Origin of the sequence: uncultured Vibrio sp. (assembly GCF_947488985.1) — a bacterium.
Taxonomy (GTDB): domain Bacteria; phylum Pseudomonadota; class Gammaproteobacteria; order Enterobacterales; family Vibrionaceae; genus Vibrio.
In genome coordinates, this window is sequence record NZ_CANLBV010000009.1 from 1 (window position 1) to 57,671 (window position 57,671).

A 57,671-nucleotide genomic window follows, 5' to 3' on the forward strand; every position below is an offset into this window, starting at 1 on the left:
CACATCGACGCCTCTGCCTTGTATAAATACCCAGCAACTCGCTGCAAAAATCAGCTCGAAAGATCAACACGCCCTAATTAACCGTATCACAGGGGTTATATTGGGTGTCGATAACGCTATGCTCGCTGATCCTGAAGCGACGGTGATGAGCTTATTTGGCACAGAGCTACCTGTCTCTCAATTCTTTACTAATATTTTAGGCGCACCGGCGCTGAATATGGGTGTGTTCATCGGTATTATGTCTGGCTATTTAGGCGCCAACCTATATAACCGTTATTACGACTTCGCTCGCTTACCTGAGGCATTAGCCTTTTTCAATGGTAAACGTTTTGTGCCTTTCGTGGTGATTTTCTACTCGGTATTCATCGCACTTATTTTGTCGATTGTATGGCCTTTAATTCAAGGCGCACTCAATGATTTTGGTCAATGGATTGCAACCTCTAAGGACACTGCACCAATCGTAGCTCCGTTCTTGTACGGCACATTAGAGCGTCTATTGCTACCGTTTGGTTTGCATCACACCCTAACCATTCCAATGAACTACACCGAGTTGGGGGGTGCTTATGAGCTTCTGACAGGCGCAAGTGCAGGCACAAGTGTTTATGGTCAAGACCCATTGTGGCTTGCTTGGGTCAGTGATTTGAACAACCTTAAACTCAGCGATCCAGCCACTTATCAACATCTGCTGGATACTGTGCACCCTGCACGCTTTAAAGCAGGTCAGGTCATTATCGCTGCATCATCATTGATTGGTATTGGCCTTGCGATGTATCACAGTGTTGATAAAGATAAGCTGAAGCAATATAAGCCGATGTTTTTATCTGCGTGTCTTGCCGTGTTGTTGACCGGCGTGACTGAACCGATTGAATTCATGTTCATGTTTATTTCTCCTGTCTTGTATATTGCACACGCGGTGCTAACAGGTGTTGCATTTGCATTGGTAGATGTGATGGATCTGCGTGTACATGCCTTTGGTTTAATTGAATTACTGACTCGTATTCCAATGATGGTTTCAGCGGGTATTGGTGGCGATTTAGTTCGTTTCGCACTGGTGTCTATCGTTTTCTTTGTGGTGAACTACACCCTATTCCGCTTGCTGATTGTGAAGTTCCATTTGCCAACACCGGGTCGTAAGGGTAACTACCTAGATGAGAGTGCAGAAGGCATGTCGGAAGATCAGAAACTTGACATCATCATTCAAAATCTAGGCGGACGTAGCAATATTGCAGAGATCGATGCTTGTATGACTCGTCTACGTATTACCGTTAATGATCCTAAATTAGTGGCTGAATATTCATTATGGAAACCAACGGGTGCACTTGGCGCTGTGATTAAAGAACAGGGCGTACAAGTTATTTACGGTCCTGGAGTCGATAGAATTAAATCTAAGTTAATTGATAGATACTCAGCGCAACCAGTGTAATTCGTTATCTCTGTTAGGTTGACTAACAAAGAACAAGATCGATAAACGCAGCATTGATGCTGCGTTTTATCTCTAAACAGTAAATTGAGCGAATGATAAATGAAACTAATGACGCTAAATACCCACAGTTGGCAAGAAGATAAGCAACTAGAAAAGCTGGATATTGTAGCGCAAGCCATTATCGAACAAGACTGCGATGTGATTGCACTGCAAGAGGTGAATCAACACCAAGATAGCCCTATCCTTGATGCCGATATATCAAGTAATCATCCTGTGTTGGCGGATAACTATGGTTATTTGTTGCAGCAAAAACTCATAGAGTACGGTTATCACTACCAACTTACGTGGGATTTTGTTCACCAGAGTTATGAAGTCTATCAAGAAGGGCTCTCATTTTTGACGCGACTGCCGATTATTGAGCATGAGGTCATTGATTTAACTGACAACTATGATGTGAGTTACTGGAAACATAGGCGAGCTGTGCGTATCAAAGTCGCTTCTCAACAAGGTGAAGTGGATTTTTATAATTGTCATTGTGGCTGGTGGAATGATTCAGAGAACCCATTTGAGGATCAGTTCAACCGAATCACAGCAAAATTATCAACAGGGCTGAGTTTTCTATTGGGTGATTTCAACAACCCAAGCCATATACGCAATGAAGGTTATGACTATGCATTGCAGCGCGGTTTAGTGGATTGTTATGACATTGCAGAAAAGAAAGATTCTGGAATCACAGTGATTAAAAACATTGATGGTTGGGAAGAAAATAGCCAGGCGCTGCGGATTGATTTTGTTTTTAGTAATCAACCGGTGCCGGTAAAGCAGCATCAGGTGATTTTTAATGACGATTTTTATCCGGTTGTGTCAGATCACTTTGGGGTGTTGGTGGAATTAGAACATGCCCTAGTCACCTAAAAGTGATCCGCCCCAGCAGCAGTTTTGAACACCGAGTTAAGTGAGTACAATCACTAACGAGGTGAACAATGACGACTAACAAAACTAGCATTAAATATTCCCCTTCGCCATAAACTTTAAGGCCAGTCGCATCAATAGCTAGAGGTTATATCACAGCTAAAGGTTGTATCACACCTCTCGTTTTTGTCCTCAATCGATTCTTTTCGCTACTATTTACGCTGGTTTGTTTTTTGAAAACTTGATTTGTTGAATCACCAAGCCAGCAATAATCAGTACCAAGCCGAACAAGGTCGCTGGGTGGATCTCTTCGCCAATAATGGTTGCCAGTAGCATCAGCGAGATAAACGGCGAGGCAAAAATAAGGTTACTGATGCGCGCTGTATTGTTGGTGAGCTTAAGCGCCGATAGCCACAACACAAAGGTGATTCCCATCTCGAACAGGCCAACGTAGGTCACTGCCATCCACCCCTGCGCCGTGATCTGGCGAAAGCTCTCGCCCTCGTAAAGGGTTAAACCAATCGCGAAGGGCAATGCCACTAAGAAACCAAGTAACACCCCAACGACAGGATCGGCCTTGTTTTTGGTGTTGAGAATCCAGTATCCCGCCCAAAGCAAGGTTGAAAGTAGTGCCAGTGCCACACCGAGCGGGCTGTCGAACTGCATGCCTAATACATCGCCTTTGGTCGCAATCACCACCACGCCAGCATAACTGAAGGCGCAGGCTAGCCAATCTTGTTTGCGGATCTGTTGTCCTAGAAAAACCGCTGCCATTAAGGTAAGGGTGATTGCCCAACTGTAGTTGATCGCTTGCGCCTGAGAGGCGGGCAATAGGTCGTAGGCTTTAAACAGGATCAGATAATAGGCCAGTGGATTGACCAAGCCGAGCAGCAGGTAATACCAAGGGTTTGAAAGAAACGTGGTACTGACTTGAGAGAGTTTGCCTTGAAAGGTGCAGACAGCGAACAGGGCGATAGATGACACAATGCTGGCGATGGTCAGCATTTGAATCGGTGAAAACTCAGCAAGGGTCAGCTTAAAAGCGGTAGCGACTGTTGACCACAGCAGTACCGCGGCTAGGCCAAAGCCCAAGGCACGACGTTCGTTCATGACAACTCATTCTAATTTGGATGGAACAGGATACGAAGCGCCTAGTCTATCTGCCGAAATTTAATCCAGCAAACTGGACATTTATCCAGTATCAAAATACCATTTAATGAGTTATTTCTAATTAGGCTAAATCGTTACCATGCAATGGATTATCGAACATCAGGCAACATTTTTTGCTGCCATTTCTAGCGCGCTGGTCAGCGGTAGCGTTGTCGGCTGGTGGGTGAAACAAAAGCTCTCTTTTCAGCAGCGACTGCTCGAGCAGCAACTGGAATCTGACCGCTTATTGCATGCTTCTCAGCAATCGCAGCTCAAGTCATCGCTTGCCGAGGCGCAGCAAGAGCTAAACGAATTGGATGATGACCGAGACAAAGCGGCATTTGAGCTCAAGCAAGCACACGGTAAGGTGATGGCTGCGATGGAAAAGCTGCGTTACTTTGAAGCGGTCAAGCAAGAGCGTCAGCAGTACGCCGATGAGATCAACGTGCTTAAGGAGCATAAGTCTGAACTGGAAGCTGAGCTGCGAGAGCAAGAAGCACGGCACGACCAAGAAAACCTCGCTAACAGTGAAAAGTTGCAACTGCTAGAGCATGCCGAGTCCCGATTGAAGCAACAGTTCGAGCATCTCGCCAATCAGTTATTTGAAAGCAAAACCGCCAAGGTCGATCAGCAGAACAAGCAGAGCTTAGAGGGCTTGTTGTCACCGTTAAGGGAGCAGCTCGAAGGCTTTAAGAAGCAGGTCAATGACAGCTTTAGCCAAGAGGCCAAAGAGCGCCACACCTTAGTGCATGAGCTGAAAAACCTGCAGCGTCTCAACGAGAGTATGACGCGTGAAGCGGTTAACCTGACGCAAGCGCTCAAGGGTGATAATAAGCAGCAAGGTAACTGGGGTGAGGTGGTATTGGCGCGCGTGTTGGCTGAATCTGGGCTGCGTGAAGGCCATGAATATCAGACTCAAGTCAATCTGCAAAACGATGCGGGTAAGCGCTATCAACCGGATGTGATCGTCCATCTGCCACAAGATAAGCAAGTGGTGGTCGATTCGAAAATGGCATTGGTTGCGTTTGAGCGCTACTTCAACGCCGAAACCGATCAACAACGTGATGCCGCGCTGCGCGATCACTTGGTGTCACTGCGTGCGCACATCAAGGGCTTAAGCAACAAGGATTATCACCAGTTGAAAGGCATCCAAAGCTTGGATTACGTGTTGATGTTTATTCCCGTCGAGCCGGCATTCCAAGTTGCGATTCAAGCCGATCCAAGCTTGGTGAAAGATGCGATGGAGCAAAACATCATTTTGGTTAGTCCTACGACCTTGCTAGTAGCGTTGCGTACTATTGATAACCTGTGGCGTAATGAAAGGCAGAACCAAAACGCGCAGATCATCGCTGAGCGTGCAAGCAAGCTTTACGACAAGCTGCGCCTGTTTGTCGATGACATGGAAGGCCTTGGTGGCGCATTAGACCGAGCCAACCAAAGCTACCAAGGAGCGATGAACAAGCTGGCGACTGGGCGTGGCAATGTGATCCGTCAGGCAGAAAGCTTTAAGCAGCTTGGGGTTGAGGTGAAGAAACCGATCTCTGTAGGCTTGGCAGAAATGGCGCAAAATGAGGCTTTTTCAGAAAATGCCTCGTTAGTAGAAAGACAACCTGCTGAGGATAAAGTAAACTAATCGGCTGCAGCGCTTGTAAACAGAGTGCGCTGCCGATGAGAACTTAGCATGGTAGATAACAGCATTATGGACACAAGCGTGCAGACAAATTCAGCAGTAGAGTCAGAAACCACACACTTTGGTTTCGAAACCGTCGCGAAAGACGAAAAAGTCGCGAAAGTTGCAGAGGTATTTCACTCGGTAGCGGCTAAATACGACATTATGAATGACTTAATGTCGGGTGGTGTTCACCGCTTGTGGAAGCGATTCACTATTGATTGCAGTGGCGTTCGCCCGGGTCAACGCATCCTAGATCTGGGTGGTGGTACTGGTGACCTTACCGCGAAATTCTCGCGAATTGTTGGCGAAAAAGGCCACGTGGTGCTGGCTGATATCAACAACTCAATGCTGAATGTTGGTCGTGATAAGCTGCGTGATAGCGGCATTGTTGGTAACGTACATTACGTACAAGCCAATGCTGAAGAGCTGCCTTTTCCTGATAACTACTTCGATTGCATTACTATCAGCTTTTGTCTGCGTAACGTGACCGATAAAGACCAAGCGCTGCGCTCTATGTACCGCGTGTTAAAGCCGGGTGGTCGTCTGCTGGTTCTTGAGTTTTCCAAGCCAGTGCTTGAGCCTCTATCAAAGGTTTACGATGCCTACTCTTTCCACCTGTTGCCAAAAATGGGTGAGTTGATTGCCAACGATGCAGACAGCTATCGTTACCTGGCAGAATCTATCCGCATGCACCCGAACCAAGAAACCTTGGAAGGCATGATGCAAGAAGCGGGCTTTGAGAATACTAAGTATTACAACCTAACGGGTGGCATTGTTGCGCTGCACCGAGGTTACAAGTTCTAGCAGAGCTTGGTCGTTGCTCATTGAGAGCACTACACAATAAGAATAAAGACAGAACGGATAGGTTAAGGCTTATCCGTTTATCAAAGATAAGGACAGTCATGCCATTTGATCCATTGGTGACCGCAGTTATTGAAACCCCTTTAAACACCTTAGTGAACGATGATCCGGCCTTGGTTCGTCGCTTGTCTCGTTTAAAGGGGCAGATCATTCAAGTTAATTTGAAAGAGCTGAATAAAACACTCACTTTTGTTTTCAGCCAGCAAATTGATGTGTTGTCTGAATATGAGGGTCAGCCTGATTGCTACCTATCTTTGAATTTATCGGTGTTACCGGAACTGCGTGAGCAATCGAACATCACCAAGCTGATCAAGCAAGATAAGCTGATCTTAGAAGGTGATATTCAACTGGCTCAGAAATTTGCGCAGCTGATGACAGACTGTAAACCGGACTTGGAAGAGTGGTTGTCTCGTGTGACGGGGGATGTGGTGGCGCATACCTTAGTGCAAGGTGTTAAGAATGTCGGTGGCCTTGTTGCAAAGCAGTTGACTAAGCATCAAAACCATCTTGCTCAGGTATTAACTGAAGAGTGGAAGATTGCTCCAGCGCCATTAGAAGTGGTACATTTTTGCGATCAGGTTGATGACGTAAAAAGCTCAGCAGCACGCCTTGAAGCTAAGTTGAACGCTTTGTTGGAGAAAATATGACCCCAGCCGAAGTGAAACATCTTTATCATATTATCAAGGTACAATTGGAATATGGCCTTGATGAATTGATACCAGAGCACCAATTGACCAAAACCCCTTTATTGGCGAGAAAATCTCTGTTTTGGCTTAAAAATAAGCATCAAGATAAAGAGTTGGGTCATCGCTTACGTCTCGCGCTGCAAGAACTTGGTCCGGTGTGGATCAAGTTTGGACAGATGATGTCGACACGTCGCGATCTATTTCCTCCTCACATCGCCGATCAGCTGGCGCTATTGCAAGATCAAGTCGCGCCGTTCGATGGTCAATTGGCAAAGCAAGACATCGAAAAGGCACTGGGTGGCAGCTTAGATGACTGGTTTACCGATTTTGATATCGAGCCACTGGCTTCAGCTTCGATTGCTCAGGTGCACACCGCCAAGCTTAAAGAGAGCGGTCGCGAGATCGTTCTTAAAGTCATTCGACCTGATATTCGCCCGGTGATTGATGCAGATCTAAAACTGATGCACCGAATGGCGCGTATAGTCGCTAAATCTTTACCTGAAGCACGTCGTTTGAAACCGGTCGAGGTGGTTCATGAGTATGAAAAAACCTTAATTGATGAATTAGACCTGCGCCGCGAGGCGGCCAATGCGATTCAACTGCGACGTAATTTTGAAGGCAGTGAAGAGCTGTACGTTCCTGAGGTTATCCCTGATTTAAGCAGTGAAAGTTTGATGGTATCAGAGCGAATCTATGGGATTCAGGTTTCGGATATCGAGACTTTAGAAGCCAACGGCACCAACATGAAGTTGCTCGCCGAACGCGGGGTGACGGTCTTTTTTACTCAAGTATTCCGCGACAGCTTTTTCCACGCCGATATGCATCCGGGTAACGTATTCGTTAACCCAGAGAATCCTGATAACCCTCAGTGGATTGGTTTGGACTGTGGCATTGTCGGCACGCTCAACAGTGAAGATAAGCGCTATTTAGCCGAGAACCTGTTGGCTTTCTTTAATCGAGATTACCGTAAAGTCGCAGAGCTGCACGTTGATTCCGGTTGGGTGCCCCACGACACCAACGTCAATGATTTTGAGTTTGCGATCCGCATGGTGTGTGAACCCATTTTTGCCAAACCACTTGGTGAGATCTCATTTGGCCATGTGTTGCTAAACTTATTTAATACAGCAAGACGTTTCAACATGGAGGTTCAGCCTCAGTTGGTGCTTCTGCAGAAGACCTTGTTGTATGTCGAAGGGCTAGGTCGCCAGTTGTACCCTCAACTTGATTTGTGGGCAACGGCTAAGCCTTTCCTTGAAACCTGGATGATGAATCAGGTGGGGCCGCAAGCGGTGATCAACGCCGTCAAAGAGCGCGCGCCATTTTGGGCAGAAAAACTGCCAGAGTTGCCAGAGCTACTGTATGACAGCTTGCGCCAAGGTAAAGCGATGAATCATCGAATGGATCAGCTTTATCAAGGCTACCGAGAGAGCAAGCGCCAACAAGCAACTGGAAAGTTTTTGTTTGGCGTTGGAGCCACTTTAGTCGTATGCTCCGCAATATTAGTTTCAAGCCCTTATGAGCAGCTATTCATGGGCTGTGGCATTGCAGGTGTCACATTTTGGTTGCTTAGTTGGCGAGCTTACCGTCGTTAGACCGTAGACTCTCTTATTATTTTATGTGTAGACAGACCCGAGGACAATGATAATGGGTGGTATCAGTATTTGGCAGCTTCTAATCATTGCTGTAATTGTAGTTTTGCTATTCGGAACAAAGAAACTGCGCGGCATTGGTGGTGATTTAGGTTCAGCGGTGAAAGGCTTCAAGAAAGCGATGAGCGATGAAGACAAGCCTGCAGATAAGAAAGATGCAGACTTTGAACCAAAGAACATTGAACAGCAGAAGACAGAAGCTCACGCTGAAACAACTGCTGAAACAAAGAAAGACAAAGAGCAGGCATAAGTCGTGTTTGATATCGGTTTCTGGGAACTGGTATTAATATCTGTGGTTGGTTTAGTAGTATTAGGACCTGAGCGTTTGCCGGTTGCGATTCGCAGTGTCTCCAAGTTTATTGGGCAAGCGAAGAGTATGGCAAACAGTGTGAAAGATGAACTTTCTCATGAGCTTAAGGTGCAAGAGCTACAAGAAAACCTGCGTAAGGCGGAACAAATGGGGATGGAAGATTTATCTCCAGACCTTAAAGCGTCAGTCGATGAACTTAAGCAGGCCGCTGCTGATGTTCAACGCCCGTACGCTAAGCCTGAGTCTGATAAGCCAAGTGAGACTGATCCTAGTGTCACGGAAACTGTGGAATCTGAAACCATTCAGGTCAGCAGTCAAGCTTCAGCGCCGTCAGATAAGAAAGCCGAATAGTCTCGCAAGGAGGAGTCGCCGGATACTTGAGTTGCTAGATGTTTAAATAGATAGCTATTCAAGTCAATCGCTATTCAAATGAATAGATACGCGCGGCTCCTTTTCGATCTTCCTGTTTAAGAGGTTTGACATGTCTTCGACTGAGCAGACACAGCCTTTAATTAGCCATCTTCTAGAGCTGCGTAATCGCCTATTACGTGCGATTGTCGCGGTGCTAGTGATATTTGTCGGGCTAATTTATTTTGCTAATGATATTTATGAATTCGTATCAGCACCTTTGGTAGAGCGTCTACCGGAGGGGGCGACGATGATCGCAACCGATGTTGCATCGCCATTTTTCACACCGCTGAAATTAACCTTGATCGCGTCAATATTCCTCGCGGTTCCGTTTATTTTGTATCAGGTGTGGGCTTTTGTTGCTCCGGGCTTATACAAGCATGAAAAACGCTTGATTATGCCGCTATTAGCTTCAAGTTCATTGCTGTTTTATTGTGGTGTGGCGTTCGCTTACTTCATTGTATTCCCATTGGTATTTGGCTTTTTTACGGCCATATCATTAGGGGGAGTGGAGTTCGCAACCGACATCTCGAGTTATCTCGATTTTGTACTCGCGCTGTTCTTTGCCTTTGGTATTGCCTTTGAAGTGCCGGTTGCGATTATCTTGCTATGTTGGACTGGCGCGACGACCCCTAAGGTTTTGTCTCAAAAGCGTCCGTACATCGTGGTGGGGGCTTTCATCATTGGTATGATGCTGACGCCACCCGATATGATCTCACAAACACTGTTGGCGATCCCAATGTGTATTCTGTTTGAGATTGGCCTGTTCTTCGCGCGCTTCTATGTGCGTAAGCCTGAAGGTGATGAAGAGGAAGCCGAGTCTTGATTCACAAGATTCTTTGAGAGCATGTTCTAAAGCAAAAATTAGATAATAAAAAAGCGGCCTAGGGCCGTTTTTTTATTATGTCTGTTTATCGAATCTTTAACTGATAGCCACAGTTTTGGCATATATAGAGCTCTTTGATACCCAAAACTTTATGCCATAGGGTTCGATGCTGACGTTGTAAATGTTGTGAATGGTCACACATAATCAATTACCTCCATATGCAGGTGGTTGATAATATACACATCACTTTGCTTTAACAAATAAATCGGCTATAGATTCATGAAATTATCTTATTAATAGATTTATCATAAATTAAACAATAACTTGGTATTTGTCGTGGTTATGTTTTCGACTTCTTCAAGGGTCATTCCGCGCAATTCGGCGATGCGTTTTGCCACCAATTCTGTGTAGGCTGGCTCATTGCGTTTGCCGCGATTTGGTGTCGGTGCCAAGTAGGGGCAATCTGTTTCTAGGATGACGTAATTCATATCTAGATGTGGGATCACCTTATCCATCCCTGAATTCTTAAAGGTCGAAACACCACCTAATCCGAGATGAAAGCCGAGTGCGTTGATCGCTTGAGCTTCTTCTAAGCTACTGCCAAAACAGTGAAATACGCCACGTAAGCTACCATCTTGTTCTTGTTTCAGCAGCTCTAGTGTCTCTTCAATAGAGTCGCGAGTGTGGATCACCACAGGTAGATCCAGCTCCTTAGCCCATTGTAGTTGAGTCACGAACGCCATCTCTTGTTCAGTCTTGAAGGTTTTATCCCAGTACAAGTCGATACCAATCTCACCCACGGCGATAAAGTCATGCTTATCAAACCAAGCTCGAATGGTTTTCAAGGTTTGCTCGATATTCGCATCTACATAACAAGGGTGTAAGCCCATCATCGAACGGCACACATCAGGAAACTGAGCTTCGGTTGCTAGCATTGGCTCGATCGATTCTAAATCGATGTTCGGTAGCAGAATAGTATCAATACCTTGAGCAAGCGCGCGTTGCACGACTTGTTCGCGGTCTTGGTCGAATTCGCTCGCGTAAATATGGGCGTGGGTGTCGATCATTGTTTGGTCCTGAAAGCGGGGTTTGCTGAGTTGTTATGAGTATACGGCAGTGTGAGGAGAAGGTCATTTTTTGCCATTTGTCCCTATTTTTGAGTGGCTTTTATATTTTACTGTTAGCGTCGTTAGCCATCAGTGATATGCTTTTGCCTGTATTTAGCACTTTTCATATCTAAGTATTTTGCTGCTTAGACTAGGCAAGGAGAATCTAGTGTCTGTTTCAATTCAAGGTCAATTCCCAGGTCGTCGTATGCGCCGTATGCGTAAGCACGACTTTAGCCGCCGCCTAATGGCAGAAAATCAATTGTCTGTCGATGATCTGATCTACCCAATGTTTATCCTGATGGGGAAAGATCGTCGTGAGCCTGTTGAGTCAATGCCGGGGGTAGAGCGTTTGTCGATCGATCTTATGCTTGAGCAAGCAGATTACTTATCGAAGCTTGGTGTCCCTGCGATTGCGCTATTCCCAGTTGTAAACCAGGATGCGAAAAGCTTATGTGCATCTGAAGCTCATAACCCAGAAGGCTTGGTTCAACGTGCGGTACGTGCATTAAAAGAGCACGTGCCTAACATTGGTGTGATCACGGACGTTGCGCTGGATCCATTCACAACGCATGGCCAAGACGGCATCATCGATGACGAGGGTTATGTGCTGAACGATGAGACCACCGAAGTGTTGATCAAGCAGGCGTTGTCGCACGCAGAAGCGGGGGCTGACGTGGTAGCTCCATCCGATATGATGGACGGCCGCATTGGTAAAATCCGTGAAGCGTTAGAAGAAGCAGGTCATATTCATACTCAAATAATGGCGTACTCGGCAAAATACGCATCGAATTACTATGGCCCATTCCGTGATGCGGTTGGCAGTGCTTCGAACCTAAAAGGTGGTAACAAGAAGAACTACCAAATGGATCCTGCGAACAGCGACGAAGCGATTCACGAAGTGGCGATGGATCTTAACGAAGGTGCCGACATGGTGATGGTTAAGCCCGGTATGCCTTACCTAGACATCGTGCGCCGCGTCAAGCATGAGTTGCAGGCTCCAACATACGCTTACCAAGTGTCTGGTGAATACGCTATGCATAAGGCCGCGATTCAAAACGGCTGGCTGAAAGAGCGTGAAACGGTACTAGAATCACTGCTGTGCTTTAAACGCGCAGGTGCTGATGGTATTCTGACTTACTTCGCTAAAGATGTGGCTGAATGGCTTGCAGAAGACAACGCACAAGCAGCAGAGCATCTAAAAGAAAAGTAACGATCTAGCGTTGCTGAACTGATCACTAAAAGGGTTGGCCATTGTGCCAGCCCTTTCGTTTATGAGGATGAAATAAGATGTCAGTCATCGTACGTGAAGGCTCACTGCAAGAGGTGGTGTCCGTTGTGGAGCAGATCTCTGAGTTTGCGAAAAAAGAGAGTGTGGCTTCTCTTGCGCAGCGCCTTGATGGGAAAAAGCACTTGATCCTGGTTGCTGAAGAGGCAGGAGTGCTGCTCGGCTTTAAAATCGGCTATGAACTAGATAAGCATACTTTTTACAGCTGGTTTGGGGGCGTGTCACCGCTCGCGAGGAACAAAGGTGTTGCACAGGCGCAATTAGATGCTCAGGAACAGTGGGTGCAAGAGCAGGGCTACAGACAGTTAAAGGTTAAGTCTCGTAACCAGTTCCCAGCAATGTTGCGCCTGTTATTGAGAAACGGTTACCTAATCGAAAAATTTGAAGAAAAAGAAGACATTAATGAACACAGAATCCATTTTTTGAAGAAAATTTAAGCACTGCTGTTAACGGTCTATAAATTAAATGAGATTTATTATCATTTAATTATTGACTCTCAAATGAGAATCATTATTATTAAATCTGTCTTAGGGAATGAGGAAATGTTCACAAGGATGTTAAGTACTCAAGTATCTACTTGGTTACCCAACAGAATTCTCGCGAACTTGTACTAAGTTCTTTTTGACACGACATTGCTCACATTGCTCACATTGCTCACATTGCTCACATTGCTTCCAGTGTAATTTATAGCTTTTAGGTAAAGCTGTGGTATTCAATTTGAATGGCTTTACCGGTTTTTGCTAGGCGACATCTTTGGGTGTCGCTTTTTTATACCTACTATTTCAATAGGATGCATATTTAGTGGCACGTGTTTTTATGAATAAAACGCCATCAGCATTCTTTTCCACAACGCAAGATCGAGAAAAGATCGTTGATCATCTGTTTGATCTGTAAAATTATTCTTTATTTTCATGTGTTTATTGTTGTTTTTTGAGTTACTCACCTTAGTTCTCAACAGGGTGGATAAATAATATAAACAGAGTTATCCACAGAATGGTTGCGACTAAGAACAAAAAATAACAACAAATCGATTATAACGAACACAACCGAGTGAATGGATACAGATCGACAACGTGGAATCCAACCAACAGACGTGGCATTCTTAACAGATAATTTCTGTACTTACTGGATACACAAACATTATGGCTCGTATTCCTGATAATCCATTGATTCTGATCGATGGCTCTTCTTACCTATATCGCGCGTTCCATGCTTACCCTGGCACCATGAGTAATGGTGATATCCCAACTAACGCGGTTTATGGCGTGGTAAACATGCTGCGCAGCATGATGCGTCAATTTGCTTCTGATCGTATTGCGGTAATTTTTGATGCGAAAGGAAAGACGTTCCGTGATGACATGTACCCAGAGTACAAAGCAAATCGTCCACCTATGCCTGATGATCTTCGTTGTCAGATTGAGCCTTTGCACAATGTGATTCGTGCGATGGGCTTACCACTTATCTCTATTCCCGGCGTTGAAGCGGATGATGTGATCGGTACGCTTGCATCTCAAGCTTCTGCGATGGGTATGCCTGTGCTGATTAGTACTGGCGATAAAGATATGGCGCAGCTCGTCGATGACAACGTTACTCTGATCAACACCATGACCAACGTGGTAATGGATCGTGAAGGCGTGATTGAGAAGTTTGGTATCCCGCCAGAGCTGATTATCGACTACCTTGCGCTGATGGGCGATAAAGTCGATAACATCCCAGGCGTTCCGGGTGTCGGTGACAAAACAGCGACTGCTTTGCTACAAGGCATTGGTAGCATCGAAAAGCTGTATCAAAACCTGGATGATATTGCCGCTCTTGGCTTCCGTGGTTCAAAAACGATGGCTAAGAAGCTGATTGATAATAAAGACAACGCTGAGATGTCTTATCAGCTTGCAACAATCAAACTGGATGTTGAGCTTGAAGAGACACCTGAGTCATTAGTAAAAGCACAACCAAACACCGATGAGCTGATTAAGCTATACGGTCAGCTGGTCTTCAAATCTTGGTTAAACGAGCTGCTTGAAGGCGGTAGCGGTGTGGTTGAAGCTGATGAAAAATCGGGTTCAGTACGCAGCAGCGCTTCTGCAACAACGTCTACTGTAGAGATGAATACGTCTGCGGTGACGATTGATCGCAGCAACTACGAAACGATTCTCGATGAAGCGTCATTCAATGTTTGGCTAGAGAAATTGAAAGCGGCTGAAGTGTTTGCTTTCGATACTGAGACCGACAGCCTAGATTACATGGTGGCGAACCTCGTTGGCCTGTCATTCGCGACGGAAGAAGGCGTTGCCGCTTACGTACCAGTTGCCCATGATTACCTAGATGCACCGCAGCAGCTGGATCGTGACTGGGTACTTGAACAGCTTAAGCCGATTCTTGAAGATGATGCACAAGCGAAAGTGGGTCAAAATCTGAAGTACGATATGAGCGTTTTAGCGCGCTACGGTATCGAGATGAAAGGCATCAAGCACGATACCATGCTAGCGTCTTACGTTTTCAATAGCGTTGGCGGCAAGCATGATATGGATAGCCTAGCGCTGCGCTTCCTACAGCACAGCTGCATCTCATTCGAGCAGATCGCCGGTAAAGGTAAGAAACAGCTAACTTTCAACCAGATTGAGCTGGGGGAAGCGTCGTCATACGCTGCAGAAGATGCTGACGTAACACTGCGTCTTCATAACCGCTTAATGGAAAACATCGAGCAAGATGAAAAACTAAAAGCGATTTATGAAGAGATCGAAGTACCACTGATCCCTGTGATGTCTCGCATTGAACGTACTGGCGTATTCATCGATGACATGCTGCTAGGCGCTCAATCGCAAGAGATTGCGGTTCGTCTTGATGAGCTAGAACAGAAAGCTTACGAGATCGCAGAGCAAGAGTTCAACATGAACTCACCAAAACAGCTGCAAGCGATTCTTTTTGAAAAAATGGGTCTACCTGTTATCAAGAAAACGCCATCAGGTGCACCTTCAACCAATGAAGAAGTGCTACAAGAACTCGCACTTGATTACCCGCTACCTAAGCTGATCATTGAGTATCGTGGCCTTGCGAAGCTGAAATCAACTTACACAGATAAGCTGCCGAAGATGATCAACGCTGAAACCGGTCGTGTTCATACGTCTTACCACCAAGCGGTAACGGCGACGGGTCGTTTGTCTTCTACAGATCCAAACCTACAGAACATCCCAATTCGTAATGATGAAGGTCGTCGTATCCGCCAAGCATTCGTTGCACAGCATGGTTGGAAGATTCTAGCGGTCGATTACTCTCAAATTGAATTACGTATCATGGCGCACCTATCGGGTGACAAAGCGCTTCTGGAAGCATTCCAACAAGGCAAAGATATCCACGCAGCAACGGCGGCTGAGATCATCGGCGTTAATATTGAGGATGTAACGACAGAACAGCGTCGTCGTGCTAAGGCCGTTAACTTCGGTCTTATCTACGGCATGAGTGCCTTTGGTTTGGCTAAGCAACTGGGTATTCCTCGTGGCGAAGCGCAGCACTACATGGATACCTACTTCGAGCGTTATCCTGGCGTAATGCAGTACATGGAAGACACGCGCAGTGCAGCTTCAGAGCAAGGCTTCGTTGAAACCATTTACGGTCGTCGTTTGCACCTTCCAGAAATCCAATCGCGTAACGGTATGCGTCGTAAGGCTGCTGAACGCGCGGCGATCAATGCACCAATGCAAGGTACAGCGGCAGACATTATCAAGAAAGCCATGCTATTGGTTGATGAGTGGATTCAAGCAGAAGGTGATGGGCGCGTTAAGCTGTTGATGCAAGTACACGATGAATTGGTATTTGAAGTGGAAGAGTCATCGCTCGCCGAAATTGAAAGTAAAGTACAACAATTGATGGAGTCGGCAGCGGAGCTAGAAGTACCGCTGGTGGCCGATGCAGGCCATGGTGACAACTGGGATCAAGCCCACTGATCGCTTTTTGACCACATTGCGTTAATTAGCTTGAGCCAGTGCACAAACACTGGCTTTTTTTGTCTCGAATAAAGTCTGATTTGAAAAGGGTTCTGGCTGTTTTAATAAAACATTAATGAAAAAAAACTACAAAAATAGTTTCCATTTATGAGCAATTGTTGTACATTAAATCTCGTAGGGTACAGAGGTAAGATGTTCTATCTTTCAGACCTTTTGTTTCACGTTATTGGATTAGGCTGATTCAGCCGCCCCAGTCAGCATTTGACTGGGGCGTTTTTTCTTGTGCGAAAGAAAAAACGGCTCAATCTACCCAAAACGCCATAATCTATCATTTCCCCGCACTTATCCGTTGATGTTTGTTCCGTATTTCGCGTTACCTTCTCTATCACTCAATTTCACTTAAATTATGAGTTTGATCTGTTATTAGTAATTTTAATTCAGCCACAAACTGGTTGTTTTATATGGTGAAATAACTTTGGCTTTACAAGTGGCTCGCAAGCGATAGATATGCTGCCGTTTAACTTTAGGTATATTGATTGGGTGAATGCTCAATGTGGTTCATGATTTGTTGTTGCTTATCTGTGCTGTATTTGAGCGCTTCTGCGGTGACTTGTATTGATTGCGCCATCGAAGAGATATTGGTGGTCGCCTTAACCAAAGTTTGCTGCATCGGCTTCAGAATCAATAGATAGACAGCGATTAGGGCAACAATAATCACAGCAATAATAATGACCACTAATGCAATGATGATTTTAGTCTGAATGTCATCCAACAGCATCTGACTGGTTTGTTTAAACGCGAGGCGAGATTGAGCTAAGGCTTGTGGAAGTTGGTTGAGTGAGGTTTTGGTTGAAGCCGCTAGTTTGTTAATACTCTCAACGGTTTGATTTAGCGCTCGTTGCTGGTCGTCGCTGAGGTTGGGGTTGTTGACGATAGCTTGCAGGGATTGCGATATCCCCTCAAGAGATTGACTCGCATCTTTGGCGTACTTTTCCATGCCGTCTAAGTCTAGGGTCATATCGACATTGATCAGTGGTGCTTCCGTGGGTTCTGCTTCAGAGGCGTGGCCTGTAACAGGTATCAGCATCATTGCCATTACGGCCAAGAGTGTTTTCCACATGAGTATTCCTTTCTCTATATTCTGTTTATCAAAGCCTGTTTTTTAGTATGGTCCACTTCTGTTACTTGTAACGGCTTTATCTTGTTTTTTATCCTTAGATTTTGAGTTTAACCCGCTAATTTATAGGTAAAAAAATACCCCACCTAATAAGGCGAGGTATTGATAAGGTGGGATCACTTGATAGTTGTGATCTAGTCCCTCTATATAGATAGAGACTACTCTGAATCGTTGTGTTCTTCGTCCGCTAACTCATCGATAAGCTGGTCTGCAAGTGCTGGCGCGAACCACTCATCCATCTTGGCTCGCAGTTGGTCAACACCGATGCCTTTCATAGAAGAGAAAACATCAACTGCTACATCACCACCGAAAGATTTTGCATCGTTACGGATTTTCAGTAGTTGGGCTTTACGCGCACCGCTTTTCAGTTTGTCTGCTTTTGTTAACAAAACCTGCACCGGGATACGGCTATCGATAGCCCAGTAGATCATTTGTTGATCAAGGTCTTTCATTGGGTGACGGATGTCCATTAATACCACGAGACCTTTTAGGCTTTCACGTCGCTGCAGGTATTCCCCCAGTGACTTCTGCCATTTTTTCTTCATTTCAAGCGGGACTTGAGCGAAGCCATATCCCGGCAAATCGACGATATGACAGCCATCTGTCACCTTAAATAGGTTAATCAGCTGAGTTCGACCGGGTGTTTTACTGGTTTTCGCTAAACTTTTTTGATTGGTTACGCGATTAAGTGCACTCGATTTACCAGCATTGGAGCGTCCTGCAAACGCAATTTCGATCCCTTCGTCTTCTGGTAAATGACGAATATCAGGTGCACTGGTAATGAAATGCGTGTTTTGATAATGAATTTTTACGCTCACTGTTAACTCCATCTCGACTTTGTGTAGTCGATTGATTACTTTTTTGTGAATTTGTGTAAAATAACCGTGCTCGGCATAAGGTCGCCTATTGTACCATGAGTGGCAACATAGAGTGGTACTGGAAGCTTGATAATTATAATGGAATGTCATGAAGAAATTAGCGCTAATTTTGAGTCTTTTAGCCAGCTGCTCAGTATGGGCTCAAGGTAGTATTGAAGCTGGTAAAGCCAAATCACAAACATGTGTTGCCTGCCACGGTGCTGACGGCAACAGTCTGATCACTCAGTATCCGAAGCTTGCTGGTCAACATGAAAAGTACTTAGCTAAGCAGTTAAAAGAGCTTAAGCTAGGTATGACAAGTGGTGGTAAGCAAGGTCGTTATGAGCCTGTTATGGGTGCGATGGCGATGCCTCTCTCTGAAGAAGATATGGCTGATCTTGCGGCATACTACGCCTCTCTACCTATCTCAAATAACTCGACCCCTGAGAATGTGGTTGATGCAGGCAAGGTTCTTTACGCGGCAGGCGACGCAGAGCGTGGTCTAACGGCGTGTATTGCCTGTCACGGCCCTCGTGGTAATGGTACTGAGCTGTCTGGTTTCCCAAAAATTTCAGGTCAACATGCCGATTACATCAAGGCTCAACTTGAGAAATTTCGCGATGGTAGCCGCAATAACGACATGAATGCAATGATGCGTGATGTAGCTAAAAAGTTAACAGACGCCGACATTGATACCTTATCGAAGTACGTTGGTGGTCTACACTAATTTGTCGGTTTCTTACTCTTAGTTTAGAGTCAGGAATATACGCTCGAGCAAGATTAAAGAGACGCCCTGATCAGCAATGATCAGGGCGTTTTCTTATTATAGGCTTTCTTGTTACTGCTTTACTGCTGCATGCGTTTATCGTGACATGCGTTTCGCGTGTAGTTAGTTAGTTGGTTGGTTCGTGGATGGGTTAGTTGGTTTAGCGTGAAATTGGCTTACGATGTAATCTTGATGGATATGACACCTGTATCTTTTCGTTTGTTCAGCACTCTCAATGAGTGAACGATTTATGCTCAAAAGTGTGAGCGCACCCCCTTGTCGTAATTTTATAAAACGGTAAAGTAACCGCCATCAGCTAGGAGCTGGCTTAGATAGGGATGATCATCTCGTCAAACGGTAGTGACAGTAATGGATCAGGCTAGGACAGCCCAGCAACAAGGTGTTAGAAAAGGATAGCCAAAACTCATCAGGACGATGAACAACAAACAAATTTGGCATGGAAAGCACCAATAACAAATGGAGATTTGTGTACCAAGTTGAGTATACAAATTTTGGCCGATATAGGCAGATTTAGAGAGCGATAGGTTTTCCTATCGCTTTTTTTATTGATTTGATGAAAAAACACCCAATACCTCTCCACTATAAACGCAGTTTCTGGTATGTTTCGCATCCCTGTTTAAGGATGTGCTATGTATACTTGTCCCTTATGCCATCACCAAAGCGTGAATCACTATTTTGAAGACAAACGTAGAGCCTATCTACAGTGTCAGCAATGTGAACTGGTCTTTGTTAAACCTGAACAAAGGTTAGAAGCAAAAGAAGAAAAAGCACACTATGATCTCCATGAGAACGATCCTAGTGACGCCGGCTATCGCCGCTTTTTATCTCGCATCGCGGATCCACTAACAGACAAAATTTCATCTAACTCACAAGGGTTGGATTTTGGTTGTGGCCCAGGCCCTACGCTATCTATCATGTTAGAAGAAGCCGGACACACCATGGCGTTGTACGATATCTATTACCACCCAGAGACTTCTGTGTTGGATAAAACGTACGACTTTATGACTGCCACAGAGGTGATTGAACATCTTTATCACCCAGACAAAGTGTGGCAGCAATGGTTGAATTTAGTTAAACCCAAAGGCTGGATTGGTCTTATGACTAAGCTAGTAATAGACGTAGACGCGTTTGCTGGTTGGCACTACAAGAATGACCCGACTCATGTCGTCTTCTTTAGCCGTCAAACATTCCAGTTTTTGGCAGAGCGGGATAAGCTCGAACTAGAATTTTTTGGAAATGATGTAATTTTACTGAGGAAAGTGCAGTAATGGCTCGTAGTAAGAAATCAAGAAAACCGGGAGCACTTGGCGCTCCGGAACCTATGGTTACGCGTAACCGTAGTGAATCTGATGTTGAAGGTCGTGAACGCAAGCGTGTTAAAAAGCGCAAAGGTCTTAAGTCTGGTAGCCGTCACTCAGATGGTAGCGAAGCGAAACAGCGTAAAGCTGCACAAGCTCGCGATCCACGTTTAGGCAGCAAGAAAAAAATTCCACTGATTGTCGAACCAGTGAAGAAGCCAACCAAACAAGAGCGCAAGCTATCTAACGAACAAGAGTTAGAGATGCTTGAGAATGATGCTCAACTGAACACGCTACTCGATCGTATCGAGAATGGTGAAAACCTAGGAGCGGGTCTACAGAAGTTTGTTGATGAGAAGCTTGATCGTATCGAGCATCTAATGGGTCGCTTAGGTCTGCTAGAGCCAGAAGACGATGAACAAGAGATCTTTGAAGAAGCACCTGTTGCATCGAACAAGAAATCGAGCTCAGATGAAGACCTGTTATCTCAGTTCGAAGATATCGACCTAGATAACTTTAAAGGTTAAACACAATGAACGTAACCTTATTAGCCATTGCTGGTGGAATGATTATTCTCGGCTTGGGCTGTTATGCAGGTTACCTTCTACTTCAAGTGAAGAAGCAGACGGAACTGCACAAGCAGCATCAAGCACTGGCCATTGAAAAACGTAACTCGACGATTTACGAGCACGTAAACACCTTGTGTTTAGCAGGTATTCAAGGGCAGTGTGATTTACCTGAAATCAGTATCCGAGTGTGCATCATTATGGATAATGTTCAGGGTGATGAGCGTGTCGATCTCGACTCTGAATATCCTGCTCTTTGTGAGTTGTACCATATCGTTAAAGATATGGCGCGCGGAGATGATAGGCAGGAGCTGACGAAGAAAGAGCGCATGCAGCAGAATCTCACACGCCACAAGGCAGAGACTCGCTTGAATGATGCGGTTGTCGAAGATTTGAAAAGGTTGCAGGAGAAGGTTAAGCCTCTCAACAACCAAATCAATATTCAGATGATCTAATCACTCAGATGATTAAATATTGAGGCTCGTTGAGTGCGCCGTATTTTCATGTGTATCATTGAATTACATGGTAAAAATACGTCGTTAAATGAGCCTTCTTACCTTCTGCGCCCCTGATTTCGGTGCGTTGTTAGTGATCAAGCTAGCAGTTCTGAACTTTTGTCAGCAAAAAAGATTGTGCCTTGAAACGACCTAACAGGTCATGTGGCAAAATAACCCGTCTATATTTTAATGTATGTAAATTGATTTGAGAGCCTCTCGGTTCTCGCGGATCTAAATTGGAAGTACCGCTATGTCGAGCAAGTCAGTAACAACGAATCAGCAAATCGTTTGGGATCAAGAGATCTTAAACAAGTACAACTATTCGGGACCTCGTTACACTTCATACCCAACCGCGTTGGAATTTCATGAAGCGTTTACCGTCTCTGATTACGACATGGCGTGCACGCAATACCCAGAGCGTCCTCTCTCTCTTTACATACATATCCCGTTCTGCCATAAGCTTTGTTACTACTGCGGCTGTAACAAGGTGATCACTCGCCATGCGCACAAAGCGGATGAATACCTTGATGTGATCGAGCACGAAATCACTCAGCGAGCATCTCTGCTCAATGGCCGAGAAGTGACGCAACTGCACTTCGGTGGCGGCACGCCAACCTTCTTAAGCAAAGCACAAATCTCTCGCTTGATGGTGATCCTGCGTGAGGAATTCAATTTCACGGCTGATGCTGAAATCAGTATCGAGATTGACCCGCGTGAGATTGAGCTAGACGTCCTTGACCACCTGCGTAGCGAAGGTTTTAACCGTTTGAGTATTGGGGTTCAAGACTTCAATAAAGAAGTGCAGAAGCTGGTTAACCGTGAGCAAGACGAAGACTTTATCATTGCAATGGTGGAGCGTGCCAAAGAGCTCGGCTTCCGCTCGACCAATCTAGATTTGATCTACGGTTTGCCTAAGCAGACCCAAGCCCTGTTTGCTGAAACACTGAAACAAGTGCTAGAGATGAAACCGGGTCGTTTATCGGTATTTAATTACGCCCACATGCCGCAACTGTTTGCCGCACAGCGTAAGATTAAAGATGAAGACCTGCCTGAAGCGCAAGAGAAAATGGCGATCCTACAAGATACTGTCGAGACGCTAACTGGGGCGGGCTATCAGTTTATCGGTATGGACCACTTCGCACTGCCTGACGATGAGCTTGCGGTGGCGCAGCGTGCTGGCATTCTGCATCGCAACTTTCAAGGCTACACCACTCAGGGTGACTGTGATCTGGTTGGTTTTGGTGTATCGGCGATCTCTATGGTGGGTGATACCTACGCACAAAACCAGAAAGAGCTGAAGAAATACTACGCTCAGGTGAGTGATCTGCGTCATGCACTGTGGCGAGGAGTGGCATTAGACGATGATGATCTGGTGCGCCGTGAAGTGATTAAGCAGCTTATCTGCAACTTTAAGCTTGATAAAACCATGATTGAATCTGAGTTCTCGGTAAGCTTTAATCACTACTTCAAGCAAGATTTAGAGCTTCTGCAAACCTTCATTGATGATGAGTTGGTTGAAGTCGACGCTAATGAGATTCGTGTGACTCTACGTGGTCGTTTGTTGATTCGTAATATCTGTATGTGTTTCGATAAATACCTGCGCGTGAAGGCTCGCCAGCAGCAATTCTCTCGCGTGATCTGATCACTCGATAGAGAATACAATCCAAAAAAAAATGCCAGCATCATGCTGGCATTTTTGTATCTGTTCTTTATGACTTAGCTTTACATCCTGATATAACGGGTTAGTAGAGCTCTTTGAGTTTACGGGTTAGAGTGTTTCTACCCCATCCCAGCACCTTAGCCGCGTCTTGTTTATGACCATTGGTATGGTTGAGCGCAGCCTCAAGCAGGATCCGTTCAAACTCAGGCAGGGCATAAGTCAGCAGCTCTTTTTCACCTGAATCAAGCTCCCCCTTTGCCCAGTTAGCCAGCAATTGCTGCCAGCTATCTCCAGATCCTGAAGTAGTGACCACCTTCTCTTCCAATAGCTCTGGCGGCAGATCGGAAGGCAGTATTTCACTGCCACTTGCCATCACGGTGAGCCAGCGACAAATATTCTCAAGCTGACGGACGTTACCCGGCCAGTTGAGTTGATTCAGTTTCAAAATCGTCTCAGGGTGCAGCGCTTTCACTTCCACGCCAAGCTCTTCAGCGGCTGAAGCGAGGAAGTGGTGGGTGAGCTTTTCAATATCTTGTTTACGCTCGCGCAGCGCCGGAATATGAATTCGGATCACGTTCAGTCGGTGAAAAAGGTCTTCACGGAAGTCACCTTCATGCACCAATCGTTCGAGATCTTGGTGGGTTGCTGCAACGATACGCACGTCTACTTTCACCGCAGAGTGTCCACCCACGCGGTAAAACTGACCATCAGAAAGCACACGCAGTAAGCGAGTCTGAATATCGAGAGGCATATCGCCGATCTCATCCAGGAATAGGGTGCCGCCGTTGGCTTGCTCAAAGCGGCCTTGGCGAACGCTATTGGCTCCGGTAAAGGCCCCTTTCTCGTGGCCAAACAGTTCCGATTCGATCAGATCTTTGGGAATCGCAGCCATATTAAGCGCAATAAATGGTTTTTTTGCTCTCGGGCTGTGACGGTGCAGAGCGTGAGCCACTAACTCTTTACCAGTACCGGATTCACCATTTATCAGCACTGAAATCGATGAGCGAGATAAACGGCCAATGGCGCGAAAAACTTCCTGCATCGCTGGTGCTTCGCCAATGATCTCTGGTGCGTTGGTCTCTTCGATAACTTCGCTGGCTTGTTCACGCTTCTGCTCTTGGCTGTGGGCGATCGCTCGCTCGACCAGAGTCAGTGTCTCATCGATATCAAACGGCTTAGGCAGATACTCAAACGCACCTTTCTGATAGGCATTGACCGCCGCATCAAGGTCTGAGTGCGCAGTCATGATGATGACAGGCAGGTCGGGAGAGCGCTGATGCACCTGTTGCAACAGTTCAATTCCGTCAATACCGGGCATGCGAATATCAGACACCAACACATCCGGTGTTTCGCGCTCAAGAGCAAGTAACACGCTCTCTGCATCAGCAAATGTTTCGCACTTGATGTCTGCAGAAGACAGTGTTTTTTCTACTACCCAGCGGATAGAGCTGTCGTCATCGACGACCCAAACGTATCCCTTACTCATAATTCAATTCCTTTACAGCCAAATCTATTGTGATAATCATTGTTTTTATTATTCAGTATTCGTTGTTGCCAATGGCGCTTCCGTGGTGGATAGAGAAGAGTAGCCTTTATATCGGCAAATAAATCGTAAATGTGGTATTGCCCGGCCAGCTCTCAACGTCTATTTTCCCGTTGTGCTGATCGATCAGGTTTTGTGAAATCGACAATCCTAGCCCTGTGCCGCCCTCGCGCCCGCTGACCATTGGGTAGAACAGCGTGTCTTTTAGTCCATCAGGGACGCCCGGACCGTTATCGCTGATCTCAATACGAGCAGCAAGCTTGTGGCGCTGCCCATGAATATTCGCTTGATGCACCGTTCTGGTGCGAATGGTGATTTTTCCGCAATCCTGAGCCTTTAAAATCTGCGCTGCATTGCTGACAATATTGAGCATCGCTTGCTCAACCTGCGCGGAATCCATCACGATCAGTGGTAGGCTCGGATCGTAATCTCGCTCGATGTTGAGCGATGGACCTGATTCGAGTTCCACGAGCTGCCTGACTTTTTCGAGTATTTGGTGGAGGTTCTCTTCTGATTTCGTGCCCGGTTTTTGTGGGCCAAGCAAACGGTCGACCAAGGCTCGCAAGCGATCGGCCTGTTCGATAATGATCTGGGTGTATTCATTAAGGGATTGGTCGGGCAGCATTTTGCCAAGCAGTTGCGCCGCCCCTCTTAAACCACCTAGTGGGTTCTTTATTTCATGCGCCAACCCGCGAACGAGCAGCTTTGCCGCTTGTTGCTGGGCGTGCTGGTTGAGCTCTTGGCTGAGTCGCCTTTGGTGGTCGATCTTACGCATCTCTACCAACAGCAGCGTTTCACCTTGCCAAGAGATTGGGCTAACTGTCACTTCAAGCATCAGTGGGCGGTTGTCGACCACAAAGGTCACGTCACTGTCGGTCATGCTCTGGCCGCTTTGCAGCGGTTGAGTCAGCAGAGCCAAATCGAGAGAGGCGTGTTGGATAAGTTGGCTCAGAGGGTGATCAACGATGCGTCTAGCACTTTGTGAAAAGAGTTGTTCAGCCGCTGGGTTGGCGTATCGCACATACAGCTGCTCATCGAGCATCAGTGTCGAGGCCACCATATTGTCGAGAATAGCGCTGGAAAGTTGGTGTGTATCTATGCTGTCGCTTTTAGCTGATCGATTCACTATGTCGTCCTTGAACTGGTATATTCAACTGCACCAAATTGGTGCGTGCTGGGTTCAAGTATGGCGCATATTAATCAGAAGCTAAAGATAATTCATTAGAGTCGCTGAAAGCTGCTGAGATTTGGTGAAAAGTAGAGGTAATTTGGTCTCTTTTTACACATTGGCCTACTTGAGCGTCGCTCGATGTAAATACACGGTGACTGGACTAGTAGATGCAATAAGCTTGCCGCTTCTATAGGCTTGGATGGCGATGGTATGGGTGCCTCTATCAATGCCTTTTAATTGCCAGTTGAGCTGGGTTTGTGGTGCACCATAACGGCGGCCATCGAGCATCAATTGCAGCTGTTCGCCAATGCCTAATTTTCGGTTGAGTGCGATTTGCACCGATATTAAGCCTTGGTTGCTACGAATGGCTTGCTCGTGTACTGGCGTTTGCATCGTGAGTGCCAATTGGGCTGGGAGCTCGCGCTCTGTGGCTGGTGTTTTTTCTTGAGCATTAGTAGGAGGTTCAGCGGCCGTATCAACGGGGATCGAGTCCTCAAACTTGGGGGCGGGCGTAGGAGCCTGTACATCCGGTAGATGAAGTGATTTGGTATTTTGACCTGTAGGTGTATCGCTAAAGTGGAGCACACCATCTTCATCGACCCAGGTATACACCGTTTGGGCTGAGCAAGAGAATGCGGCGGCTAGCCCGATCATAAACAGTATTTTTTTCATGTCGTTACCCTCATTCATTGCACCCTAAGGTCTCTTTTTATCATAAGGCGGCTGCACGTTTGGAATTGGCCTTGTTATTGATTTTATAGTGTTTGCTGCGAAGGCCTCTTCGGGCTTTAGTATTAGGTATTAGGTATTAGGTATTAGGTATGTTACGGAGAAGTTAAGGTGGCGAGAATAGAAAAAAGGCCCACCTGCGAGGTGAGCCTAATATTTTTATGCTTCTTACATGTTGCAGTCACTTTGTACTGCGTTAGCGGTTACCCGTTTGAGTGCTCGCTACATGATGACCAGCTGAAGATTAAACTGAGTAGTACAGTTCGAACTCAAGTGGGTGAGTTGTCATGTTTACTTTCTCAACATCTTGAGACTTAAGGTCGATGTAAGAATCGATGAAGTCGTCAGAGAATACACCACCAGCAGTTAGGAACTCACGGTCTGCATCTAGTTCAGATAGTGCGTCTTTTAGTGAGTAAGCTACTGTTGGGATTTCAGCTGCTTCTTCTGCAGGTAGGTCGTATAGATCTTTATCCATCGCTTCACCTGGGTGAATCTTGTTCTTGATGCCGTCAAGGCCAGCCATAAGCATTGCTGAGTAGCATAGGTATGGGTTAGCTGCTGGGTCACCAAAACGTAGCTCGATACGACGTGCTTTAGGGCTTGGTACTACTGGGATACGGATAGAAGCTGAACGGTTACGAGCTGAGTAAGCAAGCATAACTGGTGCTTCGAAGCCAGGTACAAGACGCTTGTACGAGTTCGTTGATGGGTTAGCAAATGCGTTGATAGCGCGAGCGTGCTTGATGATACCACCGATGTAGAAAAGCGCCATTTCAGATAGGCCGCCGTACTTATCACCAGCAAATAGGTTAACGCCGTCTTTTGCTAGAGATTGGTGAACATGCATACCAGAACCGTTGTCACCAACTAGTGGTTTAGGCATGAATGTCGCTGTTTTACCAAATGCGTGAGCAACGTTGTGTACCACGTACTTGTAGATTTGAGTTTCATCAGCTTTCGCTGTTAGCGTGTTGAAGCGAGTTGCGATTTCGTTTTGACCCGCAGTTGCTACTTCGTGGTGGTGAGCTTCAACAACAAGGCCCATCTCTTCCATTACTAGACACATTGCAGAACGGATATCTTGAGATGAATCAACAGGAGCTACTGGGAAGTAACCGCCTTTCACGCCAGGACGGTGACCTTTGTTACCGCCTTCGATGTCAGAACCTGTGTTCCACGCTGCTTCAACATCATCAATTTTGAAGAAAGAACCAGACATATCTGTTGAGAATTTAACGTCGTCAAACAGGAAGAACTCTGGCTCAGGACCAACAAGAACTGTGTCTGCGATACCTGTAGAACGTAGGTATTCTTCAGAACGCTTAGCAATAGAGCGTGGGTCGCGATCGTAGCCTTGCATTGTTGCAGGCTCAAGGATGTCACAACGGATGTTTAGCGTTGCGTCTTCTGTGAATGGGTCCAGTACAGCAGACGCTGCGTCTGGCATCATTACCATGTCAGATTCGTTAATGCCTTTCCAACCAGCTACTGAAGAGCCGTCAAACATTTTACCTTCTTCGAAGAAGTCTGCATCAACTTGGTGAGAAGGAATAGAGATATGCTGCTCTTTACCTTTTGTATCAGTAAAACGTAAGTCGATAAATTTAACTTCGTTCTCTTGGATTAGGGATAGTACATTTTCTACTGACATCTTGGATAACCTCCAGTGTTATTAATTCGGTATTAGCTCGATTCGGTTGAAACTAGCATTGATTAATGTCTAACAAGTGCATTAATCGATGATAGTTTTTCTATTGCCAAAACCGTGCCAAAAAAATTATTCCATTAATTTCAATTGCTTATCTATTTTACTGTTTGGCGCGCTTTAGCTTTTGCACCAAAAAGATCCTTCACTGCACTGTATTGGTGCGGTTGCTTGTCTGTGCACCAAGATGAGACAAAAGTGAATCCTATTCAGCAATGAATTGCCGTCGTTGTCAATCCACTTTTTGTCATTTTCCATCGTTCTGGCGAGTCGATCGCGTACGCTGCGTTTTAGAGTTCTTTCTTTTTAACGATTTCAACGTGGTGCGGTATCAACATTAACATCCACATCCACGCAGTACGGAATCATGTTTACGCGGATATCTGTCGCTGAACGAGAAAAAACTGTCGCTAATAGAGAAAAAAGAGTTGGTTCAGATCACATATTTCTGGGTTTTTGTCTAGAATCTGATATATTATTGACCGTTTTTTTAATCAAGCTAGTCGCATTTCTTCTATTTTCAGAGGTCACTTTGCGGCTACTTTTATGAGTGAATCGAGAATCCATGTCTACTCCACAGATTGATAAGTTAAGAAATATCGCGATCATCGCGCACGTTGACCACGGTAAAACGACTTTGGTTGATAAACTACTACAACAGTCAGGTACTCTTGAGTCTCGTGGTGAAGCTGAAGAGCGTGTCATGGATTCGAATGACATCGAAAAAGAGCGTGGCATTACCATTCTTGCTAAGAACACAGCAATCAACTGGAATGATTACCGCATCAACATCGTAGATACTCCGGGACACGCGGACTTCGGTGGTGAAGTTGAGCGTATCATGTCTATGGTTGACTCTGTTCTGCTTATCGTTGACGCAGTTGACGGCCCAATGCCTCAAACTCGTTTCGTAACGCAAAAAGCATTCGCACACGGTCTTAAGCCAATCGTTGTAATCAACAAGATTGACCGCCCTGGCGCGCGTCCTGATTGGGTTATGGATCAAGTATTCGACCTTTTCGACAACCTAGGTGCGACTGATGAGCAACTAGACTTCACAGTAGTTTATGCTTCAGCTCTAAACGGTTGGGCAACTATGACTGAAGGTGAAACTGGCGAGAACATGGAACCATTGTTCCAAGCGGTTGTTGATACAGTAGACGCGCCTGCAGTTGACCTTGACGGTCCTCTACAAATGCAAATCTCGCAACTTGACTACAGCTCTTACGTAGGTGTTATCGGTGTTGCACGTGTTACTCGTGGTTCTGTTAAGCCAAACCAACAAGTCACTATCGTTGGTTCTGACGGTAAGAAGCGTAACGGTAAAGTAGGCACAGTTCTTGGTTACCTAGGTCTTGACCGTCACGAAGTTGAGCAAGCTAACGCTGGCGACATCATTGCAATCACAGGTCTTGGTGAGCTGAAGATTTCAGACACTATCTGTGACCAAAACAATGTTGAAGCAATGACTGCGCTTTCTGTTGACGAACCAACAGTAACAATGACGTTCCAAGTAAACACTTCTCCGTTTGCGGGTAAAGAAGGTAAGTTCGTTACTTCACGTAACATCCTTGAGCGTCTAGAAAAAGAGCTAGTACACAACGTTGCACTACGTGTTGAAGAAACTGATAACCCAGATCGCTTCCGTGTTTCAGGTCGTGGTGAGCTTCACCTATCTATCCTGATCGAAAACATGCGTCGTGAAGGCTTTGAGCTAGCTGTATCTCGTCCAGAAGTTATCATCAAGAAAGACGAAGATGGCAACCTAACTGAACCGTTTGAAACTGTGACTATCGACGTGCTTGAAGAGCACCAAGGTGGCATCATGGAAAACATCGGTCTTCGTAAAGGTGAGCTAACTGATATGTCTCCAGATGGCAAAGGCCGTGTTCGCATGGACTTCATGATGCCTTCTCGTGGTCTTATCGGTTTCCAAACTGAGTTCCTAACGCTAACGTCTGGTTCTGGTCTTCTTTACCACTCATTTGATCACTACGGCCCTCACAAAGGCGGCGTAATCGGTCAACGTAACAACGGTGTTCTAATCTCGAACGCTACTGGTAAAGCTCTGACTTACGCACTATTCAACCTACAAGAACGTGGTCGTCTATTTGCTGAGCACGCGGATGAAGTATACGAAGGTCAAATCATCGGTATTCACAACCGTTCAAACGACCTAACAGTAAACTGTCTGAAAGGTAAGCAGCTAACGAACGTTCGTGCATCTGGTACTGATGAAGCACAGGTTCTTTCGCCACCTATCCGTCACACTCTAGAGCAAGCTCTTGAGTTCATCGACGAAGACGAACTGGTAGAAGTAACGCCAGAAAGTATTCGTATCCGTAAGAAGCTTCTTACTGAAAACGAACGTAAGCGCGCAGCACGTCCAGCTAAGGCTTAATTGCCAGCTGACTAGCTTCTAGCTATCAAGCAGTTTTAGAATAAGTAAGAAAGCCCTGAGTAGCCAAGCTGCTCAGGGCTTTTGTTTTTTTAGTTAGCTAAGATACGAGTAGACGGATGCAGGATACGAAGAGCGCGTTCCACACCTATTCATCAAACCGTCATTCCAGAATCGAGGAACGAGATATCTGGAGTCTAGCTTTTGATTCCCAGGTGACTTTCAACGAACTGAACTCGCTCAGTTACCGACATAAATGGCACTTCAACGACCTCATAACCTAGCTCTTGGTAAACGCCTACCAGCGCTTCGTGAATCTCTAGCGCCTCCTTAAAGGGATAAGGGCGCACTTCATCTTGGACATAAACCGATGCCTCAGGGCGACAGAATAAAACGTGTGAGTGATAGCCTTTACTGGCATCTCGGTAGGTATTATCTATCGTTAGATTCGCCTGAGTTAGGTAACCACAGATATCTGGGATGGCGCGATCGAGAAACGCAATTGGATGCAGCCTCGCTTGCTCTTTCTGCTCGCTCATTACGGTTAAGCACAGGTGAGCGAACCCCGGCAGGTCGACCCAAGGCAGAATGCCGTTCTCAAGTTGGCTTTGCTGTTCTATTAGCTGGCGCGATGATTCAGCGAATGTTGGGTAACCCACACCCCGTAAGGCATTTATTAGAGTGGTTTTCCCAGCGCCGGGTCCGCCAGTGATAATGATTGGTTTCATGGTGCTCTTTCTGATTTAATTCTGCTTGAGCTGCGTTAGGAATTTATCCGATTCGGCGATCGCTGCATTCATCTGCTCAATCGCGTAGGCGATATCTTCTTCTAAACTCATAAACTCACCTTGTAATGCACCTATAGCGCTCGCATTGAGATTGTGTTTGAGGTAAAGGGTATTGTCACGCAGGGTATTGAGCACCGGATCCATCTTTTTCTCGGCGCGCTTCATTGCCGAGAGCATGGTTTGGTAAGAAGCTTGAGTCTCACTCAGTTTTTGCTCACTTGAGCGACGCAGTGAATCATTGGTGTAGAGGTCGAGTTCTGCCTGCCATTCCTCAAACAAGGCATCCGAGACATCTTCAATCGCGGCTATGCGATCACTGACATCTTGTGCGGCTTTCTCGCTGTCTTGGTATTTATCATTGATCTGGTTGTACATACTTTCCAGATCGCCGCCATTGAAGTTGGTGAGACTACTGAGCGCCTCAAGTGCGTGGGTAAACTCCTCCTGAGCCTCCTGCTGCGACTCTTTAGCGTCTTCGACTCTGTCGACCATAATGTCACGCTTGTGGTAGCCCACTTGCTCCATGGCCGAGTAATAAGCGGATTGACATCCAGTAAGGGTAAAAATAGAGAGGACGATAACCATTAAATAAGGCATCCTAGTTTCCTATGGTTTAGTGACGGAACATTAATTAAAACTATGAACGACTTACTGGAGAGTTACAAGTTGAGGATAAAAAAGATTGGCACACTTTGTTTTCAGTTTTTTCGCTACCTTTGGCGACGAATGACCCATGATAGAGTCAACGTCAATGCAGGCTACTTAGCCTACATTACCTTGCTCTCTATTGTGCCAATGCTAACGGTTCTGCTGTCGGTTTTGTCGTCGTTTTCGGTGTTTGCCAATGTGGGTATCGTGCTGCAAAACTTCATCATTACCAACTTTGTGCCCGCCTCTGGCGATGCGGTGCACGGTGCCTTGCAGGAGTTTGTTGCCAATACCGGCAAGATGACCGCAGTGGGCAGTGTGTTCTTATTTGTGGCTGCGCTGATGCTGATCTCTAATATTGATAAGAATCTAAACTACATCTGGCGCGTCACCGAAAAGCGACGTGCAATGCTGTCCTTCTCTATGTATTGGATGGTACTGACGCTCGGGCCGATTTTGATGGGGGCGAGTATCGCGACAACCTCTTATGTGACCTCATTGACAGTGCTGCAAAATGAAGTGGTGTCCGGTGTCTTTAATACTGTGATCCGCAAGCTGCCTTTTATCCTCTCTTTCTTTGCATTCTTCGGTCTGTACCTGTTGGTTCCCAATAAAAAGGTCTACTTTTCTCATGCGGCTGCCGGCTCTTTGGTCGCAGCGCTGTTGTTCGAATTAAGCAAGCAAGGCTTTGCGGCTTACATTACTCATTTTCCTTCTTACCAGTTGATTTATGGCGCGTTAGCCGCGATTCCGATTCTGTTTGTCTGGGTGTATTTATGCTGGTTGATCGTGTTGATTGGTGCTGAGGTGACGGCGGCACTGGGTGAGCAGGAACAGTGGAGTGATGCGCAACAAATAATGGTACACTCAGCGGATAACGACAACATCACAGAGCAAGGAAACAACAGTGATAGCACTGATCCAGAGAGTAAGTGAAGCTGCCGTCCGTGTTGATGGCGAGGTAGTGGGTGAGATAGAGCAAGGCCTATTAGTTTTGTTAGGCGTAGAAAAAGGTGACGACGAAGCCAAAGCCAAACGTTTGATGGAACGAGTGACCACTTATCGTGTCTTTAGCGATGAAGATGGAAAAATGAATCTCAACGTGAAGCAGGTGGAAGGCAAGTTGTTGGTGGTGTCTCAATTCACCCTGCCAGCCGACACCAAGAAGGGGACTCGAGCGGGCTTTTCTCGCGGTGCGCACCCTGCTGATGCTGAGCGTCTTTACAATTATTTCTCTGACCAATGTGAGTCTGTATTGCCAACGGAGCGTGGCCGATTCGCAGCCGACATGAAAGTGTCTTTGGTTAATGATGGGCCAGTCACGTTCTGGCTGCAGGTTTAAGCTTAAAGGAATAAGCATGTTTAAACTCATTACGCCGACCACCGATAATCAGCTGAATAAGTATTATCACTTTCGTTGGCAGATGCTGCGTGAACCATGGCAAATGCCGATAGGTTCGGAGCGCGATGAATACGATGGCATGAGTCACCACCGGATGATTGTCGATGGTCGAGGTCGCCCGATGGCGATTGGTCGCCTGTATATCACCCCTGATCTCGAAGGTCAGATCCGTTATATGGCAGTCAAAAGCTCCCGTCGAAGCAAAGGTGTGGGTTCATTGATCTTGGTGGCACTTGAGTCACTGGCGCGCCAAGAGGGGGCTAAGCGCTTGGTGTGTAATGCGCGTGAGGAGGCGATCTCATTCTACGAGAAGAACCAGTTTGAACGCCGTGGTGAAATCAACGATCAACGTGGCCCGGTACGTCACCAACAGATGGTCAAGCACCTCGATCCTATGGCTGACGTTCTGCGTAAACCAGACTGGTGTAATGAGCTCCAGCAGCGCTGGGAACACCAGATCCCGATCAGCGATAAGATGGGCATCAAGATAAACCAGTACACGGGCTATCAGTTTGAATGCAGTGCTCAGCTTAACCCGAACCTGAATCCTCACAACACCATGTTTGCTGGCTCTGCTTTCACGCTCGCCACGTTAACGGGTTGGGGGATGACGTGGTTATTGATGAAAGAGCGAGGGCTGACCGGGGATATTGTGTTGGCCGACAGCAACATCCGTTATCGTCATCCAGTGGAGCAAAGCCCGGTTGCCTCTACCTCGTTAGATGGCATCAGTGGAGATTTAGACCGTCTCGCCTCTGGCAGAAAAGCACGTATCATCATTCACGTGACCATCAACAGTGGTGATGTGGAAGCGGTCGAGTTCACCGGAACTTATATGCTGATCCCTGACTACAAAAAGATACTCTCGACGGATAGCAAGGTGAGTGAATAGCTTCACGCGTGCTTGATAATAGATTGAGATATTGACCGAAAGCGCTACTCCTGAGGAGTGGCGCTTTTTTGTGGTTGGCAGTCGTTAATCTCAGAATGCTGCGCTTGGGTAAGCTTTCCTGAAATCTGGTTACATGGGTCTGATAGAGAAATCGATAGCGTGTGTAGCTCGGTCTTTAGCAAGTCGAGCTCGCCGGATACCTCGCCATTGAGTGTTTGCACGGCTTGCGAACCCTGCTCTGCGGCCGATGCGCCAATGATCGCTATTGGCTCGAGTGTCAAGCGACCACGGTCGAAATTGGCATTGAGCATTGGAACTTCAAACGCGTTGTTGCTCGATGTCGCAGAAAGCGTATCGTTAAAGGTCATCACACCTTGGCGAACGCTGCCTTTGAGTTGCCCTGTCGTTGAGTAACCAAGCATCAGCGAGTCGCCGAATAAACCAGAGGCTTGCAGATCAAACTCGCCATAGCCTGTCGCATCGAGCGGTAACTTAAGTTGTTGCAGCATTGGCGATATCGGCAACCCATCGGCAGAGATATCAAGGCTCCATGGTTTACTGACTTGGTTAAAATCGAGTGTCGCATTGGCTTCGATATAACCCTGCTTGAGTGGGGCAAACAGGCGTGTCAGTGTCCATTTTCCCTGCTGGCTATTCATTTCAACCACAGGTTGCGCACTGACGATGTTTTGATAGCTGGCATCATTGGCGCTGACCACTAGCTGGCCTTGCCATAGCCCGAGCGTGCTGTTTCGCAGCAGTTGCAGCTGATGCCCTTCCACATGCAACCCAGAAACCTGCCAGTAGGGTTTATCGGCCAATTGGATCAGTTGGCTACGCTCTACGTTAAGTTGCTCAATCGAGGCTTGCTGTAACTGTGCAATCCAAGGCGCTAGACGTGCGACAGGTAAGGGAGCCTTACTATCTTCGGTGATCCATTTTAGGCCTTGAATATCGAGTTGGGCCAATTCAACGGCGTGAGGTGTCACCTCGCCATGCAGCTGAACGGTACCCTGTAGTAATTGCGTATAGAAATCTTCAATGAGGATCTGATCTGGTTTTAGGCTCAGCTTGACGCTTGGCTCGATGAACCTGTCGTCATCAATCACAACGCTCTCGGCTTGTAGAGAGAGCGTTGCTTGTTGCTGCTCCCAGAGCTCAAAAGGCAATTGGAAATTTTCTAGTGAGATATCAAAGGCGGCGAGGTGACCCTCTTGCCACTCGATGTCGCTGCGCAGCATATCTAAGCTGTTGATGTGGTTGATCTGAATACCGGCTACATCCCACTCTTTGCTTAGTAGGCTTTGGGTCTGTTGCTGATTGAGTCGCAAGCCATCAACCGTCACATTGACCAACGACCAAGCATGTTGATACTGCTCGGCTTGGCCTGAGATTTTGGCACCACGCCAGTCGAATGATGCGCCATACAGGGTGCTGTCACTCGGCTTGAAGTCTAAGTCGATCAACAGATTATCGAATGCTTCACCTTGCCAATACAGTTGTAAAGCCGAGAGTTGGGTTTTGCCATAAGGCAGGACAGCATAGGGAAGCAGTGACGAGTTGTCGTGCCACCTTGGTTCGGAGATCTGCAGGTCGATGCCCCGCGCATTAAACTCTGGCGTCGAAAAGTCGAGATTGTTGATTGCCAGTTGGTGGAGTTGGATATTTGGCTGGGAAAATACCGATGTCAGTGTTTCTAGATCGTCTGCTTCTAACTGTAAACCACTGATCAGGACTGAATCTAAGACCAGTTTGGCTTGAGTGAACGAATCGGGGCTGAGCCAAAGATCGATCTTGTCGATATATAGAGGTGTCTGTTTTTCGGGTTGGCTTTGGGTTATGCCCATTAAGGTGATGTGATAAGGCGCCTGATAACCCACATCTTCAATGAACACAGGTTGTTCAATCGTATGTTTGATAAAAAAGTTAGCAACATCCGCACGGTATTGGGTCTGCAGGCTTAATAGCAACGCTGCGATAGTTGCAACGGCGATAGCCAACACAATGCCGAACACCATCAATACCTTTTTCATTCCTTGAAAGCCTTAAATTTCAATAGTCTCAAAATAGAGTGGAACAAAAAGGGTCAAGCAGCAACAAAAAAGCCCCTCAAAAGAGGGGCTTGCTACAAAAATATCATTTTAAATTGGGCGTTTGCTTTTGGCTAAGCCCGAGCAGATGATTGGATTAGTCCAGTTGTGGGCCTGCCGCAACCAGTGACTTACCTTCAGCGTTGTCCGTGTACTTATCAAAGTTGTTGATGAAGCGCTCTGCTAGATCTTTCGCTTTGCTTTCCCATTGTAGTGGGTCAGTGTAGGTCTCGCGTGGGTCAAGAATCGCAGGATCAACGTCGTGCAACGCTAGCGGTACTTCTAGGTTAAACATAGGGATAACCTTAGTTTCAGCCTTATCGATTGAGCCATCTAGGATAGCGTCGATGATGCCACGAGTATCTTGAATAGAGATACGCTTGCCTGTGCCATTCCAACCCGTATTAACTAGGTAAGCTTCAGCGCCAGCTGCTTCCATACGCTTCACAAGCACTTCAGCGTACTGAGTTGGGTGAAGAGTTAAGAATGCCGCACCAAATGCCGCAGAGAAGGTTGGTGTTGGTTCAGTAATACCGCGCTCTGTACCTGCTAGTTTCGCTGTGAAGCCAGATAGGAAGTGGTACTTGGTTTGCTCTGGCGTCAGTTTAGAAACCGGAGGTAGTACACCAAATGCATCAGCAGTCAGGAAGATAACCTTTTGAGCGTGACCTGCTTTTGATACTGGCTTAACGATGTTGTCGATGTGGTGAATTGGGTAAGAAACACGAGTGTTCTCAGTTTTTGAACCGTCATCAAAATCAATAGAGCCATCGCCACGAACCGTTACGTTTTCTAGCAGTGCATCACGACGGATTGCATTGTAGATTTCTGGTTCTGCTTCTTTAGATAGACGGATGGTCTTCGCGTAACAACCACCTTCGAAGTTGAAGATACCGTCGTCGTCCCAACCGTGCTCATCATCACCGATTAGCTGACGTTTAGGATCCGTTGATAGAGTTGTTTTACCTGTACCTGATAGACCGAAGAATACCGCTACATCGCCTTTCTCGCCGACGTTTGCGCTACAGTGCATTGAAGCGATACCTTGCAGAGGAAGTAGGTAGTTCATCATTGCGAACATACCTTTCTTCATCTCACCGCCGTACCAAGTACCACCGATGATTTGAACACGCTCTGTGAGGTTGAAAGCAACAAAGTTTTCAGAGTTTAGCCCCTGCTTTTCCCAGTTAGGGTTCGTTGTTTTAGCACCGTTCATGACCACGAAATCAGGTTCGAACGTTGCTAGCTCTTCGTCAGTTGGACGAATGAACATGTTCTTAACGAAGTGCGCTTGCCACGCTACTTCTGTGATAATACGTACACTTAAGCGCGTATCTGGGTTAGCACCACAATAACCGTCAATGACAAACAGACGCTTGCCAGATAGCTGAGTTGTCACAAGCTCTTTCAGCTCATTCCATACTTCAGTTGTAATCGGTTTGTTATCATTTTTGCCTTGATCTGACCACCACATGGTATCGCGGGTCGTGTCATCTTTAACAATGTACTTATCTTTTGGTGAGCGGCCAGTAAAGATACCAGTGTCAACCGCAACAGAGCCGAGTTCCGTTACCACGCCTTTTTCGTAGCCTTGTAAGCCTGGCAGTGTTTCTTCAATGAATAACTGCTCATAGCTAGGGTTACGAAGAACTTCAGTAACGCCAGTCAGCCCGTGCTTAGTTAGATCAATTTGTGCAGCCTTTGTATGTTCCATAACGGTCATAGGTGCTCCTTGTAGGATATTTTGTAGGGATTTTTGTATTATTTTTTATTGTTATCTGCTCACCATGCTAGCAACGAGACTTTGGGGAAACAGGGATGTAGCTCAAAAAACATCCACATTAATGTTGGGATTTTAAGTGTCTCGTCACATATTGGCCTAGCTAGTCTATCCTGTAGGTAAAGCTTTGCGCTAGGGGCGCAAATATTATTAATTGATTAAAATTAAGGGGTGATTTTATTACGAGATGTTAAGGGTTTTGCGTTGAAGTGATCACAAAAAAGGCCAGCTGAGTGCTGACCTTTTTGGGGTAAATTACGTGTTTTTGGTACGCGGTAAATTAATGAACCGTATTACTGCCTTTATCGGCCGCTTCTGCATACAGCGCATCCACATCACTCTTGTCGAACGAGTAGTTTGTGCCACAGTAATCACAGTGCAGACCAACGCTACCTTCGGTGCTGAGGATGTCGTAAATCTCTTCTTGAGCTACAGTGATGATAGCCGCCGCGCTTCGTTCGCGAGAACAGCCACAGAAGAACTCAACCGGTTGCGGTGTAAAGAGCTGTACCTTCTCTTGGTTGTACAAACGGTAAAGTAGTTCGTTCGCTTCAAGAGAGAACAGCTCTTCGTTTTTAACCGTGTCTGTCAGTTGCTCAAGGTGCTCGAAGTCATCAGGAGTACCTGTACCGTCAGGCATGACTTGCAGCAGCATACCTGCAGCGTGAGCTTGGCCTTCATGCTCGCCAGTACGTAGCCATAAACGAGTCTTAAGCTGTTCAGAGTTCGCGAAGTAGCCTTCAAGCACTTGTGCTAATGTGTCGCCTTCTAATCCAACGATGCCTTGGTAGCGCTCACCTTGTTTCGGGTCGATAGTGATCACTAGGTGACCTTTACCCATCAGATCGTGCAAGCCTGCGTCGTCTGCGATATCACCTTCAAAACGAGCAACACCACGGATTTTTTGGTCATGATCACCATTGATAACGGCTAAAGAGACAGGGCCGTCACCTTGTAGTTGCATAGTGATAGAGCCTTCAAACTTGAGTGTCGCCGTGAGTAGCGTCGTTGAAACCAATAGCTCACCCAGTAGCTTTTGCACCGGTGCTGGGTATTCCTTGCTAGAAATAATCTGTTGGTACGCTTGATCCATTTGTACCAATTCACCACGTACTGATAGATCTTCAAATAGGTAGCGATTTAAAACATTACTTGTAGACATTGGGTCTGCCATTTGGCTATTCCTTCTAGCTTATTGATGCTTGAACTTGATGATGTCACGACGTTGCTTCTTATCAGGGCGACGCTCTGGAGCTGGGCTGTGAGCATTCAGCTTGCGTTGTTTTGCAAACTCTTCTCTTTTTGCCAAGCTCTCGGTAGTTTCTTCATAAAGCGTTTGCGCGATAGGCGCTCCGCCACGATGAGCCGAGATTTTCTCGATCGTCACCGTTTTTTCTTCATTGCCTTGGCGCAGCGTAATCACCGCCCCAAGCTCAACGATTTTACTGGGCTTGCTGCGCTGACCATTATAGTGGACTTTGCCACCATCGACCATGTTGCGAGCAATCGAACGGGTTTTGTAAAAACGAGCTGCCCACAACCATTTATCGAGTCTGACAGCTTCATTAGCAGTTTTCATATAGGGCTATGCCTTTAATTAAGAAATGAATGCGGTTTAATGGTAATAAAACTGTAATGAACAGTGCGCAACATGCTTTTGATGATGCTTGTCACATTAAGTAGAAGCTTAAAATGGAGGAGGTTATCATTTTTTTCAAGTCATATGGCAAAATAGCCATCGAATACCGATTTCTTGCTGAGTTATGATATAGTTGATGATCTTGTGCTTAAATGCGTTGTGTATCGAACCAATGAATAAAAAAGCTGAAAGTTTAATAATTTGCAGCGTTTGTTGTCATGAAAAGGGGCAAAGGAAGTGAACTTTTTAGAGCTCAAAAGTCGTGTAGGGAATTTTCCTATGTTGAGCCGCTTATTAGAGAATGGATTAGCACTTCAGCAGAAACTAAGCCTAGTGACGTGTTGTGTATTAATTGCAGCATCCGCATGGATTCTAGGGCAGCTTATCTGGTTTGTTGAACCTAGTGAGCAAACCATCGTACCTTGGAAAGCGGTGGCTTCATCGTCTTCCGCTCCTCAATCGCCCCTTGATATCTCCTCTTTACAGCAGAGCAACCTGTTTGGTGCCTATAACCCAACCAGCGCGCCTGTCGTTGAGCAGCCGGTTATTCAAGATGCACCTAAGACGCGATTGAACTTGGTGTTGGTGGGGGCAGTCGCGAGCTCAAACCCCAAACGTAGCTTAGCGGTAATCGCAAACCGTGGTACGCAAGCGACATACGGCATTAACGAACAGATAGAAGGCACCAGAGTCAAGCTCAAAGCCGTGCTGGTGGATCGCGTGATCATTGATAATTCAGGGCGAGACGAAACCTTAATGCTGGAAGGCATTGAGTACAAACGCTTGGCGGTATCAGAGCCAGCACCAGCTCGCAGCTCTGCTTCGGTGCGTGGTAATAACCCGACCTCAGCAGAAGCGAAGCTTGATGAAATCAAAGCGAAGATAATGGAAGATCCACAACAGATTTTCCAATATGTTCGACTGTCTCAGGTAAAGCGCGACGAGCAAGTGGTCGGTTATCGTGTCAGCCCGGGTAAAGATGCTGAACTTTTTAACTCTGTTGGGCTCCAAAGCGGAGATATTGCGACTCAGTTAAATGGACAAGACCTGACTGACCCCGCCGCGATGGGCAATATATTCCGTTCTATCTCAGATCTGACCGAGTTAAATCTGGTGGTCGAGAGAGATGGGCAACAGCATGAAGTGTTTATTGAATTTTAAAACTTTGCGTCTAACCAAGGACGAAAGTGTAGGAGAAGTACGTGAAGCATTGGTTTAAGAAAAGTGCATGGTTATTGGCAGGAAGCTTAATCGGCACACCTGCAGCCATCGCGAATGATTTTAGTGCCAGTTTTAAGGGCACGGATATTCAAGAGTTTATTAATATTGTTGGTCGTAATCTAGAAAAAACCATCATCGTTGACCCTTCGGTGCGCGGAAAAATCGATGTACGCAGTTATGACGTACTCAATGAGGAACAATATTATAGTTTCTTCTTAAACGTGTTAGAGGTCTACGGCTACGCGGTCGTTGAAATGGACTCAGGCGTTCTTAAGGTCATCAAATCGAAAGATTCGAAAACCTCGGCCATCCCGGTGGTGGGTGATCACGACTCTATTAACGGCGACAGTGTGGTAACACGGGTTGTGACGGTACGTAATGTCTCAGTTCGTGAACTCTCTCCTTTGTTGCGCCAGTTGAACGACAACGCGGGCGCGGGTAACGTTGTGCATTACGACCCTGCTAATATTATCCTGCTCACAGGTCGCGCTGCGGTGGTTAATCGCCTAGCGGAAATCATTCGACGCGTTGACCAAGCCGGTGATAAAGAGATTGAAGTCGTTGAACTCAAGAATGCTTCAGCGGCGGAGATGGCACGTATTGTTGATGCCTTGAACAATACCACAGATGCCAAGAATACACCGGCCTTCTTACAGCCTAAGCTGGTTGCTGATGAACGCACTAACGCGATTCTGATTTCAGGCGATCCTAAAGTTCGTCAGCGCTTAAAAAAACTTATCGAGCAACTTGATGGTGAGATGGTGAGCAAGGGCAACAATCAAGTTGTTTATCTGAAGTACGCAAAAGCGGAAGAGATGGTCGACGTACTAAAAGGCGTGTCTGATAATCTGCAATCGGAAAAGCAATCATCGACCCAGGGCAATGCATCACAACGCGATAAAGTGATGATCTCAGCGCACGCGGACACCAACGCTTTGGTGATTAGTGCTCAGCCGGACATTATGAACGCGTTGCAAGATGTGATCGCTCAACTGGATATTCGTCGAGCTCAAGTATTGATTGAAGCACTGATCGTCGAAATGGCTGAGGGTGATGGCGTTAATCTCGGCGTGCAGTGGGGTAACCTAGAAACAGGAGCCATGATTCAATACAGCAATACCGGCGCCTCAATTGGCGGTGTGATGGTCGGTCTAGAAAATGCTAAGGACACAACAACAACAGATTATACTTTCGACAGTAATGGCGATCCGGTTGCCATCGAAAGGACAACCCCAGGTGATTACTCCACCTTAGCTTCTGCGCTGTCAGGTGTGAATGGTGCAGCGATGAGCATAGCGATGGGCGATTGGACGGCGTTGATCAGTGCGGTTTCGACCGATTCCAACTCAAACATCCTATCTTCTCCAAGCATCACAGTGATGGACAATGGCAAGGCTTCATTCATTGTCGGTGAAGAAGTTCCGGTATTAACTGGCTCTACCGCAGGTTCAAGTAACGATAACCCATTCCAAACTGTTGATCGTAAAGAAGTCGGTATCAAGCTGAATGTAGTGCCACAAATCAACGAAGGTGACTCGGTTCAACTGGACATCGAACAAGAAGTGTCGAACGTATTAGGTGCAAACGGCGCGGTTGATGTGCGTTTTGCTAAGCGTCAATTGAATACATCAGTGATTGTTCAAGATGGACAAATGCTAGTGTTGGGTGGTCTGATTGATGAGCGCGCACTGGAAAGTGAGTCTAAGGTGCCTTTCTTGGGGGATATCCCAGTTCTTGGTCACCTGTTTAAATCAACCAGTACCCAAGTTGAGAAAAAGAACCTTATGGTCTTCATCAAGCCAACCATCATTCGCGATGGTATGACGGCAGATGGCATTACTCAACGTAAGTACAACTACATTCGAGCGGAGCAACTGTACAAGGCTGAGCAAGGCCTGAAACTGCTGGATGATGACAATATCCCGGTATTACCTAAGTTTGGCGACAGCACCAATCACCCTGCTGAAATCCAAGCCTTCATCGATCAAATGGAACAAGAATAATGGCTGAATTGGTCGGGGTGGCACGCACGTTTCAGCGCTTGCCGTTTAGCTTTGCGAATCGTTACAAGATGGTGCTGGAGTCGCTGCATCCAGAGCGTGCGCCGGTACTTTACTATGTGGAACCTCTGAAATCTGCGGCGATCATTGAAGTGAGCCGAGTTGTGAAGGGTGGTTTTGCGCCACAAGCGATCAGCGCCGATGAGTTTGATAAAAAACTGACCGATGCCTATCAGCGCGATTCATCCGAAGCGCGTCAGCTGATGGAAGACATCGGTGCAGACAACGACGACTTCTTCTCGCTGGCCGAAGAGCTGCCGCAAGACGAAGACCTGCTTGAGTCGGAAGACGATGCACCTATTATCAAGCTAATCAATGCGATGCTGGGTGAAGCGATCAAAGAAGGTGCGTCGGATATTCATATCGAAACCTTTGAAAAGTCATTGTCGATTCGCTTTCGAGTAGATGGTGTACTGCGAGATGTACTTGCGCCTAGCCGTAAGCTATCTCCGTTATTAGTCTCGCGCGTTAAAGTGATGGCTAAGCTTGATATAGCTGAAAAACGCGTGCCACAAGATGGTCGTATCTCGCTGCGTATTGGTGGCCGTGCGGTCGACGTGCGTGTTTCAACCATGCCTTCCTCACACGGTGAGCGGGTGGTAATGCGTTTGCTCGACAAAAATGCCACTCGCCTAGATTTACACAGCTTAGGTATGACGGCAGAGAACCATCAAAACTTCCGTAAGCTAATCCAGCGCCCTCACGGTATCATCTTGGTGACCGGTCCTACGGGGTCGGGTAAATCCACCACTTTGTACGCTGGCTTGCAGGAGCTCAACAGTAACGAGCGCAACATCCTGACCGTTGAAGATCCGATCGAATTTGATATCGATGGCATTGGCCAAACGCAAGTTAACCCTAAGGTGGATATGACCTTTGCTCGTGGTTTACGTGCCATTTTGCGTCAAGACCCTGACGTAGTGATGATTGGTGAGATCCGAGATTTAGAAACGGCAGAGATTGCGGTTCAAGCCTCTTTGACCGGTCACTTGGTGATGTCGACTCTGCACACCAATACTGCCATCGGCGCGATCACTCGTCTGCGTGATATGGGCATCGAGCCCTTCTTGATCTCTTCTTCCTTGCTCGGTGTGCTGGCGCAGCGTTTGGTGCGAACCTTATGTAAAGACTGTAAAGAGCCATATCAAGCCGACAAAGAGCAGAAGAAGCTGTTTAATTTGAACGAGCAAGAAAGCCTGACGCTTTACCATGCCAAAGGCTGTGAGCACTGCAATGGTAAGGGTTACCGAGGGCGTACCGGTATTCACGAATTGCTGATGATTGACGATTCAGTGCAAGAGCTTATCCACAGTGAAGCTGGCGAACAGGCGATTGAGAAAGTCATTCGTGGCACAACCCCAAGCATTCGAGATGATGGCTTGAGCAAAGTTCGGAAAGGGGTAACGACCTTAGAAGAAGTGATGCGCGTGACCAAGGAAGTCTAGTATGGCAGCATTTGAATACAAAGCGTTGGATGCGAAAGGGAAAAGCAAAAAGGGTTCGATTGAAGCGGATAACGCTCGTCAGGCTCGCCAGCGCTTAAAAGAGCAAGGCTTAATGCCGGTTGAGATGACCGAAGCCAAGGCCAAAACGACCAGGGGCGCACAGCCTTCGACCAGTTTTAAGCGTGGTATCAGTACCCCCGACCTTGCCTTGATTACTCGTCAAATATCGACGCTGGTTCAATCGGGCATGCCGCTAGAAGAGTGCTTGAAAGCGGTGGCTGAGCAGTCTGAAAAGCCTCGAATTCGCACCATGTTACTGGCGGTACGTTCTAAGGTGACCGAAGGTTACTCGCTGGCGGATAGCTTAGCGGATTACCCACATATTTTTGATGAACTGTTCAGAGCCATGGTCGCTGCGGGTGAGAAATCCGGTCACCTCGATGCCGTATTAGAGCGGTTGGCAGACTACGCTGAGAATCGCCAGAAGATGCGTTCTAAGTTAATGCAAGCGATGATCTATCCGGTGGTGCTGGTGGTGTTTGCGGTGACGATTGTTTCGTTCTTACTCGCCACCGTAGTGCCGAAGATCGTTGAACCTATTATTCAAATGGGTCAAGAACTGCCCCAATCGACCCAATTTTTATTGGCATCGAGTGAATTTATTCAGAATTGGGGTATCCAATTACTGTTGCTGTTTATAGGCGTCATCGTGCTGGTTAAGACGGCATTGAAAAAGCCGAACGTTCGTCTGAGTTGGGATCGTAAACTGTTGAGTATCCCGCTGATCGGCAAAATCGCCAAAGGGATCAATACCTCTCGTTTTGCGCGAACCCTTTCTATCTGTACTTCGAGCGCGATTCCGATCCTTGAAGGGATGAAAGTCGCGGTCGATGTCATGTCGAATCACCATGTTAAACAGCAAGTAACACAGGCATCAGATAGCGTTAGAGAAGGGGCGAGCCTACGTAAAGCGCTCGATCACACCAAGCTTTTCCCACCGATGATGCTGCATATGATCGCCAGTGGTGAGCAGAGTGGCCAGTTGGAGCAGATGCTCACTCGAGCAGCGGACAACCAAGACCAAAGCTTTGAGTCGACGGTCAATATTGCGTTAGGTATTTTTACCCCAGCATTGATCGCCTTGATGGCTGGTTTAGTGCTGTTTATTGTGATGGCAACGTTGATGCCAATGCTTGAAATGAACAATTTAATGAGTGGCTAACGTATTTTCCACAGTGGCTACCGTACTTTACAGTAGCTACCGTGCTTTACAGTAGCTACCGCATGGTACACAGTGGGTTAGTTTTTGGATTACCGAGAAGAAGGGCATCATTACCTTCAACTCGCAGTCTGTAATTTGGAGAAAATAATGAAAAATAAAATGAAGAAACAGTCAGGCTTTACTCTATTAGAAGTGATGGTGGTTGTGGTTATCCTAGGTGTTTTGGCAAGCTTTGTAGTACCTAACTTATTGGGCAACAAAGAGAAGGCTGACCAACAAAAAGCGATCACTGATATCGTAGCACTAGAGAACGCGCTCGATATGTACAAGCTCGATAACAGCGTTTACCCAACCACAGATCAAGGCCTTGATGCCTTAGTGTCTAAGCCAAGTAGCCCAGAGCCGCGTAACTACCGTGACGGCGGTTACATCAAGCGTCTGCCTAATGACCCATGGGGCAACGAGTACCAATATCTAAGCCCGGGCGACAACGGCACCATTGATATTTTCACTCTGGGTGCTGATGGTCAAGAAGGTGGTGAAGGTATTGCAGCCGACATCGGCAATTGGAACATGCAAGACTTTCAATAAGCTTCGGCTTACGTGATGATCGCTTGAACGTTATTGATGGTAGGACATAAGCAGATGGAGCCGATTCGGTGAAAAATCAGCAAACACAGCCAGGTTTCACCTTGATCGAAATCCTCTTGGTGTTGGTGCTACTGTCAGTAACGGCGGTTGCGGTGATCGCGACCATTCCTACCAACAGTAAAGACGTCGCCAAACAATACGCCCACAGCTTTTATCAGCGAGTTCAGTTACTCAATGAAGAGGCTATTTTGAGTGGTTTGGATTTTGGCGTTCGCATTGATGAAAAAACATCGACCTATGTGTTAATGGCACTTAAGTCAGAAGGTTGGCAGGAAGCCGAACTCGAAAAAATCCCCTCAGTCACTGAGCTGCCTGATGACCTCGCCTTGTCAGTGACTTTGGGTGGAGGAGTGTGGCAAGAGGACGATCGACTGTTCAAGCCTGGCAGCTTATTTGATGAAGATATGTTTGCGGATCTTGAAGAGGATAAAAAGCCGAAGCCACCGCAGGTCTATATTATGTCGAGTGCAGAAATGACGCCCTTTGTGCTCTCTTTTTATCCCAATATCGGTGACACCATACAAGATGGCTGGCGCATTCGAGTGCTCGATAACGGTGTGATTCGATTACTAGAACCGGGAGAAGAAGATGAAGAGGAATAACTGTTCTCCTTATCGTTCTCGTGGTATGACTCTGCTAGAGGTGTTGGTTGCGCTCGCGATTTTTGCTACCGCAGCGATCAGTGTGATTCGCGCAGTCACTCAACACATTAATACCCTCAGTTATCTAGAAGAGAAAACTTTTGCCGCGATGGTCGTCGACAACCAAATGGCTTTGGTGATGCTGCACCCCGAGAAACTAAAAAAAGCGCAGGGCACACAAGAGTTGGCCGGAAGAGAGTGGTTTTGGACCGTGACGCCTGTTGAGACCAGCAACGACCTATTAAAGGCTTTTGATGTGAGTGTGGCGACCAGTAAACAAACCTCTTCAGTGGTGACGGTGCGCAGCTATGTTGTTAATTAGATTTATGTTGTTAATTAGTTCCATGTTGTTAATTAAATTCACCTCGCTAGCTAAGAACCGAACGTTAACGAAGAGCAGATCGCTAACTGACCATCTATCATCAAAACATCTATCGTCAAAACAGCAGGGCTTCACCTTGATTGAGGTGTTGGTCTCTATCGCGATTTTTTCCACGTTAAGCATGGCTGCCTACCAAGTGGTGAATCAGGTTCAGCGTAGCAATGAGCTTTCTATTGAGCGCAGCGCGCGTTTGAATCAACTGCAACGTAGCTTGGTCATTTTAGATAATGACTTTCGCCAGATGGCGGTACGACAATTTCGTACCAATGGTGAAGATGCATCATCTAAGCTGATCTTCAAGGGGGAGTATTTGTTGGACTCCGATAGTGTCGGCATCCTGTTTACTCGCCTTGGTTGGCATAACCCACAACAGCAGTTTCCTCGAGGTGAGGTGACGAAAGTCGGTTACCGCATTAAGGATCAGACGCTTGAACGAGTTTGGTGGCGCTATCCTGATACTCCGAGCGGGCAGGATGGGGTGATCTCGCCGTTGCTTGATGACGTTGAAAGTTGGGGAGTTGAGTTTTATGACGGAACTCGCTGGGGCGAGGGCTGGCAAACTGATAAGTCGCTGCCTAAAGCGGTCAGACTCAAGTTGACCTTGACAGACTACGGTGAGATAGAGCGTATTTATCTCACGCCAAGTGGCACCTTAGAGCAAACTGGAAATTCGTCAAGTGATGGCGCTTTAGGTGGTAATGAGGCGAATAATGGCTGATCGAATCAATAAGCGAACGGCACCTCGAGTCGAGGTGGGACGCAAACAGCGCGGGGTAGCGCTGATCATTATTTTGATGTTGCTGGCGATCATGGCAACCATCGCAGGCAGCATGTTTGAGCGTCTGTTTACCCAATTTAAACGGGTGGGTAATCAATTGAATTACCAACAAGCTTACTGGTATAGCATCGGTGTGGAAGCACTGGTACAAGACGGTATCAGGCAAAGCTATAAAGACAGCGATACCGTTAACTTAAGCCAGCCATGGGCGTTAGAGGAGCAGGTCTTCCCATTGGACTATGGTCAGGTTTCCGGTCGAATTGTCGATGCGCAGGCCTGTTTTAATCTTAATGCTTTAGCAGGGGTGGCGGTAGACTCTGGCAGCCAAACGCCTTATTTAGTCTCGGTGTGGCAAACCTTGTTAGAAAACCAAGACGTGGACTCGTATCAGGCCGAGGTGATCGCCAATTCCAGCTGGGAGTTTGTCGATTCCGATAGTCGAACCACCTCTTCAGTCGGTGTTGAAGACAGCACGTATGAGGCGATGAAGCCTGCATACCTGACGGCAAATGGCTTGATAGCCGATGAATCCGAGCTGCGAGCTGTGTATCAGGTGACGGGTGAAGTGATGAACAAGGTTCGCCCTTTTGTTTGTGCACTACCCAGCGATGATTTCCGCTTGAATGTGAATACACTCTCGGAGCTGCAAGCGCCGTTATTGGAAGCGATGTTTGCTCCGGACTTGAGTGAATCGGATGCACAGCAACTGATTAACCAGCGCCCTTTTGATGGCTGGGAAAGCGTGGATACATTTATGGCTGAGTCGGCTATTGCTGGCGTGAATCCAGAAGTCAGTAACAAAGCCAAAGCATATTTAACTGTAGATAGCGCCTATTTTGAGCTAGATGCAGAGGTCTTAGTTGAGCAGTCTCGTGTACGCATACGAACGCTTTTCTATAGTAGTAATCGAGAAACCGTGACGGTAGTACGCCGTCGTTTTGGAGGGATCAGTGAGCGAGTTTCTGACCGTTCGACTGAGTAGCGAACCACAAGGCCGAGTGCCGTGGTTAGTTTGGTCGACAAGCCAGCAAGAAGTAATAGCCAGTGGTGAGTTGTCGAGTTGGGAGCAGCTTGAAGAGCTAGCCCCTTACTCTGAACAGCGCACGTGTATTGCTTTATTACCGGGAAATGAGTGCTTAATTAAGCGTGTTGAGATCCCGCAAGGTGCCGCTCGACAGTTCGATTCTATGCTGCCGTTTTTATTAGAAGACGAAGTCGCACAAGAGGTTGAAGACTTACACCTGACCATTTTAGATAAAGATGCCACCCACGCGACAGTGTGTGGGGTTGATCGTGCCTGGCTCCAACACGCTTTAGACCAGTTTCGCGAAGCGAATATTATCTTCCGCAAGGTACTGCCTGATACACTGGCGCTCCCCTTAGAACAAGAGGGGATCAGTGCATTGCAGATAGAGCAGCATTGGTTGCTGCGCCAAGGCAACTATCAAGCCGCGTCGATCAGCGAAGCGTGGCTGGCGATGTTTTTACAAAGCGATTGGCTTGTGACGGATGAGCAGCAGCCATCGCCAACCATTTTCAGCTATACCCCGCTGCCGAGTGACGATGTTCAGCAGCAAAGTGGTATCGAGTGGCAAGCAAAACCAGCCGAATTGGTGATGGCTTTGTTGAGCCAACAAGCGATCACTAGTAGCGTAAATTTACTGACGGGCACTTTTAAAACCAAATCTTCATTCAGTAAATATTGGCGGGTATGGCAGAAAGTGGCGATTGCGGCGTGCTTGTTGGTGGCGGTGATCGTCACTCAACAAGTGCTCAAGGTTCAGCAATACGAGGCACAAGCACAAGCTTATCGCGCGGAGAGTGAGCGCATCTTTAGGGCAGTACTGCCTGATAAGCAGCGAATTCCAACGGTCAGTTACCTGAAGCGTCAGATGAACGATGAAGCTAAGAAGTATGGCGGCTCCGGCGATGGTGACTCTTTATTGGGTTGGTTAGCATTGCTGCCGGAAACCTTAGGCCAAGTGAAGTCGATTGAAGTGGAAAGTATCCGCTACGATGGCAACCGCTCTGAGGTTCGACTGCAAGCTAAGAGCTCGGATTTTCAGCACTTTGAGACTGCGAGAGTCAAGCTTGAAGAGCAATTTTCCGTTGAGCAAGGGCCATTAAATCGCAACGGTGAAACCGTATTTGGCAGTTTTACTCTTAAACCCCGTCAGTAACCTGCGCAAGGAGATCAGTGATGAGAAATGTGATTGAACCACTCCAAGCGTGGTGGACTTCAATAAGCCAACGCGAGCAACGCTTAGTGATTGGTTGCTCGACTTTATTGGTGGTAGGCGTGATTTATTGGGGGCTATTGCAGCCACTCAGTCAACGCGCTGAGCTGGCGCAAAACCACATTCAAAGCGAGAAGCAACTGCTGGCTTGGGTTTCCAATAAAGCCAATGAAGTGGTTGAGCTCAGAGGCAGTGGTGGTATTAGTACGAGCCAACCGTTGAACCAATCCGTACCTACTTCTATGCGTCGTTTTGAGATTGAGTTGATTCGGGTACAACCGCGCGGCGAGATGCTGCAAGTCTGGGTAAAACCTGTGCCCTTTAATCAGTTTGTTGATTGGCTGGTGTATCTGAAAGAAAAGCAGGGAGTAGAGGTCGAGTTTATGGATATTGATCGCTCCGATAACCCTGGGGTTGTTGACGTCAAGCGACTACAGTTTAAACGAGGTTAATGTGAAGCGCGGTTTATCTTTTAAATATGGCCTACTATTTAGTGGTGTCTTTATTGTCTTTTTCTCCGTCAGCTTATTGCTGCACGTGCCGGCTTCTTTTGCGCTCAAGCATGCACCGACGCTGCGCGGATTAGCGATTGAGGGCGTTGAGGGAACGATTTGGCAAGGCCGAGCCAATAAAATTGCATGGCAGCGGATCAATTACGGCTCCGTGCAGTGGGACTTCCAGTTTTCCAAACTGCTGCAAGCCAAAGCAGAGCTCGCGGTTCGCTTTGGTCGTAACAGTGACATGAGTCTATCTGGCAAAGGGCGCGTTGGCTATAGCATGAGTGGTGCTTATGCGGAAAACCTCGTGGCATCAATGCCAGCGAGCAGCGTGATGAAGTATGCGCCCGCTATCCCGGTGCCAGTGTCTATTGCCGGGCAGGTCGAACTGACGATCAAACACGCGGTTCACGCTCAACCTTGGTGCCTATCGGGTGACGGTACAGTGGCTTGGTCTGGTGCCGCTGTTGACTCGCCAGTAGGCTCGTTAGATTTAGGACCTGTGATTGCGGATATAAGCTGTGAAGACAGCACTATTGCAGTGAAAGGTACTCAGAGCAGCGATCAAGTTGAGAGTGAGTTCTCGGCGAGCGTCACACCAAACCAAAGCTACACGGCTGCGGCATGGTTTAAGCCGGGGGCTGAGTTCCCATCGGCGATGCAGAGTCAGCTCAAGTGGCTGGGTAATCCAGATAGCCAAGGTAAGTACCCGTTCAACTACCAAGGCTCTTTTTAACCGAATATCAGCGGTTATCAAATCGGGCTATTGAATGGCGAGATATAACAACGGGCACCTCAGTGAGGTGCCCGTTTTGTTTGAAGAGCCTGTTTTGTTTGAAGCCCCTATCGCCCTAGTCTTTGCCCTGTAAGATCTCTGTCCACGGTAAATCAGCGTCACCGAGCACAATGAAGTTCGGATTCTCAAATGTCTCTCTTTCATTGTACGAAAGCGGTTCTAGTTGAGTGCTTAAGATGCGCCCGCCCGCTTCTTCAACAATGCACTGGGTCGCAGCCGTATCCCACTCGCCGGTTGGCCCAAGACGCAGGTAACAGTCGACAGCGCCTTCTGCTACTAAGCAGGCCTTCAGCGCTGCAGAGCCAAGCGGGACTAAGTCATAGTTCCACGCTGAACTCATACGGCTAGTGATACGGTTGATGTCTTGGCGACGGCTGATCGCTATCGCGAGCGATTGGTTTGGCAACTCATGACGATGTGTTTTTATTTTTACGCTGTCATTGAGATCTGGAATTTTCCATGCTCCTTTGCCATGGTAAGCGTAATAGCTGACACCGGAAACCGGTGCGTACACCACGCCCATTACGGGCTTGTTATGCTCAATTAGGGCGATAACGGTGGCGAAATCCCCGCTTCTTGCAATGAATTCCTGGGTACCATCGAGTGGGTCGACCAGCCAATAGCGATCCCATTGAGCTCGTTCATCTAAGCTGATGTCGGCTTCTTCTTCTGATAACACCGGAATATCTGGGGTCAGCGCACTGAGTTTTTTCGAGATCAGCTTATGTGCCGCAAGGTCGGCACTGGTGACTGGCGTATCGTCACTTTTGGTGAACTCTTCGTAATCTTTTTTCTCATAGATCTCTAAGATGAGCTGGCCTGCAGAGCGAGCAATCTCAATCACAGAGGGTAGGAGGTGAGATAGGTCTTTTGTTGTTGGCATAAATATCCTCTTACTCTTAGAGTGCGCCTTCTAGTGACTGTTTAATACACGAAGGCTTAATAGTAGGGCCGTAATACTGCGAGCCTCACAGAAGTCGAGGTGCGTTAACAACTCCTCTGCTTGAGCCAGAGGCCAGCGGACAATATCAAGTGGCTCAGGCTCATCACCTTCTAGTTTCTCTGGGTAGAGCTCTTGTGCGATAAACAGCGTCATCTTGCTAGAAAAGTAAGAGGGAGCAAGGATCACTTCCTTTAGTGGAGTGAGTTTGTTGGCCCCAAAGCCAATCTCTTCTTTAAGCTCGCGAACGGCCGCTTCATCTGGTTGCTCACCTAAATCAATCAGCCCCTTCGGAAAACCAAGCTCATAGCGTTCCGTGCCCGCTGCGTATTCACGCACCAGTAGAATATCGCCTTGCTCAGTAATAGGAACCATCATCACTGCGTTGCGACCGCTAGGCTTCATGCGTTCATAAGTACGCTGCTCACCATTGGAAAATCGTAAATCGAGAGACTCAATAGAGAAGAGTTTTGATTGAGCGACAGTTTGCTGAGCCAAAATCTCAGGCTTGGTTCTTTTTGTCATTGCGATCGCTCCTTAGCTCATTGAAATGCTTCTTACAAAGTCACTCTAATATAGGGGAAATGCCGCTGGGTTCCTAGCGCCGAGTTTTCATATCCTTGAATTATTGATTCAGGAGCCGATGGTGATCACTTGAATACCTCGATCATAAGATATTGAAGCGATGATTTTGCTAGGCGGCTTTTGAAAAACAACGGCTTCAGAAGAGGGTATTAGAGCGTGTCTGCTTAGCTCTAAAACAAAAAAGGTTGATGCTTGCGCATCAACCTTTATTTCAATGACCACGGATTCAGTGGTTCGAACTTTTACTCACACTAATCAAGTAAGTATTAAGTCACTCAGTGAGTCATTAGTAGTAAGAGTGCTCACCACGATCGTGCTCAGTCGCATCACGAACCGCAGTCAGTTCACCTTCAAATTGTTGAAGAAGCTCTTTCTCGATGCCTTCTTTTAGCGTGACATCAACCATAGAGCAACCGTTACAGCCGCCACCGAATGCCACGATAGCTGCGCCGTCTTCCGTAATTTCTACCAAGCTAACGTGACCACCGTGACCGGCAAGTTGTGGGTTTACTTGGGTTTGGATTGCGTACTCAACACGCTCAACCAGCGGTGCGTCATCCGATACTTTACGCATCTTCGCATTAGGGGCTTTAAGCGTAAGCTGAGAGCCCATTTTATCGGTAACGAAGTCGATTTCAGCTTCATCAAGGAAAGGTAGGCTTAGCTCATCTACGTATGCAGAGAAAGCTTCGAACTTAAGCTCTGTGTCAGATGCTTCAATCGCATCTGTTGGGCAGTAAGAAACACCACACTCAGCGTTTTGTGTACCTGGATTGACCACGAACACACGAATGTTTGTACCTTCAGGCTGCTGTGACAGCAGATTGGCAAAATGGGTTTGAGCGGTTTCTGTAATAGTAATATTTGACACGACGAATACCTGAGTGAATTTGTAGGCTATTAGCGCCATTCTACCCCTGTCCGATTTGTAATTCAGCCCTTTTTTGTTGGATTGCTGAACAACTCTCGGTTGAGCCTTATTATCCTGTTGGCTCAGGAGTACGGCAGATACAGTAAATATCAATCCTTCTTACGCCTAATTCAAGCAGTAGTTGACATAATTGATACACGGTACTGCCAGTGGTCACAACATCATCAATGATCGCGATGTGAGAGGGGAGCTTTCTTAGGGCGACTTGTTTTCGCAGCCTGAAAGCGCCTTTAAGATTGTTTAGCCTTGCAGATTTCGCTAGCCCTTGCTGTGACGTAGTTGAGCGAATTCGTCGAAATAGCACCTTATTTTCAACGCCAAGCTGTTGAGCGGTGTAATCGGCGAGCAGCTGACTTTGATTGAAGCTTCGCTGCAGGTATCGACGCCAATGCAGCGGTACACTGGTGATCAGCGGAGCAGGCTGCTCGATCCGCGATGCCAATAACTTTGACAGATCGCGAGCAAACCAGAACTTATCCGCGTACTTCATTTGCTGAATATACCGATCGGTTGGAAAGGTGTAATCGCCAACACAGTAGAGTCGATGCCATGGTGGCGACTTTGATAAGCACTCACCACACTGCTCAACGGTGGTGACGGTTTTTAAGCCACATCGTTGGCAGCGAGGTACTGGCTCAAAGAGTTCGAGACAAGCATTGCACCATCGAGGATGTGTATCGCTAGCACATTTATCTAGCTTACACAGGTGGCATTGCGGGGTAACAAGACGTGGTGTGTGTTTTTGTAGCCAATCAGATAACATAGCTTGCGATGCTTTTGGGTTATGGTGTTCCTTTTGCTCACCATACTGAAAAGCACGGATTATCGCTGATGGAAAAAGTAGGGAATATTGAGAATGAGTAACGCGTTATATTGGCATGTTTCTGGGCAAGGGCCTGATTTAGTACTGGTTCACGGCTGGGGAATGAACGGTGCAGTCTGGCAACAAACCGTTGATGCATTACAAGCTGATTTCCGGGTGCATGTGGTTGATTTGCCAGGTTATGGACACAGCGCGCATTGCCATGCTCAAGATCTTGAAGAGATCGCACAGCAACTGTTGGCTGAAGCGCCCACGCAAGCGATTTGGGTCGGTTGGTCACTCGGTGGTCTGGTTGCAACGCACATGGCTCTCCATCATGCCGATTACGTGAGCAAGTTAGTCACGGTCGCCAGCTCTCCTAAATTCGCCGCCGCAAAAGAGCCCGTGTTATGGCGAGGTATTCAACCCAAGGTATTAACCACCTTCACTGAACAGTTGGTTGACGATTTTCAAACCACCATCGAACGCTTTATGGCGTTGCAAGCCATGGGCAGCCCGTCAGCAAGGCAAGATGTCAAACAGCTCAAGCAAGCGGTGCTTTCACGCCCGTTGCCGAATCCCGATTCATTATTGGCTGGTTTAAAGATGCTGTCGGATGTCGACCTTCGTCAACAATTACCGCAGATCTCTGTGCCTATGCTGCGTTTATACGGTCGATTAGATGGCCTAGTGCCCGTTAAAGTCGCCAATGATCTCGCTGATGCCCTGCCTGATACCGAGCAATACATCTTTACTCAGTCTTCACACGCACCCTTCATGACCGAAGCCGATGCCTTTTGTAGCGAGCTTGTCAGCTTTGCCCAAAAATAATCGCTAAATTAATACGCGACTTGGTCGATATATGTTCTAACCAAGGTGCGGCATGATACTCAGACCTAACTCTCTCCTGAGCTGATTGCAGTAAGTTGGGCTATGCCTGTTGTGCTGACTCACAGTACAACAGCGTTATAGCAATAACGATGGGCGATTCTTGAGGAGTTCGCGATGATTGTGTCACCTGCAACTGCAGTGAGTGTGCCACTAATTGCCCCATCTGTTAATGTGCAAACAGAGCAAGTTGCGCGTGATAATAGAGTTCGAGAACCGGTCGCTCCCGCAGTGGCATTGGCGAAAACCAATGCAGAGCGAAAGGTGAAATCGGACGATAAACGAAGGCAGCAGTCGGCTTGGGATCCTTCAGACCATCCTGGTTATGAACTGGAGAACGAGTCAGAGGCCAATTCGATTAGCCAAGAAGAGCCTCAAGATGCGTTTGATAGGTTATTCAGCTTGTTGGCACTGAGAACCTACAGTGCCGATCAAGGAAAAGGCTATACCATGCGTTTTCGTCTGCCAAAGCACGTTTTAGATGCGGCGATCCGAGAGGGACAGATGGAGAAACGACGTAAGGTCATAAAATACCATTATGGTCATGCTGTTGCGCCTCATGCTTCATCAGAAGTGCTAGTAGTGCTATGAATCGCAGATTCATGATTCAACGAAACTTCGATGTCTTTTTTGAACACATAATAAAAAAACCTGCATACCCTAAGGGATGCAGGTTTTCTGTTTTAAGCTAATCCGTTTTTTAGATGAATTTATGGATTACTTTTTCGCTTTAGCAAAAGCAGCAGCGAATGCACCACCCATCGCCGCGTTTTGTTGCGGTTCTTCACGACGGCGTTGTCCACCTTGTGAGTTTTGGCTCGGGCGATTTTGCGTACGCGGTGTACTTGAGCGTTGCGCGCGGTTGTCTTGCCCCGGCTCGTCCTTCATACGCATGCTCAGTGCAATACGCTTACGCTGAACATCTACTTCCATCACCTTCACTTTCACAATGTCACCCGCTTTAACCACCTCACGTGGGTCAGAGACAAAGCGATCGGTCAGTGCTGAAATATGCACTAAGCCATCTTGGTGAACACCAATATCAACGAAGGCACCAAAATTCGCCACGTTCGATACCACACCTTCTAAGATCATCCCCGGTTCTAGATCTGAAACACTGTTAACACCATCGGCGAAGGTGGCAGTCTTGAACTCAGGGCGAGGGTCACGTCCCGGTTTATCCAGTTCCTTGATGATGTCAGTGACCGTTGGTACACCAAAGTTTTCATTGGTGTAATCAATCGCGTGCAAACCACGTAAGAAGTCGGTGTTACCTACCAAAGACTTGATGTCTTTTTGGTTTTTTTCAGCGATGGTTTTCACCACAGGGTAAGCTTCTGGGTGAACTGATGATGCATCCAGCGGATTCTTACCGTCCATGATACGCAGGAAACCCGCACACTGTTCAAAGGCTTTTGGCCCCAAGCGAGCGACTTTTTTAAGCGTAGTACGCGCTTCGAAGCGACCATTCTCATCACGGAAGTCCACGATGTTTTGCGCGATGGTGCTAGACAGGCCAGCAACGCGAGTCAGCAGCGCAGCCGAAGCGGTATTCACATCAACACCCACCGCGTTTACACAGTCTTCGACAATCGCATCTAGGCGCTTAGCGAGCATCGTTTGGCTCACATCGTGTTGGTATTGGCCGACACCGATCGATTTAGGGTCAATCTTCACCAGCTCTGCCAGTGGATCTTGCAGACGACGCGCAATCGACACCGCACCACGAATCGA

54 protein-coding genes (1 of these 54 running past the window's edge) are annotated in these 57,671 nt (G+C 46.9%); 35 read left to right on the forward strand and 19 right to left on the reverse strand.

Annotated elements, in window-relative coordinates:
• The coding region (locus tag Q1A70_RS03350; RefSeq protein WP_299687117.1) for a PTS transporter subunit IIBC at positions 1-1,423 on the forward strand (1,423 nt) is incomplete at its 5' end.
• Positions 1,424-1,522: 99 nt separating this feature from the next.
• Complete coding sequence (locus tag Q1A70_RS03355) at positions 1,523-2,338, forward strand: endonuclease/exonuclease/phosphatase family protein (RefSeq protein WP_299687115.1); 816 nt, start codon at positions 1,523-1,525, stop codon at positions 2,336-2,338.
• Between the two features lie 213 nt (positions 2,339-2,551).
• On the opposite strand, the gene Q1A70_RS03360 is transcribed toward Q1A70_RS03355, so the two are convergent.
• Positions 2,552-3,445 carry a DMT family transporter gene (locus Q1A70_RS03360; protein WP_299687113.1) on the reverse strand — a complete coding sequence of 298 codons (894 nt, stop codon included), beginning with the start codon at positions 3,443-3,445 and terminating at the stop codon, positions 2,552-2,554.
• A 139-nt stretch (positions 3,446-3,584) separates the two neighbouring features.
• On the opposite strand from Q1A70_RS03360, the gene rmuC reads away from it, so the two are divergent.
• The 7 genes from rmuC to tatC all read left to right on the forward strand — a co-directional run bounded on the left by rmuC (position 3,585) and on the right by tatC (position 9,896).
• The gene (gene rmuC / locus Q1A70_RS03365) at positions 3,585-5,117 is read left to right on the forward strand and encodes a DNA recombination protein RmuC (protein ID WP_299687111.1); all 1,533 of its coding nucleotides are present in this window, start codon (positions 3,585-3,587) and stop codon (positions 5,115-5,117) included.
• Positions 5,118-5,180: 63 nt separating this feature from the next.
• Positions 5,181-5,960 (forward strand): bifunctional demethylmenaquinone methyltransferase/2-methoxy-6-polyprenyl-1,4-benzoquinol methylase UbiE, encoded by a 780-nt coding sequence (gene ubiE, locus Q1A70_RS03370; RefSeq protein ID WP_299687121.1) that lies wholly within the window; start codon positions 5,181-5,183, stop codon positions 5,958-5,960.
• A gap of 98 nt (positions 5,961-6,058) precedes the next feature.
• On the forward strand, positions 6,059-6,664 hold the full coding sequence (locus Q1A70_RS03375; protein WP_299687109.1) for an SCP2 domain-containing protein: 606 nt from the start codon (positions 6,059-6,061) through the stop codon (positions 6,662-6,664).
• Positions 6,661-8,295, forward strand: a complete 1,635-nt coding sequence (ubiB, locus tag Q1A70_RS03380; protein WP_299687107.1) for a ubiquinone biosynthesis regulatory protein kinase UbiB — start codon at positions 6,661-6,663, stop codon at positions 8,293-8,295. Before Q1A70_RS03375 ends, ubiB begins: the two co-directional genes overlap by 4 nt.
• Before the next feature lie 52 nt (positions 8,296-8,347).
• Entirely contained in the window at positions 8,348-8,602 is a 255-nt protein-coding gene (gene tatA / locus Q1A70_RS03385; protein WP_299687105.1) for a Sec-independent protein translocase subunit TatA, read from the forward strand.
• A gap of 3 nt (positions 8,603-8,605) precedes the next feature.
• Positions 8,606-9,013: a Sec-independent protein translocase protein TatB gene (gene tatB, locus Q1A70_RS03390; RefSeq protein WP_299687103.1), complete on the forward strand. Its 408-nt coding sequence runs from the start codon at positions 8,606-8,608 to the stop codon at positions 9,011-9,013.
• A gap of 130 nt (positions 9,014-9,143) precedes the next feature.
• Entirely contained in the window at positions 9,144-9,896 is a 753-nt protein-coding gene (gene tatC / locus Q1A70_RS03395; RefSeq protein ID WP_299687101.1) for a twin-arginine translocase subunit TatC, read from the forward strand.
• A gap of 305 nt (positions 9,897-10,201) precedes the next feature.
• Here tatC and Q1A70_RS03400 read toward each other — a convergent pair whose 3' ends face one another.
• The gene (locus tag Q1A70_RS03400; RefSeq protein ID WP_299687099.1) at positions 10,202-10,963 is read right to left on the reverse strand and encodes a TatD family hydrolase; all 762 of its coding nucleotides are present in this window, start codon (positions 10,961-10,963) and stop codon (positions 10,202-10,204) included.
• Positions 10,964-11,171: 208 nt separating this feature from the next.
• On the opposite strand from Q1A70_RS03400, the gene hemB reads away from it, so the two are divergent.
• The 3 genes from hemB to polA all read left to right on the forward strand — a co-directional run bounded on the left by hemB (position 11,172) and on the right by polA (position 16,231).
• A complete protein-coding gene (gene hemB / locus Q1A70_RS03405; RefSeq protein ID WP_299687097.1) occupies positions 11,172-12,215 on the forward strand; it encodes a porphobilinogen synthase in 1,044 nt (347 codons plus the stop codon).
• 77 nt (positions 12,216-12,292) lie between these two features.
• Entirely contained in the window at positions 12,293-12,727 is a 435-nt protein-coding gene (locus Q1A70_RS03410; RefSeq protein WP_299687095.1) for a GNAT family N-acetyltransferase, read from the forward strand.
• A gap of 705 nt (positions 12,728-13,432) precedes the next feature.
• Positions 13,433-16,231: a DNA polymerase I gene (gene polA / locus Q1A70_RS03415; RefSeq protein ID WP_299687093.1), complete on the forward strand. Its 2,799-nt coding sequence runs from the start codon at positions 13,433-13,435 to the stop codon at positions 16,229-16,231.
• Between the two features lie 523 nt (positions 16,232-16,754).
• Here the strand turns inward: polA and Q1A70_RS03420 are convergent.
• Entirely contained in the window at positions 16,755-17,351 is a 597-nt protein-coding gene (locus tag Q1A70_RS03420) for a GTP-binding protein (protein ID WP_299687092.1), read from the reverse strand.
• A 215-nt stretch (positions 17,352-17,566) separates the two neighbouring features.
• Complete coding sequence (gene yihA, locus Q1A70_RS03425; RefSeq protein ID WP_017631972.1) at positions 17,567-18,226, reverse strand: ribosome biogenesis GTP-binding protein YihA/YsxC; 660 nt, start codon at positions 18,224-18,226, stop codon at positions 17,567-17,569.
• A 148-nt stretch (positions 18,227-18,374) separates the two neighbouring features.
• On the opposite strand from yihA, the gene Q1A70_RS03430 reads away from it, so the two are divergent.
• From Q1A70_RS03430 to hemN, 5 genes are all read left to right on the forward strand, one after another.
• Positions 18,375-18,992 carry a c-type cytochrome gene (locus tag Q1A70_RS03430; RefSeq protein WP_299687088.1) on the forward strand — a complete coding sequence of 206 codons (618 nt, stop codon included), beginning with the start codon at positions 18,375-18,377 and terminating at the stop codon, positions 18,990-18,992.
• Between the two features lie 689 nt (positions 18,993-19,681).
• Positions 19,682-20,320: a class I SAM-dependent methyltransferase gene (locus Q1A70_RS03435; RefSeq protein WP_299687086.1), complete on the forward strand. Its 639-nt coding sequence runs from the start codon at positions 19,682-19,684 to the stop codon at positions 20,318-20,320.
• Entirely contained in the window at positions 20,320-20,877 is a 558-nt protein-coding gene (yihI, locus tag Q1A70_RS03440; RefSeq protein WP_299687084.1) for a Der GTPase-activating protein YihI, read from the forward strand. Before Q1A70_RS03435 ends, yihI begins: the two co-directional genes overlap by 1 nt.
• Positions 20,878-20,882: 5 nt before the next feature.
• Complete coding sequence (locus Q1A70_RS03445; protein WP_299687082.1) at positions 20,883-21,371, forward strand: DUF2489 domain-containing protein; 489 nt, start codon at positions 20,883-20,885, stop codon at positions 21,369-21,371.
• A 292-nt stretch (positions 21,372-21,663) separates the two neighbouring features.
• Positions 21,664-23,055, forward strand: a complete 1,392-nt coding sequence (gene hemN / locus Q1A70_RS03450) for an oxygen-independent coproporphyrinogen III oxidase (RefSeq protein WP_299687080.1) — start codon at positions 21,664-21,666, stop codon at positions 23,053-23,055.
• A 100-nt stretch (positions 23,056-23,155) separates the two neighbouring features.
• On the opposite strand, the gene glnG is transcribed toward hemN, so the two are convergent.
• The 4 genes from glnG to glnA form a co-directional block, all read right to left on the reverse strand.
• Entirely contained in the window at positions 23,156-24,559 is a 1,404-nt protein-coding gene (gene glnG / locus Q1A70_RS03455) for a nitrogen regulation protein NR(I) (protein WP_299687078.1), read from the reverse strand.
• 106 nt (positions 24,560-24,665) lie between these two features.
• On the reverse strand, positions 24,666-25,742 hold the full coding sequence (glnL, locus tag Q1A70_RS03460; protein ID WP_299687076.1) for a nitrogen regulation protein NR(II): 1,077 nt from the start codon (positions 25,740-25,742) through the stop codon (positions 24,666-24,668).
• A gap of 165 nt (positions 25,743-25,907) precedes the next feature.
• Positions 25,908-26,459, reverse strand: coding sequence for a DUF4124 domain-containing protein (locus tag Q1A70_RS03465; RefSeq protein ID WP_299687074.1), 552 nt, complete (start codon positions 26,457-26,459; stop codon positions 25,908-25,910).
• Between the two features lie 301 nt (positions 26,460-26,760).
• Positions 26,761-28,170: a glutamate--ammonia ligase gene (gene glnA / locus Q1A70_RS03470; RefSeq protein ID WP_299687072.1), complete on the reverse strand. Its 1,410-nt coding sequence runs from the start codon at positions 28,168-28,170 to the stop codon at positions 26,761-26,763.
• A 619-nt stretch (positions 28,171-28,789) separates the two neighbouring features.
• Here glnA and typA point away from each other — a divergent pair.
• Positions 28,790-30,625: a translational GTPase TypA gene (gene typA / locus Q1A70_RS03475; RefSeq protein WP_299687070.1), complete on the forward strand. Its 1,836-nt coding sequence runs from the start codon at positions 28,790-28,792 to the stop codon at positions 30,623-30,625.
• A gap of 194 nt (positions 30,626-30,819) precedes the next feature.
• Here typA and Q1A70_RS03480 read toward each other — a convergent pair whose 3' ends face one another.
• Complete coding sequence (locus Q1A70_RS03480; RefSeq protein ID WP_299687068.1) at positions 30,820-31,350, reverse strand: AAA family ATPase; 531 nt, start codon at positions 31,348-31,350, stop codon at positions 30,820-30,822.
• Between the two features lie 15 nt (positions 31,351-31,365).
• The gene (locus tag Q1A70_RS03485; protein ID WP_299687066.1) at positions 31,366-32,007 is read right to left on the reverse strand and encodes a DUF2959 domain-containing protein; all 642 of its coding nucleotides are present in this window, start codon (positions 32,005-32,007) and stop codon (positions 31,366-31,368) included.
• Between the two features lie 42 nt (positions 32,008-32,049).
• Here Q1A70_RS03485 and Q1A70_RS03490 point away from each other — a divergent pair, with 42 nt between their 5' ends.
• The 3 genes from Q1A70_RS03490 to Q1A70_RS03500 are packed head-to-tail and all read left to right on the forward strand — an operon-like array spanning position 32,050 to position 34,352.
• The gene (locus tag Q1A70_RS03490; RefSeq protein WP_299687064.1) at positions 32,050-32,994 is read left to right on the forward strand and encodes a virulence factor BrkB family protein; all 945 of its coding nucleotides are present in this window, start codon (positions 32,050-32,052) and stop codon (positions 32,992-32,994) included.
• Positions 32,966-33,400, forward strand: a complete 435-nt coding sequence (dtd, locus tag Q1A70_RS03495; protein ID WP_299687062.1) for a D-aminoacyl-tRNA deacylase — start codon at positions 32,966-32,968, stop codon at positions 33,398-33,400. The genes Q1A70_RS03490 and dtd overlap by 29 nt, the downstream gene beginning before the upstream one ends.
• Positions 33,401-33,416: 16 nt before the next feature.
• Positions 33,417-34,352 (forward strand): bifunctional GNAT family N-acetyltransferase/hotdog fold thioesterase, encoded by a 936-nt coding sequence (locus tag Q1A70_RS03500; RefSeq protein WP_299687060.1) that lies wholly within the window; start codon positions 33,417-33,419, stop codon positions 34,350-34,352.
• 44 nt (positions 34,353-34,396) lie between these two features.
• On the opposite strand, the gene Q1A70_RS03505 is transcribed toward Q1A70_RS03500, so the two are convergent.
• The 4 genes from Q1A70_RS03505 to hslR form a co-directional block, all read right to left on the reverse strand.
• A complete protein-coding gene (locus tag Q1A70_RS03505; RefSeq protein WP_299687119.1) occupies positions 34,397-36,370 on the reverse strand; it encodes an AsmA family protein in 1,974 nt (657 codons plus the stop codon).
• Positions 36,371-36,539: 169 nt separating this feature from the next.
• Complete coding sequence (gene pckA / locus Q1A70_RS03510) at positions 36,540-38,165, reverse strand: phosphoenolpyruvate carboxykinase (ATP) (protein ID WP_299687058.1); 1,626 nt, start codon at positions 38,163-38,165, stop codon at positions 36,540-36,542.
• A gap of 337 nt (positions 38,166-38,502) precedes the next feature.
• The gene (hslO, locus tag Q1A70_RS03515) at positions 38,503-39,396 is read right to left on the reverse strand and encodes an Hsp33 family molecular chaperone HslO (protein ID WP_299687056.1); all 894 of its coding nucleotides are present in this window, start codon (positions 39,394-39,396) and stop codon (positions 38,503-38,505) included.
• 18 nt (positions 39,397-39,414) lie between these two features.
• The gene (hslR, locus tag Q1A70_RS03520; protein WP_299687054.1) at positions 39,415-39,801 is read right to left on the reverse strand and encodes a ribosome-associated heat shock protein Hsp15; all 387 of its coding nucleotides are present in this window, start codon (positions 39,799-39,801) and stop codon (positions 39,415-39,417) included.
• A gap of 339 nt (positions 39,802-40,140) precedes the next feature.
• On the opposite strand from hslR, the gene gspC reads away from it, so the two are divergent.
• The 12 genes from gspC (at position 40,141) to Q1A70_RS03580 (ending at position 51,731) form a co-directional block, all read left to right on the forward strand.
• The gene (gene gspC, locus Q1A70_RS03525) at positions 40,141-41,022 is read left to right on the forward strand and encodes a type II secretion system protein GspC (protein WP_299687052.1); all 882 of its coding nucleotides are present in this window, start codon (positions 40,141-40,143) and stop codon (positions 41,020-41,022) included.
• 41 nt (positions 41,023-41,063) lie between these two features.
• On the forward strand, positions 41,064-43,085 hold the full coding sequence (gene gspD, locus Q1A70_RS03530) for a type II secretion system secretin GspD (RefSeq protein ID WP_299687050.1): 2,022 nt from the start codon (positions 41,064-41,066) through the stop codon (positions 43,083-43,085).
• Positions 43,085-44,587 (forward strand): type II secretion system ATPase GspE, encoded by a 1,503-nt coding sequence (gene gspE, locus Q1A70_RS03535; RefSeq protein ID WP_299687048.1) that lies wholly within the window; start codon positions 43,085-43,087, stop codon positions 44,585-44,587. The genes gspD and gspE overlap by 1 nt, the downstream gene beginning before the upstream one ends.
• 1 nt (position 44,588) lies before the next feature.
• Positions 44,589-45,809, forward strand: a complete 1,221-nt coding sequence (gspF, locus tag Q1A70_RS03540; RefSeq protein ID WP_299687046.1) for a type II secretion system inner membrane protein GspF — start codon at positions 44,589-44,591, stop codon at positions 45,807-45,809.
• Between the two features lie 147 nt (positions 45,810-45,956).
• A complete protein-coding gene (gene gspG, locus Q1A70_RS03545) occupies positions 45,957-46,400 on the forward strand; it encodes a type II secretion system major pseudopilin GspG (protein WP_004741459.1) in 444 nt (147 codons plus the stop codon).
• Between the two features lie 68 nt (positions 46,401-46,468).
• Positions 46,469-47,062 (forward strand): type II secretion system minor pseudopilin GspH, encoded by a 594-nt coding sequence (gene gspH, locus Q1A70_RS03550; protein WP_299687043.1) that lies wholly within the window; start codon positions 46,469-46,471, stop codon positions 47,060-47,062.
• Entirely contained in the window at positions 47,049-47,423 is a 375-nt protein-coding gene (gspI, locus tag Q1A70_RS03555; protein ID WP_299687041.1) for a type II secretion system minor pseudopilin GspI, read from the forward strand. The genes gspH and gspI overlap by 14 nt, the downstream gene beginning before the upstream one ends.
• A complete protein-coding gene (gene gspJ, locus Q1A70_RS03560) occupies positions 47,410-48,201 on the forward strand; it encodes a type II secretion system minor pseudopilin GspJ (RefSeq protein WP_299687039.1) in 792 nt (263 codons plus the stop codon). The genes gspI and gspJ overlap by 14 nt, the downstream gene beginning before the upstream one ends.
• Entirely contained in the window at positions 48,194-49,243 is a 1,050-nt protein-coding gene (gene gspK / locus Q1A70_RS03565; protein ID WP_299687037.1) for a type II secretion system minor pseudopilin GspK, read from the forward strand. Before gspJ ends, gspK begins: the two co-directional genes overlap by 8 nt.
• On the forward strand, positions 49,212-50,441 hold the full coding sequence (gene gspL / locus Q1A70_RS03570) for a type II secretion system protein GspL (protein ID WP_299687035.1): 1,230 nt from the start codon (positions 49,212-49,214) through the stop codon (positions 50,439-50,441). The genes gspK and gspL overlap by 32 nt, the downstream gene beginning before the upstream one ends.
• 20 nt (positions 50,442-50,461) lie before the next feature.
• The gene (locus Q1A70_RS03575; protein WP_299687033.1) at positions 50,462-50,950 is read left to right on the forward strand and encodes a type II secretion system protein M; all 489 of its coding nucleotides are present in this window, start codon (positions 50,462-50,464) and stop codon (positions 50,948-50,950) included.
• Between the two features lies 1 nt (position 50,951).
• Complete coding sequence (locus tag Q1A70_RS03580; protein ID WP_299687031.1) at positions 50,952-51,731, forward strand: type II secretion system protein N; 780 nt, start codon at positions 50,952-50,954, stop codon at positions 51,729-51,731.
• Positions 51,732-51,846: 115 nt separating this feature from the next.
• On the opposite strand, the gene cysQ is transcribed toward Q1A70_RS03580, so the two are convergent.
• From cysQ to Q1A70_RS03600, 4 genes are all read right to left on the reverse strand, one after another.
• Positions 51,847-52,674, reverse strand: a complete 828-nt coding sequence (gene cysQ / locus Q1A70_RS03585) for a 3'(2'),5'-bisphosphate nucleotidase CysQ (protein WP_299687029.1) — start codon at positions 52,672-52,674, stop codon at positions 51,847-51,849.
• A 30-nt stretch (positions 52,675-52,704) separates the two neighbouring features.
• Positions 52,705-53,256 carry an ADP compounds hydrolase NudE gene (gene nudE / locus Q1A70_RS03590; protein ID WP_299687027.1) on the reverse strand — a complete coding sequence of 184 codons (552 nt, stop codon included), beginning with the start codon at positions 53,254-53,256 and terminating at the stop codon, positions 52,705-52,707.
• 346 nt (positions 53,257-53,602) lie between these two features.
• Positions 53,603-54,187, reverse strand: a complete 585-nt coding sequence (gene nfuA / locus Q1A70_RS03595; RefSeq protein WP_299687025.1) for a Fe-S biogenesis protein NfuA — start codon at positions 54,185-54,187, stop codon at positions 53,603-53,605.
• Between the two features lie 109 nt (positions 54,188-54,296).
• Complete coding sequence (locus Q1A70_RS03600; RefSeq protein ID WP_299687023.1) at positions 54,297-55,010, reverse strand: ComF family protein; 714 nt, start codon at positions 55,008-55,010, stop codon at positions 54,297-54,299.
• Between the two features lie 93 nt (positions 55,011-55,103).
• On the opposite strand from Q1A70_RS03600, the gene bioH reads away from it, so the two are divergent.
• Both bioH and Q1A70_RS03610 read left to right on the forward strand, forming a co-directional pair.
• Entirely contained in the window at positions 55,104-55,880 is a 777-nt protein-coding gene (gene bioH / locus Q1A70_RS03605) for a pimeloyl-ACP methyl ester esterase BioH (protein WP_299687021.1), read from the forward strand.
• 174 nt (positions 55,881-56,054) lie between these two features.
• Positions 56,055-56,528 (forward strand): ATP-dependent Lon protease, encoded by a 474-nt coding sequence (locus tag Q1A70_RS03610; protein ID WP_299687019.1) that lies wholly within the window; start codon positions 56,055-56,057, stop codon positions 56,526-56,528.
• Positions 56,529-56,654: 126 nt separating this feature from the next.
• Here the strand turns inward: Q1A70_RS03610 and Q1A70_RS03615 are convergent, their stop codons facing one another.
• Positions 56,655-57,671, reverse strand: partial view of a Tex family protein gene (locus Q1A70_RS03615; protein WP_299687017.1) — the end only. 1,314 nt of this gene lie beyond the right edge of the window; only the last 1,017 of its 2,331 coding nucleotides appear in the window; its start codon lies off the right edge, out of view; its stop codon occupies positions 56,655-56,657.

Bases quoted from the DNA above. Each gene is read 5' to 3' on its own strand.
- Q1A70_RS03410 (WP_299687095.1), top strand. From the start codon at position 12,293: ATGTCAGTCATCGTACGTGAAGGCTCACTGCAAGAGGTGGTGTCCGTT.
- gspC (WP_299687052.1), top strand. From the start codon at position 40,141: ATGTTGAGCCGCTTATTAGAGAATGGATTAGCACTTCAGCAGAAACTA.
- Q1A70_RS03375 (WP_299687109.1), top strand. From the start codon at position 6,059: ATGCCATTTGATCCATTGGTGACCGCAGTTATTGAAACCCCTTTAAAC.
- polA (WP_299687093.1), top strand. From the start codon at position 13,433: ATGGCTCGTATTCCTGATAATCCATTGATTCTGATCGATGGCTCTTCT.
- Q1A70_RS03610 (WP_299687019.1), top strand. From the start codon at position 56,055: ATGATTGTGTCACCTGCAACTGCAGTGAGTGTGCCACTAATTGCCCCA.
- hemN (WP_299687080.1), top strand. From the start codon at position 21,664: ATGTCGAGCAAGTCAGTAACAACGAATCAGCAAATCGTTTGGGATCAA.
- yihI (WP_299687084.1), top strand. From the start codon at position 20,320: ATGGCTCGTAGTAAGAAATCAAGAAAACCGGGAGCACTTGGCGCTCCG.
- rmuC (WP_299687111.1), top strand. From the start codon at position 3,585: ATGCAATGGATTATCGAACATCAGGCAACATTTTTTGCTGCCATTTCT.
- Q1A70_RS03430 (WP_299687088.1), top strand. From the start codon at position 18,375: ATGAAGAAATTAGCGCTAATTTTGAGTCTTTTAGCCAGCTGCTCAGTA.
- Q1A70_RS03505 (WP_299687119.1), bottom strand. From the start codon at position 36,370: ATGGTGTTCGGCATTGTGTTGGCTATCGCCGTTGCAACTATCGCAGCG.
- Q1A70_RS03445 (WP_299687082.1), top strand. From the start codon at position 20,883: ATGAACGTAACCTTATTAGCCATTGCTGGTGGAATGATTATTCTCGGC.
- glnA (WP_299687072.1), bottom strand. From the start codon at position 28,170: ATGTCAGTAGAAAATGTACTATCCCTAATCCAAGAGAACGAAGTTAAA.
- Q1A70_RS03485 (WP_299687066.1), bottom strand. From the start codon at position 32,007: ATGCCTTATTTAATGGTTATCGTCCTCTCTATTTTTACCCTTACTGGA.
- bioH (WP_299687021.1), top strand. From the start codon at position 55,104: ATGAGTAACGCGTTATATTGGCATGTTTCTGGGCAAGGGCCTGATTTA.
- gspK (WP_299687037.1), top strand. From the start codon at position 48,194: ATGGCTGATCGAATCAATAAGCGAACGGCACCTCGAGTCGAGGTGGGA.
- Q1A70_RS03355 (WP_299687115.1), top strand. From the start codon at position 1,523: ATGAAACTAATGACGCTAAATACCCACAGTTGGCAAGAAGATAAGCAA.
- gspE (WP_299687048.1), top strand. From the start codon at position 43,085: ATGGCTGAATTGGTCGGGGTGGCACGCACGTTTCAGCGCTTGCCGTTT.
- glnG (WP_299687078.1), bottom strand. From the start codon at position 24,559: ATGAGTAAGGGATACGTTTGGGTCGTCGATGACGACAGCTCTATCCGC.
- gspI (WP_299687041.1), top strand. From the start codon at position 47,049: ATGAAGAGGAATAACTGTTCTCCTTATCGTTCTCGTGGTATGACTCTG.
- Q1A70_RS03600 (WP_299687023.1), bottom strand. From the start codon at position 55,010: ATGTTATCTGATTGGCTACAAAAACACACACCACGTCTTGTTACCCCG.
- Q1A70_RS03435 (WP_299687086.1), top strand. From the start codon at position 19,682: ATGTATACTTGTCCCTTATGCCATCACCAAAGCGTGAATCACTATTTT.
- tatC (WP_299687101.1), top strand. From the start codon at position 9,144: ATGTCTTCGACTGAGCAGACACAGCCTTTAATTAGCCATCTTCTAGAG.
- hslO (WP_299687056.1), bottom strand. From the start codon at position 39,396: ATGGCAGACCCAATGTCTACAAGTAATGTTTTAAATCGCTACCTATTT.
- Q1A70_RS03465 (WP_299687074.1), bottom strand. From the start codon at position 26,459: ATGAAAAAAATACTGTTTATGATCGGGCTAGCCGCCGCATTCTCTTGC.
- pckA (WP_299687058.1), bottom strand. From the start codon at position 38,165: ATGACCGTTATGGAACATACAAAGGCTGCACAAATTGATCTAACTAAG.
- Q1A70_RS03420 (WP_299687092.1), bottom strand. From the start codon at position 17,351: ATGTGGAAAACACTCTTGGCCGTAATGGCAATGATGCTGATACCTGTT.
- Q1A70_RS03400 (WP_299687099.1), bottom strand. From the start codon at position 10,963: ATGATCGACACCCACGCCCATATTTACGCGAGCGAATTCGACCAAGAC.
- ubiB (WP_299687107.1), top strand. From the start codon at position 6,661: ATGACCCCAGCCGAAGTGAAACATCTTTATCATATTATCAAGGTACAA.
- Q1A70_RS03500 (WP_299687060.1), top strand. From the start codon at position 33,417: ATGTTTAAACTCATTACGCCGACCACCGATAATCAGCTGAATAAGTAT.
- hslR (WP_299687054.1), bottom strand. From the start codon at position 39,801: ATGAAAACTGCTAATGAAGCTGTCAGACTCGATAAATGGTTGTGGGCA.
- cysQ (WP_299687029.1), bottom strand. From the start codon at position 52,674: ATGCCAACAACAAAAGACCTATCTCACCTCCTACCCTCTGTGATTGAG.
- gspJ (WP_299687039.1), top strand. From the start codon at position 47,410: ATGTTGTTAATTAGATTTATGTTGTTAATTAGTTCCATGTTGTTAATT.
- typA (WP_299687070.1), top strand. From the start codon at position 28,790: ATGTCTACTCCACAGATTGATAAGTTAAGAAATATCGCGATCATCGCG.
- nudE (WP_299687027.1), bottom strand. From the start codon at position 53,256: ATGACAAAAAGAACCAAGCCTGAGATTTTGGCTCAGCAAACTGTCGCT.
- Q1A70_RS03490 (WP_299687064.1), top strand. From the start codon at position 32,050: ATGAACGACTTACTGGAGAGTTACAAGTTGAGGATAAAAAAGATTGGC.
- Q1A70_RS03480 (WP_299687068.1), bottom strand. From the start codon at position 31,350: ATGAAACCAATCATTATCACTGGCGGACCCGGCGCTGGGAAAACCACT.
- tatA (WP_299687105.1), top strand. From the start codon at position 8,348: ATGGGTGGTATCAGTATTTGGCAGCTTCTAATCATTGCTGTAATTGTA.
- Q1A70_RS03360 (WP_299687113.1), bottom strand. From the start codon at position 3,445: ATGAACGAACGTCGTGCCTTGGGCTTTGGCCTAGCCGCGGTACTGCTG.
- gspF (WP_299687046.1), top strand. From the start codon at position 44,589: ATGGCAGCATTTGAATACAAAGCGTTGGATGCGAAAGGGAAAAGCAAA.
- gspG (WP_004741459.1), top strand. From the start codon at position 45,957: ATGAAAAATAAAATGAAGAAACAGTCAGGCTTTACTCTATTAGAAGTG.
- Q1A70_RS03575 (WP_299687033.1), top strand. From the start codon at position 50,462: ATGAGAAATGTGATTGAACCACTCCAAGCGTGGTGGACTTCAATAAGC.